The organism is Lentzea kentuckyensis, from assembly GCF_002150765.1.
Lineage (GTDB): Bacteria > Actinomycetota > Actinomycetes > Mycobacteriales > Pseudonocardiaceae > Lentzea > Lentzea kentuckyensis.
On sequence record NZ_MUYM01000087.1, the window covers coordinates 1 to 57,671 of the forward strand.

Consider the following 57,671-nt stretch of genomic DNA (forward strand, 5'->3'; position numbering starts at 1 on the left):
GCGGCCGTCGGCAGTGCGGAGGCAGGCAGTTCGGTGGTCGACAACGCGGCGGTCGACTGTGCGGAGACCGACCGTGAGACGGTCGGCAATGCGGCCGTCGGCAGTGCGGAGGCAGACAGTTCGGTAGTCGACAACGCGGCGGGCGGCTCTGCCGAGATCGACCGTGAGACGGTCGGCAGCGCGGAGGCAGACAGTGCGGCGGTCGACAACCCGGTGGCCGGCTGTGGCGAGACCGACCGTGAGACGGTCGGCAATGCGGCCGTCGGCAGCGCGGAGACGGACAGTTCCGTAGTCGACAACGCGGCGGGCGGCTCTGCCGAGATCGACCGTGAGACGGTCGGCAATGTGGCGGCCGGCAGTGCCGAAGTCGGCAGGGCGGCGCCAGGCAGTGTCGAGGTCGACACTGCGGCGGCCGGCAGAGCCGAGGTCGGCTGTGCGGACGCCACCCCTGCGGTGGTCGACCGTGAGACGGTTGGCATGTCGACTGCCTGCAGTGCAGAGGTCGGCTGTGCGGATGTCGACCCCGTGGTGGCCGATCCCGTCGTGGTCGACCCCGTCGTGGTCGACCCCGTCGTGGTCGACCCCGTCGTGGTCGACCCCGTCGTGATCGACCGTGAGACGGTCGGCAGTGTGGCGGCCGGCAGCGCCGAAGTCGGCAATGCGGAGGTCGGCAATGCGGAGGTCGCCCCCGCCGAGGTCACCCCTGCGGTGGTCGACCGTGAGACGGTCGGCAGTGTGGTGGCCGATGGGGTTTCCGTTGGCAATGCGGCGTCCGGCAGTGCCGAGGAAGCACCGGCCTCCTGAGCGCGGGCCAGGACCGGCAGATCAGGCGCGGTACCGACAAGGCGCTGGGCGACCGGACCGCCGGAGTCGGCGGGCGCGGGCGTGCTCAGTTCGGCCGGCGGCAGCGCGGGTGGAGCGTCTGTGCCGATGTCGGCACCGGACCGTACGGGGGCGGGTCGGTCGAAAGCGGTCAGCTCTGGCAAGGCCGCACTGCCGGCGCCCTCTGGCCGAGCCACCACCGGCCGACTGGGCTCGGCGCCGACAAGCCGTTGCACCACTGGTGAACTGGCCTCTCGGGCGTTCGAGGAGCCGCCCTGGTGGACGCCGTCGACCGCAGAGGGGCCCGGCTCGGTCCGCTGCACCTCGGCATTCCGTGTGGCCGAGGAACTGTCTTGGTGCGAGCCCAGTCCGGTCCGCTGCAACGTCGGCGAGGACCTGCCCACCTCGTCCACGACGGACGAGCCCGACTCCGTCCGCTGCACCAACGGCGGCAGGGCAGGGTGTGCGGATTCGGCGGTAGTGCTGCTCTGGCGCACATCGACCGCGTGTTCCGCTGTCCGCTGCACCGAAGGCGGGACGGCGCCATCGACGGGTCCTGGGATGGTGCCGCTCTGTCCTGCATCAGTCGCGTGATCCGCGGCCCGTTGCAGGGTCGGCACATCCACAACCCGCGCAACCGACGAACTCCCCACTGCCGAGTCCAGCTCGGTCCGCTGCACCGAAGGCCCTACCGGCTCAGAGACATCCAGTACCTGCTCGGCGAGGCCCGCGATCGGAGCCGATTCACCAGCCTTGGCCGCATGCGCGGTCTCCGGCTCGACCGGTCGGGACGGCGCGGCGGATCGCTGCAGCACAGGCGAGATCGGCTCACCGAGCCCCAGCCGCCGAGGCCGGGCCGCGCGAGGTGCGTCCTCCGCCACCGAGCGCTGCACGGCCGGCGATGCCACAGCCCCCGGCGAAACAGCCCCCGGCGAAACAGGCTCCGGGGCGGGCGCGGGAACCAGCTCCGGTTCGGCCGCGACACCGCGCGACACCGCGGGCGCGTCGTCCACCGAAATCCGCGACACCACTGGCACGGCAGCAGGTTCGGACTTCCACACCCTGGTCGACCCGGACGGCTCGGCAGCGGCCGGCGAAGCCACGTCCGCGATCGACCCGGACGGCTCGGCCGGGCCCACCGCGTGTGCCAAGGGTGCCAGGAACGACGGGTTCTGCCACGACGTCAGCCGCGACGAGAACGACGACACCGGGTTGATCAGCGGATGCGGCGAGACGACCCGCTGCAAGGGCGGCAACGTCCGCCAGTCGGCCCGGACCACGGGCAAAGGAGCAGAACGCCGTCGAAAGGGCCACATCACAAGTCACCTCCCCGAACCGAACCCGGAGCCAGAACCAGAACCAGCCGAAATCCGCGTGTTGATGCGGCCGATCTCCTCCACGTACCGCCGCCGCTCGGCGTGCTCCAGGTCCAGAATGGAGTCGAGCGACCAGTGGAAGTGGTAGGCGACGTACGCGACCTCCGAGTACAGCCGGTCCGGCGCGTACGTCACGATTCCCCCAGGCGCCCGCCCGAGATGTCGACCTCGAAGCCGTGCCCGCAGGAGGGACACAGCACAGCGGACCGCGTGTGCCCCTCGCTGTTGATGCGGCGGTACATGTCCTGCAGGAAAGCCAGATCCGAGGCGAACAGGTTCTCGATGATCCCGGCGTGCACGTCGGTGATCGAGCCGATCCGCACCACCACGCGCCCGAGCAGAACGACCGTCAGGAACGCCGCGTTCTCGCGGACGCGGTCGTCCCGCAACGGGATCAGCTCGTCGCGAGCCGTGGCCAGGCGCATCACCCCGGACTTGTGCACCACGCCGGAGTCGTCCACGTAGCCGCGCGGAAGTTCGAACGCGAACTCCGTCTGCATCGAAACAACAGCACCGGCCCGCTTCACTCGACTTCCATCTCCTCGTAGGTGACCGTGAGCTTCTCGGTCAGCACGGAGGTGTCGCCGGCCTTCAGGCTGCCGATCTCCAACGCCTTCGGCCAGCAGCGCATGATCTTGTAGCGCTTGATGGCGGATCCCTCGTAGTCGTAGACGACGACCACGCCGTTCTTGCGGGCGGCGCCCATCTTGCCGAAGCGGGAGTCCTTCACCCACTTCTCGAACGAGTTGTCACCCGTCAGACCCCGGGTGAACACGACCTCGCCCGCCTTCTGGCGGCCGGGCAGCTTCTTGATGACGTACTTGCCGTCGGCCATGTTCTGCTTGAGCTCGATGACGTCCTGCTCCATCTTCAGGCCGGTCACCTCGGAGATCTGTTTGATCGTGATGCCGTCGACCTCCAGGCCGAACGAGTGGCCTACCGACGTGTCGAGATCGGGGAGTGCCATGTCGATGAACCGCCTTTACTCGTTGACCAGAGAGGTGCCGCCCTGCAGCTGGGCGAGCCGGAAGATGACGAACTCCGCGGGCTTCACCGGCGCGATGCCGACTTCGCACACGACCTGGCCGAGGTCGATGCCTTCGGCCGGGTTGGTCTCGCGGTCGCACTTGACGTAGAACGCCTCGTCCGGCGTCAGACCGAACAGCGCTCCCTTTCGCCACTCCATCACCAGGAACGCGGCGATCGTGCGGCGGATCCGGGCCCACAGGGCGTCGTCGTTCGGCTCGAAGACGACCCACTGCGTTCCGTCCAGAATGGACTCTTCCAGGTAGTTGAAGAGGCGCCGGACGTTCAGGTAACGCCAGGCCGGGTCGGAGGACAACGTCCGCGCGCCCCAGACGCGGATGCCGCGCCCGGTGAAGGACCGGATGCAGTTCACGCCGATCGGGTTCAGCAGTTCCTGCTCGGCCTTGGTGAGCTGCGTCTGCAACGCCACCGCGCCGCGCACGGTCTCGTTCGCGGGAGCCTTGTGCACGCCGCGGGTCGCGTCGGTGCGCGCCCACACGCCGGCCATGTGACCGGACGGCGGCACGAAGATGTTGTCCGAAGTGGACGGATCGTAGACCTTGATCCACGGGTAGTACAGGGTGGCGTACTTCGAGTCGTAGCCCGCCTCGACCTGCTTCCAGTTCTTCACCTGGTCCGGCGAGAGGTCCGGCGGCGGGTCCAGGATCGCCATGCGGTCGCCCATGAGCTCGCAGTGCGCGATCACGGCGGTCTGCACGGTCTTCACGGCCTCCAGCGTGATCAGCCCGCGCTGGTAGGAGCTCATCAGGTCGGGCACCGAGACCATCGTGATCTCGTCGATCGCCTCCAGGCCACCGAAACCGGTGCGGTCGGCGACGTCGCCCACGTAGTCGTCCGCGACGACCTTGCGCGGCACCGGAGAAGGCGCGGGAGCCTCCCGCAGCGCCACGGAGGCCTTGTCCGGCCGCGCGACCGAAGCCCCGGCGACCTCCTCGATCGTGATCAGCTTCGAGGCCGTGTTCACGACGGTGACCACGTTCTCCTTGCCGCGCTTGGCGGAGACCTGGTGCGTCTCGACGACCTTGCCGTTGTCCTTGACCAGCAACGCGAAGCGGTCGTCCGGCGCGTTCTCCCCCGCCGCGTCGCCGACCTCGACGGACAGCGAGCCGGCGCCGAGCTCGCGCGCCGACACCCGGTAGCTGCCCAGCTGGGCCTGCGGCCCCGCGGGCAGAGCGGTGGCGGACCGCGACCCGCCGACGCGGACGACGTAGCAGTTGGTGCCACCGTTGAGGAAGTAGCCGTAGACGGCCAGCGGCAGGTAGCAGCCCTCGGCGAAGTCGCCGAACTTCTCGGTGTACTGCGCCCAGTTCGACACCAGCGTCGCGGTGTTGTATTCACCCTTGGCCGCGAAACCGACGAACGCGGCGACGGCGGTGCCCACGCCCTCGATCGGGCGAGCACCTGCCTCCACCTCCTCGACGTACACGCCCGGCGAGAGATAGGTGGGCATCGACGGCCTCCCATGTCGTACGGAACCCTGTCCGACCATGCTCCGGCGACCTGGGAAAACCCGACACGACCGCGCGGCGGTGCCGGAGGGAGCCGGTGGCTGCCCGAAAGGGCAGTCACCCCGTGGCGGGGTTTTCCCGCCGTTCACCGAACTGCCTACGAACGACCGTTGGAGAGCGGTGCTCCACACCCCTACTCTTCGCGACGGCCCATGTCCGCCCACCACTGCAAGGACTGGCATGTCACGTCGCAGAGCGCCCCTGGCCGTGCTCTCCACGATCATCGTCACGGCGGCGACCCTCACCGCCTCCACCACGGCACAGGCGGCAACCACCACCTTCACCCCCACCGCCGACACCTACGTCGACAACGCCGCCACCGGCACCAACTACGGCACGTCCGGGCAGCTCGGCATCGACAGCTCGTCGATCAAGCGGTCGTTCCTGAGGTTCTCCGTCTCCGGGATCAGCGGCGCGGTCAGCAACGCCAAGCTGCGCATTCACACCGACGACGTCGCCGACGCGCAGAGCCCGAACGGCGGCACGTTCCGGGCCATGAGCAACGTCAGCTGGACCGAAACCGCGGTCACCTGGAACAACCAGCCCGCTGTCGACGGCGCCACGCTCGGCTCGCTCGGCGCGGTCGTGCGCAACGCCTGGTACGAGGTCGACGTGACCAGCTACGTCACCGGCAACGGCACGTTCAGCATCGGTGTCACGTCGAGCAGTTCGGACGGTGCCGACTACGACTCGCGGGAGTCCGGCGCCTCCACCGCGCCGCAGCTCGTGATCACCAGCGGTACCACCGAACCGCCCGGCGACCCGGTCTGGGTCGGCGCCGGCGACATCGCGGACTCCGGTTCCGGGGACACCGCCACCGCCGCGCTGCTGGACAACATCCAGGGCACGGTGTGGACCACGGGCGACAACGCCTATTCGGACGGCACGCTGTCCCAGTTCAACACCTACTACGAGCCCACGTGGGGCCGGCACAAGGCACGCACGCGTCCGACGCCCGGCAACCACGACTACCACACCAGTGGCGCCTCGGGGTACTACAGCTACTTCGGGTCGCTGGCCGGACCGTCGGGGCAGGGCTACTACTCCTACGACATCGGCAACTGGCACATCGTGGCGTTGAACTCCAACATCGGCATGTCCGCGGGCAGCGCGCAGGAGCAGTGGCTGCGGCAGGACCTGGCGGCGAGCACGAAGCCGTGCACCGCGGCGTACTGGCACCACCCGCTGTTCACCAGCGGTGCCAACCACGCCCCGGAAACGGCCACCAAGCCGTTGTTCCAGGCGCTGTACGACGCCAACGCGGACCTGGTGCTCTTCGGGCACAACCACCAGTACGAGCGGTTCGCCCCGCAGAACCCCAACGGCGGACTGGACAACGCACGCGGCATCCGCACGTTCGTCGCGGGCATGGGCGGCGCGGGCGCTTACGGCTTCGGCACGATCAAGCCGAACAGCGAGGCGCGCAACACCGGCACCCGCGGCGTCCTGAAGCTGACGTTGCACAGCAACAGCTTCGACTGGCAGTTCGTGCCAGAGGCGGGCAAGACCTACACCGACAGCGGCACCACGAACTGCCACTGACGGACCGCTGGAGGCCGATGTGTACCTGTCCACGATCGACAAGCCCAAGACGGCGAACTGGAAAGGGCTGAGCGGCAACGTCTTCGCGCTCGGCACGGTCAGCCTCATCACCGACGTCTCGTCGGAGATGGTGGCCGCGATCCTGCCGCTGTACCTGGTCATCGGCCTCCAGCTCAGCCCGGCCGCGTACGGGCTGATCGACGGCGTCTACACCGGCGCCACCACGTTGCTCAGACTCGCCGGCGGCTACCTCGCCGACCGGACCAACCGGCGCAAGACGGTCGCGGGCTTCGGTTACGGTCTCTCGGCCGTGGCCAAGCTCGGCCTGCTCGCCGCCGGCAACTCCCTGACCGCGCTCGGCTTCGTGATCACGGCGGACCGCGCGGGCAAGGGACTGCGCACCGCGCCACGGGACGCGCTGATCACGCTGTCGACCCCGAGCGATGACCTGGGCCGTGCGTTCGGCGTGCACCGGGCGATGGACGGCATCGGCGCGTTCGCCGGACCGCTCGTCGCGATGGCCGTGCTCGCCGCGTCAGCCCAGTCGTTCGACGCGGTGTTCGTCACCAGCTTCTGCATCGCCACGTTCGGCGTTCTGGTCCTCGTGCTCCACGTGCGCGACCGGCCAGAACCGGTGGAGCGCAAGGAACCCCTGAAGCTCAGCCTGCTCAAGGACCCCGCCGTGCGCAGGATCGTGGCGGCCGCGTCCCTGCTCGGCCTGGTCACCATCGGCGACGGGTTCGTGTACCTGTTGCTGCAGAAGCGGGAAGGGCTGGCGTTCGGCTGGTTCCCGCTGCTCGCCGTCGGCACGAGCCTGGTCTACCTGCTGCTCGCCGCACCACTGGGCGCGCTCGCCGACCGCGTCGGCCGACTGAAGGTCATGCTGTGCGGCTACGGCGCGCTGACGCTGGTCTACCTGCTGCTCTTCGGACCGCTGGGCGGCTTGCCGCTGCTGGTCCTGGTCGTGCTGCTCTACGGCGTCTTCTACGCGGCCACGGACGGCGTGCTGATGGCGCTCGCCGGCCCGGCCCTGCCGGAACGCCTGCGCACCACCGGCATCGCGCTGATCCAAAGTGGACAGGCGCTCGCCTACCTCGGTTCGTCCGTGCTGTTCGGTCTCGCCTGGCAGTTCTGGAGCCCCGAAGCCGCTACCAGGATCGCCGCGGTCGCGGTCGTCCTGGCCCTGCTCACCACCGCCGCACTGCTGGGACGTCACCGCTCATGAAGAACCGCCTGCTGATCACCCTGATCGCCGCCGTCCTGCTCGGCGGCGTCGCGGTCGGCTACACCGTGCTGTCCGGCGCCTCGGCCGAGGAGGCCGCGCACTCCGTCCCGACCGGCGGTGGCCCGCGGCTGATGATGCTCAGCAACGGCAAGCTCTCCACGGTGTCCCGCAACGACCCGGCCGGGTCGCGGGAAGTCACCGAACAACGCTGCGACCGCGTGTACGCCGCCGCGGGCACGATCTCGTGCCTGCGGCCGGTCGGTGCGTTGAAGGCAGGCGAACTGGCCGTGCTCGACAGCCAGTTGAAGGAGCTGAAGACCGTCCCGCTGACCGGTTTCCCGAACCGCACGCGGGTGTCCGCCAGCGGCCGTATGGTGGCCTGGACGCTGTTCGTCGAGGGGCATTCCTACGCCGCCAACGGGTTCTCCACCAGCACGGGCATCCTCGACACGAAGACCGGAACGCTCGTGCACTCGCTGGAGGAGTTCGCCGTCGAGGGCATGCCCCAACGGCCCGTGGACGCGAACTTCTGGGGCGTCACGTTCACCTCCGACGACAACCGCTTCTACGCCACCATGTCCACCGGCGGCCACCGCTACCTGCTCGAAGGCGACTTCGCGGCCCGCAGGATCCGCCTGACCGACCACGACAACGTCGAGTGCCCGTCGCTCTCCCCCGACGGCACCCGGATCGCCTACAAGGCCGCGGTCAACGGCGATCCGCAGCAGGGCTGGCGAGTGTCCGTGCTCGACCTGGCGACGAAGAAGATCACGCCGCTCGCCGAGACCCGCAGCGTCGACGACCAGCCGGCGTGGCTGGACGACAGGACCGTCGCGTACGGGATCCAGCGCGACGACGGCCTGAACGACGTGTGGGCCGTGCCCGCCGACGGCTCCGGCACCCCCGCGGTGCTGGTCCCCGAGGCCAACTCACCGGCACCGATCAGCTAGCCCCAGGCCGTTGCTCGCTGACAGCTGATGGCGTCTGCAAGTACCACCAGCTCTTGATCGAACCACCGCTAAGTACACCCAACTCGCTTGCCGCTCGGGGGCGTACAGCCACGCTGTGCTGTTGGTAGTAGAAAAGTGCCTGTTGATGTTGAGCTGGTAGTACTTGCAGACGCCAGAAGCAGCAGCTGGTCACTCGGGAGCGGCTTCTTCCTCTTCCTCCGCCCGCTGCACGAACGTCTGCGCGGTCTCCTCTTCCTCCGCAGGAGCTTCCTCCCGCTGAACCGCAGCCTCACCATCGTGCGAACCGTGGTCCGCACACCGCTGCACCGGAGCAGCCGGCGCAGACATGATCCGATCGGCGTTGGCGACCGCATCCCGCTCGAACCGGTCAGAAGGATCGCTCACCTTCACCCCACCCCCGGCATCGGTCCCGTCCACCGGCCCGGACCGCTGCTGCACCACGTGCGTCAGCTCGTGCGCCAGCATGTGCTTGCCGGCGTCCGAAGAGGGGTCGTACTTGTCGCGCTGGAACACGATGTTCGAGCCGACGGTGTAAGCCTGCGCGTTCACCGACTTCGCCGAGTCGTGCGCAGCGCCTCCGGTGTGCACGCGGACGTCGGAGAAGTCCTGACCGAAGCGGCCTTCCATGTCCTCGCGCACGTCCGCCGACAGAGGCGAGCCGCCGGACGAGACGACGTCGTGCACGGGTGAGCGTTCCTCCTCCACCACGGCGCCGACGCCCGCGTTGCCCACGGCCCGTTGCAGGCCGAGCATGCCCGCGGGGCCCAGGACGTCGGGGCGTCCGGCCACGGCGGCGCGGCCCAGCAGATCGGTTTCCTCGTGCGGCATCCGATCGCCCTTGGGGCGGAAGGAAGTCTCCTGCTCGTGTTCGTGTCCCCGCATCTCCGCTCCCTGTGAATGACCTAACCCACCAGACGTTCGGTGGCCAGTTCGAAGTAGCGGCCGAACTCTCGTTCGCCCACCAGCCTGCCCAACTTGCGGTACTCGCGCGCCACGGCGCCGATCAGCTCGACCATGCCGACCACGTGTCCGGCCGCGGCGGCCAGGTAGGCCGCGGTCACCGCCGCCGAGCGGATGTGGCCGCCGGCCAGTTCGAACGACTCCGCCAGGAACTCCAGGTCCACATCGGACGATCGGGGCACCGCGCCGCCGAGGCAGCGGTCCCACAGGCCGCGGCGCAGGTCCGCGTCGGGCAGCGGGAAGTCCACGATCACGTCGATGCGGCGGGTGAAGGCGTCGTCGAGGTTCGCCCGCAGGTTCGTCGCCAGCACCGCGATGCCGTCGAAGGATTCCATGCGCTGCAACAGGTACGCGCTCTCGATGTTCGCGTAGCGGTCGTGTGCGTCGCGGACCTCGGAGCGTTTGCCGAAGATCGCGTCGGCCTCGTCGAACAGCAGCACGCCGTTCACGCCGGCCGCCTCCACGAAGATCCGTTCCAGGTTCTTCTCGGTCTCGCCGACGTACTTGTCCACCACCGTCGCGAGGTTGACCGTGTAGAGGTCGAGGCCGAGCGAGGCCGCGATCACCTCGGCCGACATCGTCTTGCCGGTCCCGGAGTCGCCCGCGAACAACGCCGTCACGCCACGGCCTCTGCCGCCGCCGGGCCGCATGCGCCACTCGTCGATCACGCGGTCGCGATGTTTCGCCCTGGCCGCCAGTTCGCGCAGCAGTGCGGTGACGGGTACGGGCAGCACCAGGTCTGGCCACGACACCGCCGGTTCGATGCGGCGGGCCAGGCGTTGCAACCCGCCCGCGTTCTGGCTGCGCGCGCCCGCCCGCAGGTGCGTCACGTCGACCAGGCCGTCGTCCGCGAGCGCCGAGACCGAGGCCGCGCTCGCCGCCCTGCTGATCTGGGTCGGGCCCAGCACGAAGTGCGCGGTCACCTCGGCCGGGTCGATGCCGGCTGACAGCTTGCCGTCGAGTTCGGTGCGCCACAACGCCACCCGCACGTCGAACGGCACCTGCACCGCGTCCTGCTGCAGCGGCGGCATCCGCGTCCAGCGTGGCTCCCACGCCCCGGAACCGTACGCGACCACCGGAATCTCGTCGTGCAGCAACGGATCCAGCGTGAACTGGGCGTCGACCGGGCCGATGATGATCCCCGCACCGCGCAGCAACGCCTCGCGCGTCACTGCGAGCGGATCGGTCATGCGGGCCGCGTCCACCAGCAACGCCGGGAAACCTGCCTGTGCCAGTGCCGCCGCGGCCAGTTCCGCGGCGCCACCACCGGGATGTTCGCGCAGGTAGACCAGTCGCACACCGCGCTCGACACCGCGGGCCAGCCGGTCCGCTCCCGGCATTCGCACCGGATCTCCCGGCAGCGTCACGAAATCGGTGAGCGACGGGTCCGGACGATCGTCCCCGAGCAGGTGCGCCCCGACCCGGTCCGGCACCCGCAGCGACCGGCTGAGCAACGGCCTTTCCTGGTCCTCCACGGTGACGAGCCCGCAGCGGACGAGCGGGCTGCCGTGGTCGAGGCGAGCACGGCCCGCAGACGAGGCCTCCGCGAGCCCGCACAGCCTCAACGCCAGCCCGATCGTGGCCCGACGACGGGTCACGTCGTCGTTCAGATACCCGTAGAACTGCTCGAACCTGCTGTCGACGTCCGGCGCCAACGCCACCAGGAGCAGCTCGACGTCCACTTCGGACAGTTGGGCGACCCGGGCCAGCCGGCCGAGCCGGCCGTCGGCGGCAGTCTCGGCGAACGGCGCGAACGGTTCCCTTCCGCTGTCCAGCAACGCCTCGATGACCTCGTCCGACAGGTACAGCCCGCGGAACGGGTCGTCCGGGTTCGGGTCCGTCGACCGGCGCGCCGCCACCGCCATCCGGATCCGCCGCTCCAGCCCCGCCATGCGCTCGAAGATCATTGCGTCACCTTGCGCATCGACACACCGTCGCCGGAAACGTTGTGTCGCACGCGATCGCCGCCGCTCTGCAGCTGCACGCCCTCCCGCGCGGGCGGTCCGGCGGCGAACTTGCGCCCGGACGACACCGGCGCCGAGACCACGACGTCCAGCGACGGCTTCAGCTCACCGCCCAGCGCACTCCACACGTCGGCGAACGCGCGATCTTCCGGCGGCGGCAACGCGATGGTCATCGGCACGGGCAGCGCCAGCTCCGCGAGCGACCCGCTCAGCAGGCCGGGCGGCACGGCGTCGTAGCGCAGGAACCCCAGGAGCAGGTCCGAGAGCAGCCGGTGCTCGTCCTCCGGCCGTTGTGTCCACGCCGTCACCAGGTACGACAGCTTCATGTGCCGCGGCGGCAGATGCCGCGCCGAGACCTGTCCCTGCGCGTCGTACTCGTTGAGCAGCCCGCGCTGGCGGCGTCTGATGTCCTCGCGGATGTCGTAGAGGTAGATGTTGACCGTGGGCGCGTTGCGCCGCGCGGCCCAGTCCTTGGTCGGCGCATCGAACGCGACGTCCAGGTCGGAACCGCGCAACGCCTCGTCGCGGACCAGGCGGCGCAGAGCCTCGTCAACCTCGTGGATCACACCGTCCACGATCGCGCGCCACGGCACCGGGAACCATCAGCGCAGCGACGTCCCCGCGGACACGGTTGGCTGCCCCTATGGGCAGCGGATCGCCGTGATCGCGCCCAGCCGCCGATGCGGGGGCTCATCGCGCGCGTGGCGTCCCGTGACGGTGAAACCGGCCTCCTCGACCACGCGGCTGAGCTCGTCGACCGGCCAGTAGTACGCGGTGATGATCTTGTGGTCGAACGGCACGAGCTCCGGCCCCTCGAAGAACCCGAGCATCAGGCCGCCGCCGGGTTCGATGCAACCGGCGAACTGCGCCAGGATCGCCGGCACCTCCCGCGGGGGCGTGTGGATCAGCGAGAACCAGGCCAGAATGCCGGAGAGACCCGCGAAGTCGAGTGCTTCGGCACGGCCGGCCACGAACCGGGCGTCCGGGTAGTCGCGCCGCGCCCGGTCGAGGAACTCGGGCGTCGGATCGACGCCGATCACGTCGATTCCCTGCTGGTGCAACCAGTTCGTCCACTGTCCAGGCCCGCAGCCCACGTCGAGGATCTGCCCGGCGGAGTGCTCGCGCGCCCACGCACCGATCCGGTCGCGGTCGATCTGCGCGGTGCCCTCGATGGTGCCGACGACGTCGATGTACTCGTCGGCTCGCTTCCCGTACGCCTGGCTCGTCTGTTCGGTCGTCACCCGGCACATCCTGCCGAACGCGCACCGAGCGACTACACGGGCAGGGGCCGCATCCGGTCCGGCATGTGTGCGCGCAGCGCGTCGTGCAACGCGGACACCTCGTCGGCGTCCAGCACGATGGACCCGGTGTCGCACGCTAAGAGGGCTTCTCCGGTGCGCTGGTCGGGCACGTACCGCAGTGCCACGTCCGGCACCGTGCACGACTCCACCTGACGAATCGCGGTCAACAACTCCGACACCCGTTCGTACCCCAGCCGCGCGTTCCAGCGCAGCGCGGCCGGGGGACGGACGAACAACCGGAGGCCTCCCGCGGATCGGCGAACTTCAACGCACGTCAACACCGCTGCAACCTCCTAGCAACATCTCACCAGCGAGACTAGCCAGAAACGCGAGTCATCAGAGGTAGGTGTCACCCGTTCGGTTCATTGGTAGCAGGGCTTCTCGAACTTGAAATCTTTTGCGGTCTTGCCGGTGAAGAAGTCCTCTACCAGCGTCACTCCGGTCGGAGCAGCGTCGTCCGGGCGGTAGATGAGCGTCTGACGGAACAGTGCATCCTGCGCAGAAGCGGAGAAATTGCCTGCACCCGAAGGAAGCATGCCCTCGTAGTCCACCGAGGTGAGCTGGCGCACGGCGGCGAGCAGACCGGCACGCGTCAGGTCCTTGTTGGCAGCCGCCTTCTCCAGCGCGGCCTTCAGCGGGTACGCCCACACCCACCCGGCCGTGTAACCGTCGTTCGGCGTCACGCCGGGTAGCGCGGCACGCATCGCGGTGTGGCCGACGGACTCGGTGCCCCACGCCTTCCACGGCGCCGACTGCAGGTACAGCGCCTTGATCGCGGGCGCGGCCGGCGACTTCAGCAGACCGGGGTTCCACGTCGGCGAGGTGCCGATGAACTTGCCCTTGAACCCACGAGCCGCGGCCTGCCCGATGATCACGGCCGCGTCCGTCGGGCCGGTCGTCAGCACCACCAGGTCGGGCTTCTTCGACACGACGGCGTCGATGGCGCCACCCTGGTTGTCCTGGCCGCTCTGCGTGGTCACGTTCTCGAACGTCAGCCCGCGCTTCTCGGCGGCGTACTTCGCACCGGCCGCCGCGTCGTCGCCGTAGTCACCGGCGAGGTGCACGGCCATCACGGACTTCACGCTCAACTTGTCGACGGCGTAGTCGACGGTGTTCATCGACTCGACGCAGTAGTTCGCGCCGGACTCCAGCATGACCTCCTCGAAGCCCCACAACGACGTCCAGGACGCCGGCACCGAGACCATCTGGGTGTTCTCCAGGTCCGGCAGGATCGCCACGGTCGTGGGAGAGCCCAACGTCTGGGTGATGGCCAGGATGTTGTTCTTGATCTCCTGGTAGACCTGGTTGTGGATCTGCGGGTTGTACTTGTTGTCCTTGACGTACTTGGTGACGTCGATCTCGTAGCCACCGATGCCGCCCTTGTCGTTGACGCGCTTCCAGAACGCCTTCTGCGAGTCGGTGATCGGCACGGCCAGCGTCTTGAACGGGCCCTCGGTGAGGTCCGAGATGGTGCCGAGGTAGATGCAGCCCTTGGACTTGTCGACGGCGTTGGGGCACGCCTCCTTGGTCACGCCGGCGTCGATCTTGATGCCGCCCGTGCCCTCCTGCGGCGCGGCGCCGTCCCCGCCCCGGCACGAGGCGAGAGCCAAAGCCCCGACGAATATCACTGCCAATCTCTTACCAGACATGGGGATTCTCTCCTCAGTACGAGAACGGCCAGGTGCGCCAGTAGTTGCGGACGCGGACCCAGATGCCGAACAACCCGCGGGGCTCGACGATGAGGAACACGATGATGAGCACGCCGTAGAGCACGGCCTCCACCTGGAAGACCGTGATCCCTCCGGTCGCGTCACCACTGATGAACGGCAGCACCGCGGGCAGTTCCCTGGTGATGCGTGGCAGCAGCGTGATGAAGAGCGCACCCATGATCGCCCCTGAGATGGTGCCCGCGCCGCCGATGAGCACCATCGCGATGTACTGCACTGACAACAGAAGACTGAACGAACCGGGATCGAAGAACCCGTTCGTCACGAACAGCAACGCGCCCGCGACACCCGCGTAGAACGAGGACACCGCGAACGCCAGGACCTTGTACTTCGTCAGGTCGACACCGATCACCGACGCGGCCAGGTCCCGGTCCCGCACCGCCGCGAACGCCCGCCCCACCCGCGAACGCACCAGGTTCCGCGCCAGCACACCGAAAATCACCAGCAGCACGAACATCAGCAGGTACAGCTGTTGTGCCGCCGTGAACATCGCGTTGTCCCGGTCCAGCCGCACCCCGAAGAGTTCCGGGATCGCCGCGGGCCGCCCGACACCGGGCCCGCCGGTCAGCGACGTCCACTCCCGGAACACGTGCTCTCCCAGGAAGACCAGCCCCAGCGTCACGATCGCGAGGTACAGCCCGCGCAACCGCACCGCCACCGGCGCCACCAGGACGCCGAAGAACGCGGCCACCAAACCCGAGGCCAGCAGCCAGATCGGCAACGACGTGATGCCGAACCCGATCACCCGCCCGGTCTCTGGCCCGGACAGCGCCGCACCCGTGTACGCACCGATCGCGAGGAAGAACGCGTGCCCCAACGACACCTGGCCCGCGTAGCCCGTGACGATGTTCAGCCCGATCGCGCCGATCGCCGCCACGAACCCGGTCGCGAGCAGCTGCAACAGGTCGTCCGTGATGAGGAACGGGACCAGCAAGGCCAGAACGACCAGCCCACCAGTCCACGCGCGCTTCGGGCGCGTGTTCAGGAACGCCATGTCCTGCGCATACGAGGTGTACAGCTCAGGTCGACCCTTCACAGCCGTTCCACCTCCCGTTTGCCGAACAACCCGTACGGTCTGACCAGCAACACGAGCAGCATCAACGCGTAGGGCGCGACCAGCCCGAAGTTCGGGCCGAGCCAGGGCGCGAAATCACCCTGGTAGGTGCCGAAAAGCGACTCGACCACCCCGACCGCGAGCCCGCCGACCACCGCGCCGCCCAACGACTCGAGGCCGCCCAGGATGATCGCGGGCAACGCCTTCAACGCCACGATCCACAGCTGCTGGTCGACGCCCGCGCCCGTCGCCACGAACACACCGGCCAACGCGGCCAGTCCACCCGCCAGAGCCCACGACAGCGCGAACACCGACCCGACCGAGATCCCTTGGGCCAGCGCGACTTCCTGGTCGTACGCGACGGCCCGCATCGCGAGCCCGATCCGCGAGTACCGGAAGAAGGCGAACAGCGCGACCGTCACGACAGCCGTGGTCCCGATCATCACCAGGTACCGCTGCTGCACCTCGGCGCCCAGGAAGTTCATCGTCGTCAGGCCCCACGGATCGCCGACCTGCCGCACGTCCAGGCCGATGAACGCGTTCGTCACGACCCTGACCACGACGTCCACGCCGATCGTGATGATCGCGACCACGAACACCGGTTTGCCGACCATGGGCCGGAGAACGGTCCGCTCGACACCCAAAGCCAGCACCGCGATCACCACGGCCGCGACCAGCACCGCGCCGACGAACGACACCGCGGGCGAGAGGTACGAGACCAGCACCGCGCCCGCCAGCATGAACGCCGGCTGCGCGAAGCTGATCACCTGCGTCGACTTGTAGATGATCACGAAGCCGAGCGCGAGCAGCGAGTAGATGGACCCGGTGCCGAGGCCTCGGATCAACGATTGGAGAAACTCATCCATACATGCTCTCCACAAGATCGTCGAACATCTTGCCCAGCGCGGATCTCTTCACCTTCTGCGTCGCGGTCAGCTCGCCGTCCTCGTGGTCGAGCTCCTTGGGGAACATCCGGAACTTCTTGATCTGCTCGACCGTGGCGAACTTCCCGTTCACCTCGGTCACGATCTGCTGCACCAGTTCCAGGACCTCCGGTTTCTCCGACAGGTCCCGGTAGGTGGTGTAAGGGAGTTTGCGCTGCTGCGCCCAGTGCCCGACGGTCTCGTACTCGATGCCGATCAACGCCACCAGGTACGCCCGTTGGTCGCCGATCACCACGGCTTCCTTGATGTACGGGGAGGTCTTCAGCGCGTTCTCGAGCTCGGACGGCGCGATGTTCTTGCCGCCCGCGGTGATGATGATGTCCTTCATCCGGTCGGTGATCTTCACGTGCGTGTCGTCGACCCATTCGCCGACGTCGCCGGTGTGCAGCCAGCCGTCCTCGACCACCCGCGAAGTCGACTCGGGATCACGCCAGTAACCGGCGAACGTCCCGCCGTGCCGAGTGAGGATCTCGCCGGTCTCCTCGTCTATCCGCAACTCGATGCCGGGCTGCGGCTCGCCGACCGTGCCGACCTTGACCCGTCCCGGCCGGTTTCCCGTTGCCACAGCGGTGTTCTCGGTCATGCCGTAGACCTCGTGCATCGGCACCCCGATGCCCATGAAGAACTTCAGCACGTCCGGGGCGATCGGCGCGGCACCGGACGCCGCGTACCGGACGTGCCGCATGCCGATCCGGGCCTTCAGCGCGCGGAAGCAGAACAGCCAGCCCAGCGCGTAGATCATCCGGCTTTGCGTGGTGTGCCTGCCACCGGTTCGCACCAGGGTCGAGCCGATGCTTTCCGCACGCCTGAGCCAGAACCGGGTGACCGAGCGCTTGAGCCACGAGGCCGACGACACCCCGATCGTGACGCCCGCCAGCACCTTCTCCCAGATGCGCGGCACGCCGAACAGAATCGTCGGCTGCACCTCGCGCAGGTTCGCCTGCACCGTCTCGATCGACTCGGCGAAGTGCACCTGCACCCCGCTCGCCGAGCTGAACCACGTGGTGAAGATGCGTTCGGCCACGTGGCACAACGGCAGGTACGACAGCGTGACATCGGTGGAGGACGGCGGTGGCGAAGTGAAACCGCCGCCCTCCACCAGGACCTGGACGGCGAACTCCACGTTCGCCACGGTGAGCATCGCGCCCTTGGGCGGCCCGGTGGTGCCCGACGTGTAGATCAACGTCATCACGTCGTCCGGCTCGGTCTGCGCCATCCGTTCGGCGAGATCGGCCCCGAACTCGTCGCGATGCGCCGCGCCGAGCGCCAGGAAGTCGTCCCACCACATCAGCTTCGGGTTGTCGTAACGCCCTTTGACGCCACGTGGTTCGAGGTAGACGATCCACTCCAGGTCGGGCGTGTCCTCCAGCACCAGCAACGCCTTGTCGACCTGTTCCTGGTCCTCGGCGATGAGGATCCGCGCGCCGGAGTGCGACAGGAGGTAGGCGACCTCGGACGGCGGGTTCGTCGGGTACAGGCCGACCGTGACGCCGCGCGCCGCGACGATGCCGAGGTCGGCGTAGAGCCACTCGCGCCGGTTCTCCGAGTGGATCGCCACGCGGTCGCCCGGTTGCACGCCGAGCGCGAGCAACGCGTGGCCCACCAGTTCGACGTTCGCCCAGTAGCAGGCCCAGTCGACCTCCTGCCAGATGCCGAAGTCCTTGGCCCGCAACGCGATCTGGTGCGGCGTGCTGGCCGCCCGGTGCTTCACCCTGGTGACCACGGTCGTTGTCATGGCGTCACGCTCCGGTGCTGCTCGCCGAGATAAGCGCGGATGACGTCGGGGTCCTGCTGCACTTCGGCGGGGGTGCCGGTGCGGATCGGGCGGCCGAAGTCCATGACCATCACGCGGTCGGCCAGGTCCATCACGAGGCCCATGTCGTGCTCCACCATGATCATGGGGATGTTCAGCTCCTCGCGGACGTCGAGGATGTACCGGGCCATGTCCTCGGTCTCCTCGACGTTCATGCCAGCGACCGGCTCGTCGAGCAGCAGCAGCTTCGGCTCCATCGCGAGCGCCCTGCCCAGTTCGACGCGCTTCTGCACGCCGTAGGGCAGCAGGCCGACCGGGAACCGGCGCCACTGCTCCAGTTCCAGGAAGTCGATCACGTCCTCGACCGCGGCCCGGTTCTTCAGCTCCTCGTTTCGTGCTTTGCCGAGCCAGAAGAACGCCGAGAGAGCGCCGTACCTCATGTGGTTGTGGCGGCCGAGCATCAGGTTGTCGACGACGGTGAGGTGAGAGAACAGCTCGATGTTCTGGAACGTGCGGGCCATGCCGCCGGCCGCGATCCGGTGCGGGCGCCTGCCGACGAGGTCCTGGTCGAGGAACCGCACGGCGCCCTGCTGCGGCCGGTAGACGCCGCTCAGGACGTTGAAGATGGAGGTCTTGCCGGCGCCGTTCGGTCCGATGATCGCGAAGAGCTCGCCCTCCTCGACGGTGAACGACACCCCGTCGACGGCCACGACCCCGTCGAACGCGAGCCTGATGCCGGCGACTTCGAGGACGCTCACGACAGCCACCGCTTCCTGCGCTTGTAGTGCTTGACCGCACGGAACGAGGAGGTGCCGAGGCCGAGGTAGAACTCGCGGATGTCGTCGTCGGCGAGCAGCGCCTCCGCCGGCTTGTCCATGACGACCTTGCCGGTCTCCAGCACGTAGCCGTGGTCGGCGATGGAGAGCGCCATGCTGGCGTTCTGCTCGACCAGCAGGACCGTGGTGCCCTGTTCGTTGATCTTCACGACGAGGTCGCGGATCTGCTGCACGAGCAACGGCGCGAGGCCGAGGCTGGGCTCGTCGAGCAGCAGGTAGGAGGGTTCGGACATGAGGGCCCGGCCGATCGAGAGCATCTGCTGCTCGCCACCGGACAGGTAACCGGCGCTCTGTCTTCGCCGTTCTTCGAGTCGCGGGAAGAGCTCGTAGCAACGCTCCAGGTTGCTCCTGAGGCCCTTGGGACGGGCGTGCCCGCCGACCTTGAGGTTCTCCTCGACGGTGAGCTCGGCGAGGATCCTGCGGCCCTCCAGCGCCTGCTTGATGCCCCGGTCGGCGATCTTCGCCGGTGAGAGGCGGTGAATCGGTTCACCGTCGAGCGTGATCGAGCCCTTGGTGACCTTGCCGTCGTGCACGTCGAGGAGCCCGCTGAAGGCCCTCATCAGGGTTGTTTTCCCAGCTCCGTTGGCTCCGAGCAGGGCGACGACCTTGCCCTGGGGCACCTTGAGGCTCACGCCCCGGAGCACCAGCATCACGTCGTCGTAGACAACCTCAAGGTTGTTCGCCTCGAGCACCAGCGCCTCCTAGGGGGCCCCTGACATACCGAGCAGTATGCAGGTGGTATGACGTGGATCACAGCCGATTTGACCACTGTGGGTGATTTCGTGATGTGCAGGTGGCGATTGGTCCAGCACTTTGCGTGACCATCCAGAGTGGACCTGTGGCCGATGTGTAACGGCGCGTGACGCGGGTACTCACCTCCCGACACCAATTGAAGGAGGAGGTTTCGTGACCACCATTGAGAAGTCGGTGGACGTCCACGTGCCCGTGAGCACCGCTTACAACCAGTGGACCCAGTTCGAATCCTTCCCGGCGTTCATGGACGGCGTCGAGAAGATCGACCAGGTCACGCCGACCAGGACTCACTGGACCACGAAGATCGGCGGTGTCGTCCGCGAGTTCGACGCGGAGATCACCGAGCAGCACCCCGACGAGCGCGTCGCGTGGACCACGGTCGACGGACCGCCGCAGGGTGGCGTGGTGACGTTCCACCGGCTCGACAACGACACGACTCGGGTGCACCTCCAGATGGAGTACGACCCCGAGACCATCACGGAGAAGGCCGGCGCGGCGCTCGGCGTCGTGGGCCATCGGGTCGAAGGTGACCTGAAGCGGTTCAAGGAGTTCATCGAGAACCGCGGCATCGAGACCGGCGCGTGGCGAGGCGACGTCACGCCGCCGCCGCAGGTCTGATCGCGGTGCACGTTGACGCCCGACCAACACACGGCGTTCGAGGAACTCGCGCGCACGTCACGTGACTCGTCGCGCTACTACGCGTTGCGTGACCGGCTGGTGCGCGAGTACCTCCCGCTCGCCCGGCACATCGCTCGCCGCTTCAGCGAACGCGGCGAGCCGATGGAGGACCTCGCGCAGGTCGCCGCGGTCGGGCTGATCAACGCCATCGACCGGTTCGACGTGGGCCGGCAGACGGACTTCCTGTCCTATGCCGTGCCCACGATCACCGGCGAGGTGCGGCGCCACTTCCGCGACCAGTGCTGGGCGGTGCGAGTGCCGCGGAGGTTGAAAGAGCTGTGCGACTCCATCGACGGTGCCACCGCCGAACTGTCGCACAAGACCGGGCGATCTCCCACTCCCTCCGAGATCGCCCGGCACCTGGGGATCTCGCTGTCGGACGTCTACGAGGGCCTGCGCGTCGAGAAGAACGTGGCGTTCGCGTCCCTCGACTCGTTGGAAGGCTCGACAGCGGACGACCCAGCTCTGGAAGGCGTCGAGATCCACGAGGCCCTGCAGCCGATGCTGCGGGGCCTCCCTCGACGCGAGAGGACCATCGTGGTGCTGCGGTTCTTCGGCCGCCTCACCCAGACGGAGATCGCGCGCCGCGTCGGGATCTCCCAGATGCACGTGTCGCGGTTGTTGACCAAGTCGCTGGAGCAGTTGCGGCACGACCTGCTGGCGGAGGACTGAAATGGGCGAGCGGGAATGTCCGGTTTTCGCGATACTGACCGCATGAACCGGTTGCGGTGGCCCCAGAAGCTGGCGATCAGCACTGGTGCCCTGCTCACGCTCTGGGGGATCGCCGGCTTCTTCGTCACCGGTTTCTCGCCGTTCGCCAGCGAGTCCGACACCTGGGTCGTCGGGCTGCGCGTCAACCCGCTGCAGAACACGCTGCACCTCGCGTTCGGCGCGGCCTTGCTGCTGGCGGCGCCGCGCCTGAAGGCGTTGAGCGGCGTCGGGCTGCTGACCGCCGTGCTGTTCCTGGTGACGTTCGGCCTGGGGCTGGCCCGCTACGACGACCAGGTGGTCAACTTCCTGAACGTCAACCCCGGGAGCAACGCGCTGCACCTGTTCGCCGGGTTCGCCTCGCTGGCCGCGGCGCAGGGTGCCGCCTGGTGCCGGCAGTGCGACCGAGTGGCGGCGCTCAAGACCGTTTGAGCAGTTTCCGCACCGCTCGCTCCGGGTCGCCGTTGCCGATGACCTCACCGCGTTCGAACGCTTCCGTCAGGCGTGGGTCCACGTAGGACTTCCGTGCGACGGCCGGCGTGTTGCCCAGGTCCTGCGCCACTTCCTTCATCACCGTGCTGATCGCTCGTTTCGAAGGCTTGCCGCGCTCTTCGAGGGCATGGGCGAACGCCTGGGCGGCCCGGACGGTGGCATGCCAGGTGCGGAGATCCTTGGCGCTGAACTGCTCGCCGACCAGTTCGCGGAAGCGTTCGTTGATGTCGTCGGCGGTGAGCTCGAAGACGCGGCAGTCCGGGGTCTGGTCCTTGAGCAGCGTCCGGACGGCTCGGGCGAGTCGCGGGTCGGTGATCTCCTCGTCGACCTCCACGCCGTGCTTGGCGGGAAAGCGGAACCTGACGCTGTCGCCGCGCACGCTGAGGTGTTCGCAGAGCAGGGTGGCGACGCCGTGCGTACCGTTGTCCTCGGCGTACTCCTCGTGGCCTACCCGGAACACACCCAGGTCGAGCATGCGCAGGGCGATGGCGAGCAAACGCTTGCGGCCGCGCGACTTCATGTCCTGCTCGATCTGCTCGCGGAACTTCTTCAGGCGCGGGGCCAGTTCGAGGACCCGGTCGAACTTCTCGGCGTCCCGGTCGGTGCGCCACTGCTCGTGGTAGAGGTACTGGCGGCGGCCGGCGTCGTCGTAACCGACGGCCTGGATGTGCCCGTTGGGGTGCGGGGAGATCCACACCTCGCGCCACGCAGGTGGGATGACCAGGGCTTTCACCCGTGCGACGGCATCGGGCGGGAGGGGTCGGCCGTGGGCGTCCAGGTACCGGAAGCCCTTGCCGTGCTTCACCCGCGTCCAGCCGGGACCGGACGTGGCGCTGCGGCGGAGTCTCATTCGGCCACCTCGTGGTTGATCAGCACGAGATGCGGGTACCCGCTCGCCGATGAATCACTACACGGTCGGAGTGGAGCAGGAGTTCCTGCTCGTCGATCCCGAGTCGCGACGGCCGGTAGCCCTGGCGCCCCGAGTCCGGGAGCTCTCCCGCGCGCCCGGCGACCTCGACGTGCAGGGCGAGCTGACACCGTTCCAGATCGAGATCGCCACCGGCGTCACGCACTCCTTCGAGGAACTGTCCGAGCAGGTCAGGCAGGGTCGGCGAGTGCTGGTGGAGGCTGCCGACAAAGCCGGGTGCCGACTGGTGGCGACCGGCATGCCGCCGATCGGCGAGGCAGGTCCGCCGCCCGGATCCGATGACCCCCGGTATCACCAGATCGAGTACTCCCACCGGCGACTCGTCATCGGGCAGGGTGCGTGCGGGCTGCACGTGCACGTGGGTGTCGAGTCGACGGCCGAAGCACTGGCGGCGTCGAACAAACTGCGGGCGTGGCTGCCGACGTTGCTGGCGTTGAGCGCGAACTCCCCGATCTACGAGGGCGAGGACACCGGGTACGCGAGCTGGCGGTCGATGGTGTGGTCGCGCTGGCCGGTCAGCGGTCCGCCGCCGGAGTGGAACGGCCCCGAGCACTACGACCGGACCGTCGACGCGATCATCTCGACGCAGGCGTTGCTGGACCGGGCGATGGTCTACTGGGACGTGCGACCGTCGGCCGATCATCCGACGGTTGAAGTGCGCGTCGCGGACATTCCGCAACTGGCAACGGAAGTCGCGGTGCTCGCGGAGCTGATCCGAGCCCTCGTCGTATCGGAACCCTCCGAACAGCGGGTGGACGATTCCGTGCTGCGAGCGGCATATTGGCGGGCGTCGCGCGACGGGGTCGACGGACTGGCCGCCGATCCACAAACCGGAAAACTCTCCCCCGCGTTCGACCGGGCACTGGAGCTCGTCGAGCACGTCGCGGTCGCGCTGCGCGATCGTGGCACTCTGTCTACTGTGGAGCAGCAGATGGACTGGTTGCGCCACAACGGCTGTGGTGCCGCTCGGCAACGACGCTGCCCGGACCCCGAGTCCCTTGTGGACATGCTGATCGCCCGAACGCGTGAGGAAACCTGACTGATGCGCCTCCCTGCTCCCCGCGGCCACATGAGCGCCGCACTGGTCGCCGCTCTGCGCGCCACACCGCTGCCGCGGCCGGCATTGCTCGTCAGCGGAGGTACCAGGGACGCGTGGCTGGACGACGACCTGCAGCTGTCGTTGTGGATCTGCTACGAACTCCGGACACGCGGCTTCGACGACGTCGACCCGGCCTGGGAGGACAACACCTTCCTGACCCAGTTCCACCTGGCGCTGGAAGCACGCTGGGAAGCCGCACTGCGCACGCTGACCGAGTCGACCCAGCCCGCCGTGCTGTCGGACGAGGGCCTTTCGGAACTCCGCAAGCACCACGCGTTCTGGCAACCGCGCCGCGAAATGCGCTCAGTGCTGCGCGACATCCAAGGCGACGCATACGGCGCACGCTCCGAACGCACACACTCGGTGCTGTTCACCATGACGTTGCGCGACCTGGATTGTTTTGTCGGGGTGGACGAGATGCCCGCGCCCACGCTCGCTCTGGTGAACGCGATGTCGTTGTTCGGCCTGCACCAACGCCTGGTGGGAGCCCTGGTCGGCTTCCTGACCGCCGTGGACACCATCGGCGGCGACCCGTTCGCCCAACTCCTGCCCGTCCAATGCCCGCCGGACGACATCCGCCTCGGCTTCACCGTGTGCCACGAACTGCACGCACGCCTGACCCAGCACGTCCACTCGTCCCTGCAGGCAGGCCGCACCTCGCTGAGGGGTCGCTGGCTGGTGCCGCAGAGCCGGGTTAACGTGGGGTGCTGAAGCTTTTCCTCGAAGGGAGACAGCGTGCCCGACCCCACCGCTCTGGCCTCCGTCGTCGTCGACCGGATCGCACCCGACGTCGTCGTGCTGCATGTGTCCGGCGAACTCGACACGACCTCCAGCAGCGAGCTGACCTCGCCCCTGGACAACCACGTGGTGCCTGATCAACGGGCTGTCGTCGTCGATCTGGCCGGGGTGAAGTTCCTGGGCTCGGCCGGCCTGGAAGCCCTCGTGCTCGGGCAGCAACGCGCTTCCCGTGCCTCGGTGGAGTTCGTCGTGGTGGCTTCGACGCGGGCGGCTTTGCGGCCGATCGAGGCGACGGGGCTGGACTCGGTGTTCACGATCCTGGGGTCGGTTGACGAGGCGGTGGAGCGCTACACCTAGCTCTACCAGGGCAGAGGGCCCTCGGCGTCGAAGTAACCACCCGTCGGCCCGTCCGGTCCGATCTGCGCCATCCGCACGATGATCTCGGCGCCCTGCTCCACGGTCTGGCGTCCGGTCCCCCGATTCAGATCGGTGGCGGTGAACCCGGGCTCGACAGCGTTGATCCGCATCTGGGGGAACGCCTTCGCGTACTGCAAGGTGACCATGTTCACCGCGGCCTTCGAGACCGGATAGGCCACCCCGGGATACCCGCCACCAGCGGCGGCCGTGGCCAAAGACGCCAGCCGGCTGCTCACGTTCACCACGACAGGCGCCGCGGACCGCTCCAGCAACGGCAGAAAAGCGTGCAGCACCCGGACCATCCCGAACAGGTTGACCTCGAACGTCTCCCGCATCAGATCCGCCGTGACGTCCGCCGCGCCGACCACGCCCGACTCGGTCCACTCGGGAGCGATGCCGGCGTTGTTGATCAGCACGTCCAAGGACTCGACAACGGAAGCCGCGGCGGCCACCGACGCGTCCGAGGTGACGTCGAGCTGGACGGGGCGTGCGCCTACTTCTTCGGCGGCGGCCTGTCCGAGCGACGGGTCACGGCTGCCCAACCACACGGTGTGACCGGCGCGAACGAGCTGGCGGGCGGACTCGAGGCCCAGGCCCTTGTTCGCGCCGGTGATCAGCACAGAAGCCATACATCCACGCTACGACCTGGAGCGCGCTCCAGCGCAAAGCATCAATCCTGGCCGATGTCCTCGTACCAGAGCTCGGGCCGCTCGGCGATGAACGACGTCATCAGCGAGATCAGCTCGGGGTCCTCGACGACCGTGATGCCCACTCCGTGCTCAGCCAGCCAGTCGTGGCCGCCGTAGAACGTCGTGGCCTCGCCGATCAGCACGTGGGAGATGCCGAACTGGCGGACCAGGCCGCTGCAGTACCAGCACGGCGACAGGGTCGTGACCATCGTGGTGCCGCGGTAGCCGCGCTGGCGGCCGGCGTTGCGGAAGGCCGAGGTCTCCGCGTGCATGGAGGCGTCGCCGTCCTGCACGCGGCGGTTGTGGCCCCGGCCCAGCAGACGGCCGTCGCCGTCGAAGAGCGCCGCGCCGATGGGGATTCCGCCCTCGGCGAGTCCCATCCGCGCCTCTTCGACGGCGACGGCCAGCATGTCTGAAGCAGCGGTCATCGGACCAAGCTACTTCGTCTTGAACAACTTCACCGTCATCGACGTGCCGGACTGACGGAGAACACGAAGTCCGACGCCGACGGCGGGCAGCTTCACGCCCGCGTTGGGCTGTTCGGCGAACCAGAACTGCTTGGTGTCGTCGAACGTCGGCTGGGCCGCGGCGCCGCGGATGTAGGACGCCTTGCCGTTGACGTGCAACGTGAAGGAGTCCGACTTCTGCAGCCCGAACGGCGCGTCGTAGCCGCCGACGGCCGTCGACCAGCGCTGACCCTCCAGGTTGTAGAGCGGCGCCGGGTTGGCGTCGATCGGCAGGATCAGGCCCTCACCAGGGTGTTCGCTGACGTTGTTGTCGAGGAACGAGGTGTTCCACAGCGACACGAGCAGGCCGTCCTGGTACGGGAAGTGCTCCACGTAGTCGGGCTTGTCCGGGAAGCTGTAGCGGTACGGACCGGTCTTGTTGTACTTGCCGTACGACTCGTAGGTTCGGTTCGACGCGATGTAGAACTGGTCGAACGCCTTGGTTTCCTTGCCCTCGGTCGTACGGAATCCACGCGTGGTCCACACGCCGGCGGTCTCACCACCGTCCGTGAGCACCGGGGTGCCGTCGGCGACGACCGAAATGGCGTCCGCGAAGAAACCTTGCAGCGCAAGGGCACCGTCAGTCCGGTAGGCCAGGCGCAGCTTGGTCTGCTTGCCCGCGTAGGCGTCCAGGGGGACGGTCAGGTCGACCCACTGGCCACCGGACGACGCGCTCAACGCGGGCGCGTCGGCCGAGTCGCGCTGGAAGGGCGCGCCGTTCGCCACGCCGTCGAGCTGGGTCCAGCTGCCGTCCTCATTGGACGCTTCGACGTAGAGGTAGTCGTAGTCCACCTCGATGTCGTAACGGGCCTTCAACGACAGCGACGCCGTCGACTTGCCGCGCAGGTCCAGCGGGACCGTCATGGAGTTGTCGAGGTCGTTGCCCTTCTCGCTCCACCACATCTTGCTGCCCGCGAAGGGTGCGCCGTAGTCGAACGACTTGGAGATGTCCGGCAGCACCACGACGAGCCCCTGGGCCTTCGCCGAGTTGTACTCGTGCGGGCCGAGTTCGAAGACGCGTTCCTGGCCCGCGACCGCGACTTCGTAGTCGAGCCAGCCGAGCTGCAGCTTGTCCCACGCGGAGAACTCGTTGGCGCGCTCGCCGGGCACCTCGCCGGGGCCGCTCACCCGGTTCTGGGCCATGATCGACCACCAGTTGACGCCGTTCGAGCCGCCGGCGGTGTCGTAGTGGTCCGGCAGGCCGAGGTCGTGGCCGAACTCGTGCGCGAAGACGCTCACGCCGCCGTTCTCGGGCTGCACGGTGTAGTCGCCGACCCAGATGCCGGTGTCGCCGATCTGCGCGCCACCGAGCTTGTTGGTGCCGGGACCGGTCGAGTAGTTCTTGAACGCGTACCCGCGGTGGCTCCAGAGCGCGTCCTCGCCCTGCCACGGGTCACCGTCGGCCTGGTCGCCACCGGCGTGCACGATCTGGAGGTGGTCTATGTAGCCGTCGGCCTCGTTGAAGTCACCGTCGGCGTCGTAGTCGTAGCGGTCCCACACGTCGTACTCGGCCAGCGCCGCCTTGATCTGCGCGGTCGTCCTGCCCGCCGCCTGCTGGTCGGCGACCCACTGCGTGACCGCGTCCTTGATCAGCTCACGCGAGTTGTTGCAGATGTTGTCGCCGCACGGGTAACCGTTGCTGCGGCCGTAGCGGGCCTCGTTGTACTTGACCTTGACCCAGTCGGTGACGGTGCCGGAGACCGTGTACCGGCCACTCGACTGCTTGTCGTAGAAGTTCGCGACGGAGTTGGCGTCCTTCTTGCGGGAGAAGTAGAGGTCCTGGAAGTACTGGCGGCTGAAGTCCGGGTGCCAGATCGTGGTGTTGTCGACGGCCCGGTCGGGCTCGGGGATCTGGTTGCGCACCGGCCCTTCGAACCGCTGCGGGCCCGGCGTGTTCGGGTTCGTGTCGCGGTCCGGGTAGTCCGGGTGCCGCTCGTTGCCGAACTCCGCGAGGATGACGAAGATCTTGTCGGTCTTCTCCCGCTTGAGCTCGACGTACTGGTCCTTGTTCTGCTTCTTGCCGACCTTCGCGACGGTGCTGGTGCCGCGCTTCTCGGTCGTCGCCTGACCGGTCAGCACGTCGGCCAGCGCCTGCTGCTTCAACGCGCGGCGCTTGATCTCCAGCTCGTGGGGCTGCTCGTCGGACTGCCGCGTCTCCTGCTTCTCGGGCTGCGCGGGCGGCGTCGCGGTGGCCGGGGTGACCAGGCCTGCCGTGACGAGCGTGAACACCGCTGCTCCCGCCAGAACTCTTCGCACTTCGTCCCCTCCTCGGATCCGGAGGGGCACGCTACGTAGCCGCACGATCGCTCGACACGTCCGAAAGTCGGTTGTCGGCACGACTCTCCGGCTGGACCTTTCGGCGGGCAGCCGTTCGGCGTATAACCGACTCCGGGTCGGGGCTGATCCAGGGAGTCCACATGAGACGTCTTCTCCCGGCTGCCGCCGCCCTGGTGCTGGTCACCTGGGGCGCTGCCGCGACAGCCGCTCCTGCCGCGCCGTCCGGATACCTCATCGGCAGCGCCACTCCGCTGACCACCGCCCAGGTCGACCAGTTGAAGGCCGCCGGTGCCCAGTTGCACACGACCTACCGCAACTTCGGTGGCGCGGCCGCCGCCATCCCGAGCTCCAAGATCGCGTCGGTGCGCGCGCTGCCGTTCGTGACGTCGGTGAGCCCGGACCCGATCCGCACACTCGCGGCCTTCTCCGACCCGGCGGCGGCCCCGTTGCCGAACGCCCCGTACTGGCACGACCAGATGGATCTGGAGAACGTGTCGCGGACCGGAACGGGCGTGTGGGTGGCGGTGCTCGACTCCGGCTTCTACCCGAACTGGCGCGACTACTTCGTCGAGAGCGACGTCCTGACCGACAAGGCGCGCGCGTTCCTGGGCGTCTTGGGCAACCCCAACGACAACCAGTGGGACTCGGGCAGCGACCCGCACGGCATGGCGACCGCCGCGACGATCACCGGTCATCGTTTCGCGGACGACACCAACGAGGGCGGCTGGGGCACCGGCTACGCGACGGGTTCTCCCGGCACTCGCTGGATCCCCGGCGTGGCGCCAGGAGCCAAGGTCATCCCGGTGAAGGTGTGCGAGCCGATCGGTTGCTTCGGCAGCGCCATCAACGCCGGCGTCGACTACGTGACGTCGTTGAAGAAGGCCAATCCGCGCCAGCCGGTCGTGATCAACGCGTCGCTGGGCGGCGCCGGCCTCGACGCCGTCGAGAAGGCGGCGCTGGACGCGGCGGTCAAGGCGGGCGTCGTGGTGGTCGCGTCCGCGGGCAACGAGGGCGACGCGGGCATGGGCTTCCCGGCCGCGTACGAGCCGGTCGTCTCGGTCGGCGCGGGCGGCTGGACACGGCAGTGGAACGACTACCCCGACAAGACGTGGTGGCTGGACGACGTGCCGGAGACAGGCGTGTCCGAGGTGTACGTGACGGGGTTCTCGTCGCGGCAGAAGGCAGGCCAGTACCTGGACGTCGTGTCGGAGGGCCGCTACCTGCTGCTGCCGTACCCGTGCGTGAACCTGTACAAGGACGGCCAGGTCACGCCGTCCACGAACAACCGCACCTGCGCTGCGAAGGCCACGCCGGACAACGCCTCCGCCGCACCGTTCCAGTACCTCTTCATGAGCGGCACCAGCTTCTCCAGCCCGGCCGTGGCCGGCGTGGTGGCGCTGATGCTGGAGCAGAACCCCGGACTGTCCAATGCGGACGCCGCGACGGGCACGCTCACCGATCCCGCGTCGTGGGGGCCCGGTGAGCTGGAACGCCGGCTGGAAGCGTCGGCGACGCCTCTCGCGCCGGGCTCGGTGACCGTCACGCACCGGACCGGTGCTCCACTGGTCGAGACGTGGGGCGCGGACGCCATCGGGCACGGCTGGGTGTTCGCGGACGACGCGGTGAACGCGGCTGGCTGAGCTGTTGACCGATCGCCTGGCACGTCGGGAGAGTGGGAGGTTCCGTTCCCCGACGTGTCGGGAGGTCGACAGTGCCGTCATCAGGGTCGTCGATGCAGATCGGAGTGAGCAGGCCGCCGCTGGACGTGGCTGACCTGCCGGCACCCGAGGAAGTCTTCAAGGTTGGGAAACTGGGGCCGCGGCAGGTGGTCCAGTTCGTGATCGGCCCGAGCCTGATCGCGCTCGGCATCTCGATCGGCAGCGGCGAGTGGTTGCTCGGCCCGCAGGCCGTCGGCAAGTTCGGCTTCGTCGGCATCGGCTGGGTGATCACCGTGTCGGCGCTGCTGCAGACGTTCTACAACGTGGAGATCGCGCGCTACGTCGTGGCGACCGGCGAGGTCCCGGTCGTGGGCTGGGGCAGGGTGCCGCCGGGCTGGAAGTTCTGGGTGCCGGTGTCGCTGCTGGTCTTCTACTTCGCGTTCATCTTCGGCGGCTGGGCGGCGGGCGCCGGACAGGGACTCTTCGCGCTGATCACCGGCCGCGGCTACCGGCCGGACGAGATCGAGTACGTGCGGCTGCTCGCCATCGGCCTGCTGGTCGTCGTCTTCCTGATCACCGCGGGCGCCCGCAAGGTGTCGCGGGCCCTGGAGCTCACGAACTGGGTGCTCGTCGGCACGTTGCTGCTGGTCCTGATCATCGTCACGGTCCTGATCGTGCCGTTCTCCACGTGGTCCGAGGGCCTGCGCGGCCTGGTGACCCCGGCCGCGCCTCCCGCCGGCATCACCGCGACACAGCTGGGCGGGCTCGCCGGGTTCACCGCGCTGGCGTCCGGACTGAACTGGTACGCGATGAACCACTACCGCGACAAGGGTTACGGGATGGGCCACCACGTGGGTTACCTCGCGGGCATGCGCGGTGGGAAGGTCGACGTGCGACCGGTCGGTGTGACCTTTGTGGACACTCCGGCGAACGCCTCGCTGTGGCGCCGCTGGTACCGGCTGCTGCTGATCGACCAGTGGGCGGTGTTCTTCGTCGGCGCGATGCTCGGCATGCTCCTGCCGACCGTGCTCATGGCGCACATCGTCGCCGTGTCCGGGAAGCAACCGACCGCGGCGAACGTGCCGACGTTCTCCGCGGAACAGCTGGGGATCCTGTACGGCCAGGGCATGTTCTACCTGATGCTGGTGGTGGGCGTGCTGGTGCTGTTCTCCACGCAGCTCGGCATCTTCGAGGCACTCGTGCGCAACTTCACCGACGCCGCGCACGCGGTCTCGCCCCGGCTGCGCCAGCGGATCGAGGACGACCCGCGCCGGTTCTACTACCCGTTCATGCTGCTCGTGCTGGTGATCATCGGCGTCGCGCTGCACCTGGCGTTGCCGGTGGAGCTCGTGCAGATCTCGGCGAACATGTCGAACCTGGGCGCGTTGATGTTCCCGTTCGCGTTGATGTACCTGAACTCCCGGCTGCCGCGCCCGGCCCGGCCGCGGTGGTGGCACCACGTGATCCTGGTGCTGAACGTGGTGTTCTTCGGGTTCTTCTTCGTGAACTTCGTCTACGAGTTCTTCACGGGAGGTCCTCTGGTGCGGTTCTGAACCCCGTCACTTCGGCGGTAGCTCTTCCACGAACTCGCGGCACCGCGCGATCCAGTCCTCCAGCGCCTCGTCCTCCGCGACCGCCTCTCCCGCCACGATCACCCACCCCTTCATCGGCCGGCCGGTGAAGTCGAAGACGCGCGCGCCCGGCTGGGCGAGCGCGTCTTCCTGCGCTTCGGGGCCCACGCGGGCGATCAGGTCGTCGCCCATCACTCCTACCAGCAAGTTTCCGTGCCAGAGGAACGCGATGCCACCGAACATCTTCTTCGCGTTGATGCCGGGCAGGCCGCCGAGCGACTCGCCGAGGCGGTGTGCCAGTCCTTCGTCGTACGCCACGCTCTGAATACTGTCTCAGCGAGTTGCCAGGCGCCTCTCAGATTCGTGTGGCTTCATGGACGTACAGGACATATAGGAGGCCATCTTGTTCGGCGTTGTCGGCTTCGTGCTCGGGTGGCTCTTGACGCTGTTCATCCTCGTGATGATCGGCCGGATGATCGTGGACTGGGCCGTCACCCTGCAGGCACGGGGTGACTGGGTGTGGAAGGTGCGCCGGGTGACGCACGGGATCACCGAACCGGTGCTCGCGCCAGTGCGGAAGGTGCTGCCGCCGCTGCGGTTCGGCGGGTTCGGGCTGGACCTGGCGTTCACCGTGGTGTTCATCGCGGCGCTCATCCTCAGGTCGATCGTGTGGTGAGGACACCTGGGTTGAGCAGGCCCTGAGGGTCGAGCGCGGCCTTGGCGCCGGACAACGCCGCGCCGAACACGTCCGGACGTTGCCGCAGGTACCAGGGCATGTGGTCGCGGCCGACGGCGTGGTGGTGGGTGATGGTGCCGCCGGCGCTGATCAGCGCCTCGGACACGGCGGCCTTGATCTCGTCCCACTGCGCGGTGAGGCTGCCCCACCGGCCCGGCGCGTAGATCCCGTAGTAGGGCGCGGGGCCGTCCGGGTAGACGTGGGTGAAGCGGCACGTGACGACACCGATGCCGCACACCTCCCGCAACGCCGCCGTCGCCGCCTCCACAACGGACGCGTGCAGCTCAGCGAACCGGTCCCAGGTGCACGCCGTCTCGAACGTCTCGGTGATCATCCCGTGCTGCGCCATCGCGTCCCGCTGGTAAGGCATGCGCAGGAACGACTTCCGCCACTGCTGCGCCGCGCCCTCCACGACCTCGCCGCCACCGCAGAGTTCCAGCGCACGGGCGAGCTTCCCGTCGACCGGATGATCAGCGGACTCGAACGCGAGCACCAGCACGGCCTGTGCCGACCCGGCGTTGAGGAACGCCTCCGCGGGGTCCAGCAGACGGCAGTTCGCCGGATACAACCCGGACTGCGCGATCAGCCGTGCCGCCTCGACGGCACGTTCCCACGACGCGAACCGCACCGAGGCCCCGGCGCGATGAACCGGGGGCGCCTGCAACCGCATCCACGCCTCGGTGATCACCCCCAAAGTGCCTTCGGAGCCCAGGAAAAGGCGATCGGGCGACGGCCCTGCCCCTGACCCCGGCAGCCGCCGCGACTCGGAGATCCCCTGCGGCGTGACGACCCGCAGCGACTCGGTCAGGTCGTCGATGTGCGTGTAGAGCGTGGCGTAGTGACCGCCGGCCCTGGTCGCGAGCCAGCCGCCGAGCGTCGAGAACTCGAACGACTGCGGGAAGTGCCGCAGCGTGAGGTCGTGTGGTTTCAACTGGGCTTCCAGCGCCGGTCCCAGCACTCCGGCCTGGATGCGCGCGGCCCGGCTGACGAGATCGACCTCCAGCACCTGGTCCAGCTTGGAGAGATCCAGCGTCACGACCCGATCGAGGTCACGTGGCTCGACCCCGCCCACGACGGAAGTGCCACCACCGAACGGAATCACCGCGACGTCGTTCTCACCGCACCAGTCCAGGACGTCCACGACGTCCTGCTCGGTGCGCGGACGGGCGACGGCGTCCGGCAACGGCCCGACGTCCCCGGCGAGGTTGCGCGTGACATCGCGGTACGCCTGCCCGCGTGCGTGGCCGAGCCGGTCGATCAGGTCAGTGGAGTAGAGGTCGCTCGGCGGCTGGATCCGCGACTTGGGTACGTCCAGCGACGACGGGTCCGGTGGCGAGTGGAACGTCAGGTCCGCGTCCGGCAGCACCGCCCGGACCCGGTCGACCAGCGCACGGCGTTCATCGGGGGTGACGGCGTCCTCGACGCTGCCCCAGCCCCACCACGACCTCGTTGTCATGGCGTGCCACCCTAAGCGAAACGGCTCAGTTCTGGAATGGCTCGAAGTGATCGAGCTTGGCCGAGGAGAGGAACGCGGCCCAGGCCGACGGCGACACCGGGATGTGGGTGGCGGGTGCCTTGCTGTCCCGGACACCAACCCCCGAACCGATCTCCACGCAGTTGTCGCCATCAGGGCTGTAGCTGCTCTTGCGCCACACAGTGGCCTCCTCAGGAGACGATGTCGGTGATCAACCTCCTCGATTGTTCCTCATCCAACGCCGCCGCATCGAGCGACTTGAGGATGCCGGTGTAGAGATCGAGGGTGGCTTTGTCCTCCAGGAAGATGCAGGAGTTGTTCGTCTCCAGGTAGACGACGGGTTCCAGCTTCTCGAACTTCATCAGCTTGAATTCGCCCATCGTGCCCGCGTGCGCTCCGATCGCGGTGGGCACCACCCTGAGAGATATGTACGGCCGTACCGACATCCGCAACAAATGGTGGAGTTGGTCCCGCCACACGACATCGCCGCCGACTGGCAGCCTCAGGGCCTGTTCGTGCACGTAGAAGATGAACGTCCGACGAGCGTCCAACACCCGCTGCCGTTCGACACGCACCTTCACCCGCTGCTCGACCTGTTCCGGTTTCTTGATCGTCGGCCACACCTTCATCAGCGCTCGCATGTAGTCCGGGGTCTGAAGCAGGCCCGGGACCAGCGCCAAGTGCCAGCTGATGATCTCCTTGGTCACGTCCTCGTGCTCGAACAGCGTGCGCAGCTGAACAGGCAGATCACGACCGTGGAACTGCCACCAGCCTTTCTCTCTCGTGACCTTCAACAGCGCCATGAGGTGGTCGTACTCCTCCTCCGGCACCTGGCACAGGCCCAGCAACCGGGCGAAGTCGGTCTCGTTGACCCCGCCCTTCCCCGTCAACAGGTCGGAGATCTTCTGCGGGTCCCACCCCAACAGTTCGGAAATGGCGCGGTGCGACAACCCGGTCGCGTCGACGACAGCGCGGACCGCCGCCCCGAACTCGCGGCCGCGCACCGTGGAAACTCTTGCTGGCATGCGCACGAACCTAGGCCGCCTCCCACTGCGACCAACACAGTTTTGGGCCAAGTACAACCGAAAAGGCGGTAGTTGGAGGGTCTCCATCACGCCCGTGTGTGCCGTGCACACAAAAGCACCGTTGATGAGAATCGCACCAACGACGCACACTCTTGCGATTCACCCTATCGTGAACGCACTTAGTCGTAATATGATCGTGATCTTGCGGTAGAGTAGAACACGTGATCGAAACCCGACTCCTTCCCACCGACGAGCTGCTGCGCAGCCTCGTTGCCGAGGTGACGGAGATTCGGATTCGCGAGAATGCTGTCTTGCAGATGATCGCCGAGTTGGATCGGCGTGGCGCTGCGGGCGAGCTCGGCTACAAGAATTTGCCGCAGGTGTTGCGGCACGCCGTCCGTTGGGAACTCGGCACGGCCAAGAAATGGGTCGCGAACGCCGGACTGCTGAATAGCGAGATCACCCCGACCGACAGTGAACTCGCCCCCGGACTTCCGGTGACCGCCGAGGCGGTGGCCGAGGGCGCGTTGTCGATCGAGCACGTCGCGGTGGTCGCCGAGGTCATGAAGGCACTGCCCGCCGACACCGAGGGCTCCGTGGTGGGCTTCGCCCGCGAGCACGAGCCCAGCGCGGTGCGGGCGTTCGGCAAGAAGCTCGCCTACCTGCTCTACCAGAACGACCCCGAACCGCGTGACCCCGAGCCCGCGCCGCAGGGCAACCAGCACGTGATGCGCTGGAAGAACGGCTTGCTGGAGATCCGGGCACTGCTGGACACGGTCACCGGCGCCAAGTACGAGGCGCTGCTGGACCCGCTGGCCAAGCCACGCCCCGAAACCGCCGAAGACGGCCCCGACCTGCGCTCCCGCGCCGAACGCGAAGGCGACGCCCTCGCCGAGCTGGTCGACCTGATGCTGCGTGCCGACCAGCTGCCCGAGCACGGCGGCGAGACGGTCACCCTCACGGTCACGATGAACTACGACGACCTCGCCAACCAGGTCGGCCAGGGCATGCTGGACAACCACGAGCGTGTCCCGGCCGAGCAGGTCCGTCAGCTCGCCTGCGACGCGGGCATCATCCCGGTCACCCTGGGCACGCAGTCGCAGCCGATGAACATCGGCCGCAAGACCCGCACCTTCACCGCCGGAATCCGCCGGATGCTGGTGATCCGTGATCGCGGCTGCGCGTTCCCCGGCTGCGGCAGACCACCCAAACAATGCGACGGCCACCACGTAAAACACTGGGCGGATGGTGGCGATACCTCGGTCGGCAACGGGGTCCTGCTCTGCCGCCATCACCACACGCTCATCCACCAAAGTGAATGGGCCGTGGCAATGAAGCACGGCATAACCACATTCTATCCGCCCCATTGGGCTGACCCGCAGCGCAAAGCCAGACGCAATCTCATCAATGCGACCTGCTGACCACCCGCGTGCCCGCGATCAAACGCGAAGGCGAGCCGTCCTCCTCATTCCCCGCCGGTCAAGCGGTCATAAGTCGACCACCGCACGATTGGGGCTTGACTTTGGGTGTGAGGTGCTACCGTGTTCGGATCGGCCGGGCGCTCTATCAGCCCGGCTTTTACAGGCTGATATGCGCCTCACAAGGGCCCCGAAGTCAAGCCCCAATCGCAAGCGTCGCGAAGCGGCGATGAATTGACCCGGCCGTCAGGCGGTAGTCTCAAGCAGTTCACGGATGGCATAAGTGCCCACGGCGAAGGGCGCGGCAATCCGCCCCTGAACGTCAAAATACCCTTCCGCCACCTCCGAGCCGTGCTGCACGAGGATCTCGCCGTCCAACGCCGCCAGACTCTCCGCAGTGCCCCGGCCGATGAGCAGAACGGAGGCCTTCCCGCTCAACCGCGTCCGCCACTGCGGCAACTCGGCGACGATCCGCGAGCACGGACCACACCCCGGATGCACGAACAACAACTGCCCCGCCCACCCCCAGCGCGCCGCAGATCGATCGACGGCGCGGGCACCCCGACCGGCAACCCGTCGCCCGAAGCAACCACCGGCCGCCGCAACCACCGCAACTCCAACCCTTGCCACACCTGCACAGTCCCAAGAGCCACCCAGCAACCCGTTGCGCGCCAACGTCCGTCCGCTGATCACGGCCGAACCAGCCCCGAAACAGGCACAGACCGGCCGCTTCCCCTTGCGCAGCAAGCGCGCCACCACCCCCGAAAACACCACCAGCAGCCCCAACGCCACCACTCCGGCCGCCACGACGGTCCACGGCAACAGCACCCCGAACTCGCCCACCGCCCGCCGCGTCCCCGCGAGGTCCAGCAGCTTCGCCACGCCCGCCCATCTGAACACGGCTGCCACCAGCAGGCGCGCCACCCACAGCAAACCGATCACGGGCACACGCCTTTCCGGTAGAACGTTCCTCATGCCCGACGAGGTCAGCCGGAACACGCTCAGCCGCAGCATCGTGCACGGCGACGTGTTCCAGGCGCACGAGCTGCACCTGCACGGCAACGAGGTGCCGCACCCGCCGCTGACCTCGTGGCAGGACCGCCCGAGCCTCACCGCGGAACTCGAAGACCTCCTGCACGTGCAACGCGACGCGGCCGAGGCGCTCCCCTACCGCCTGCTGGGCGTGAAACAACCGGAGCTCACCAAGGTCTACGTGCAGCAGAGCGTCCGCACGGACAAGCCGGAACCCGAACGCAAGCCCGGTGAACGCAAACCGGAACCGGCGAAACCGGAACCGGTGGAACGGGTCGTCCCGATCGAGGAAGCGCTCGCCACCGGCAAGCACCTGCTGATCACCGGCGAGCCGGGCGCCGGCAAGTCGACGCTCGGCCAGATGTACGTGCAGCGCCTCGCGAGCGAGTGGTTCGACCCGAGCACCGATCCACCGCTGCCGGAACCCGTGATGCCGCTGCGCATCCCGGCGAAGGCACTGGCGGAAGAGCTGTCGTGGAGCGAACTTCTCGCCGGCGCGGTGCGTGACCGCAGGTTGAACGCCCCGCTCAAGCCGGAGATGTTCGCGAAACGCGCGCTCGGCGCCAGGTGGCTGGTGTTCGTCGACGGCCTCGACGAGATCGCCGAACCCGAGCGCCGCGAACGCGTCATCGACGCGATCGCCTCCCGCATCCGGCGTGGCAGCGACCACCGGCTGGTGATCACCACCCGGCCGCTGCCCCCGGACGAGCTGCGCAAGATCCACGGGCCGCAGGTCGAGCTCTACACGATCCAGCCGTTCGGACCGGTCGAACTGCAGGCGTTCGCCGCGGGCTGGTTCCGCGCCCAGGACCCGACCCGCGCCATCGCGCGCACCGAGGAGTTCGTGCGGCAGGTCCACGACGGACGGCTGCGGGAGCTGGTCAGCAACCCGTTGCTGGCCACCATCGCGGCCATCGCGAACACCCTGGAGCCCCGGCGCAAGCTGCCGCACAACCGGGTCGACCTGTACGAGCGGTTCATGAACTACCTGCTGGAGGACACGGCGAGCGGCCGCGACACCCTCGCGGACCTCCGCCAGTCGCTGCAACACAACCCGACACGCCTTCAACAGGTCGAGGACCTGCACGCCAACCGACGCTCGCTCATCGAACACATGGCGCACCAACGCCTGGAGTCCGAACGCCCGCTGCTGGACATCGCGGTGGAGTGGTCGGAGTGTCAGCGCGGCGACGTGCTGACCGTCCTGGCGGGCACCGGTTTGTTCGTGCAGATCGATGAAGGACTGCGGTTTCTGCACCACTCGTTCGCCGAGTTCCTGGCGGCACGGCATCGGGCGGCGAAGATCCCCGCGGACTTCCCCGACCTCGACGACTGGGTGAATCAGGGGATGCAGCCCGCCCGCGAGACCTCGGTTCTGTTCACGTTCGCGTTGTGGGGGAGGGAACCCGGAAACGACCTCGACCTGGTCTTCCACCGGCTGACCAGCGGTGGTCTCGACCACGCGCTGCTGGCGGGCAAGCTGCTCGCCGAAGAAGTCGCGCTGGACGAGGATCTGGCCGAACACGTGGTGAACCGGTTGGTGTCACTCGTGCTGAGCATCGGCGCCTACGACGAGCCGTGGGAACCGGCGCTCAAGATCGGCCGGGTGCTGGCAGGGCTGGCGGGCGAGCCCACCGGTCGGCTGACCGAGTCGCTGCACACGTTGCGGGACAAGCCACAGCTGCCGCCGGCGACGCGGATCTGTTGTGCGGTCGCACTCGGGCACCTCGGATTCCAGCACGAGTCCGCTCAGTGGCTGCAGGACTTCGCCGACCTCCACGACCCGCTGGCGCTGCGGGCCATCGCCAACGGGCTCGCGGAGATCCTGCCGAACGGCGCGGAACTCGCGGAGAACATCCTGCTCCGGGCAGAGCACGAGAGCTACGTGGTCGTCATGGCGGCGGTGCAGATCCTGTTGAAGGAACTGGAACGCCGGGAGCCCGCCGCACGCCTGCTGCGCGGACTCGTCGCGCGGATGCGGGCGGACACCTCGATCTCACCGAACAGCCCGCACGTGCCTCAGCTGCACGGCAGCCCCGACGAGGAACCACCCGGCTGGGGCATGATCGCCGAGCAGGCCGCCCGCGCAGGGTGCGTGGAGGAAGCCCTGTGGGCCGCCGAACGGGTCCTGGCCCTGCCCCACACGGAAGTCGACGACTTCACGAGAGCCGTCGAGGCGATGGTCGCCTGCGGTGGGGACACGGCCGTGGTGACGGTGGTGGAACGGGCGAAATCCGGCTCGCTGGAACAGGTGCTGGTGGTCGGCAAGGCGCTGAAGGTCGTCAACGGCGAGCTCGCCACCGACCTCATCAGGCTCGTCGCGACGAACCCCGCGGTCGACGACGCCGACTTCTTCGAAGCGTGCCAGGCACTCGCGGGAGCGGAGCCGCTGCTGGTGACCGAGCTCGTGGCGAAGCGCGCCACGCTGGAACCCAGGAAGATCGTCGCGATCGCCGGCGAACTGGCGGAGGCAGGTGTCGATGTCGATCACCTCGTCCGGCTCGCGCTGGCGCGAATGCCGGTCGGCAGGTGGGAGTTCGGCCGGACGGCTCGCCTCGTGCTCACCCTCGGTGAGTTCAGCGAGGAGGTGTACGCCTGGGCCGGGGCCGGGCCGCCCGCGCACTGGGCCGAGGCGTTGCCGCTGATGCACCGGGACCGAGCCGCCGAGCTGTTCGAACGCCTGGTCAGCACTCCCGTGGACGGCGAGGTGCTGGCGAGATGCCTCGGCGACGTGGTCTTCAAGAACGTGCCGGACGAGGCGGAACGCTTGCTGGAGGTCACGCTCGAAATCGTGGACCAGAGCGACACCGCGGCCGCGCGGGAACTCGTGCCGGTCCTGCACCGCACCGGGCGGGCCGAGGAAGCGATCGACCTCGCGAAACGGACGTTCCTCCGGTCGTTCGGCGACCTCTACGTCGAGGAATGCGCCGAGACCCTGCTCAAGGTGGGCGGTGTCGCGGTCGCGACGTTCATCGCGGAACAGGTGCTGGCCGCGAACGTCAGCGTCGCGCGCAAATTGGCGGTCGCGAACCACCTGGCCGAACAGGGACTGCTCCAGCAGGCGGCGACGCTGTGGTGCGACGTCGTGCGCCGGCACGGAGACATGGCGGGGAAGGGCTTTACAGCCGCGACCAAGCTGGTGAGGTGCCTGTACGGCCCGCAAGCGATCGACACCGTGCGCAAGGCGCTCGCCGAGGACCGCCTCACCGCGACCGCCAGGGCCAACCTCAAGGCGCTGGAAGCCTGGCTCGTCGCGATCGAGGCGAGCTGATCACCCCGCGCCGAAGCAGACGAACCCCACGGCCGCAGCATAAGCAGCGTCGTCGACCGCGGCCCGTTGCACCGCGGCAAGAGCCTCGGCCGGCGCCATCCCAGCGGCCAGCTTCTGGTGCAGCTCGACCATCACCGGCGCCGTGCCGTCCGTCGGCACCGGCACCACGGGCGCGATCAACGTACGAGTCCCCAGCCCCAGCAAGGCAGCCGTGAACCCCATCAGCTCATCACCGGGCCGGACGGCGGACTGCCCGGTGTCACAAGCCGACAGCACCACCACCGTGGGCGGCTGCCGCAACCGCTCGATGTCGTAGACGGTCAGCGGCCCGTCAGCCAGCTCCAAGGCCGAGAACAACGGGTTGTCGACCCGGAACGAGCCATGCGCGGCGATGTGGGCCAAGGCGGCACCGTCCATTGCGGACGCAACAGCGCTCACAGTCGCTTCCGAGTCAACGAGAACCCGCCCCGGCACGTGCGCGCTGATCGCCTTGATCTCGGCAGGAGCAGCAGCCATCCGCGGACCGGCCGCCAGCACGGCCTCGCCGGAAGCGTCCGGCACGGAACAGGCGCGCAGCCACACCGAGGCGGACGGCGCGACGGTCACCTGGCGGTTCAGCACCGCCCACGGCAGGCCGTTCAGAGCGCCCGTCGGCACCACCACCAACGGCCGGCCGTCGATGCGTGCGACCAGCGGCGCCAGCAACCGTTGGGCGAGAAGCGAAGCGGCGTGTGAAGCGGAAGACCGGGCCACGGCCAGGTTCGGCAGCTGTGGCGGCAGGGTCACCAGGCGGTGCAGGGCGAAGCGGAGCAGCCGGATCTCGCGGACCACGCCCTCCACAGCGCCCAGAGAATGCAAGGAAGCCCGTCCATCGGCGAGCACGACCGCCATCAGCGCGCCGTCGTACTCGACGAACTCGATCAATGCCGACGACCCCAAAGCGGAACCCAGAGAGGCGACCGACGGCGGCTTGAACACCGACACCTCGCCGGACATCTGCCGGGTCAGGTCACGGACACGCTGCTCGGCCCGCACCAGCTTCACCCGCAACGCACCGGCCGGCTTCCCGGCCAGCAGCGCCGACTCCACGTCCGCCGCCACCGCTCGCAGCGACGCCAGTGCATCCTCGAGCCGGGGATCGTCCGGCGGCGACACGGACTTCATCCGCAAAGCTCCAGCGCGCCAGCTCTCGGTCCACGACAGCACGCGCGCCGCGTTCCCCGAGGCGACCGCCAGCCGCAAACCCTCCAGCGCCAAAGCCTGCCCCTGCACGCCCGTCGACGCCCGCAGCTCGGCCGCGCCCAGCGACACCCGGTACTCGTCCAGCAACGAGATCCCGCGACGCAGTGCCGACGACGTGCCCCGGATGTCACCGGAAAGCTTGCGCCGCAACGCCTCCGCGTACCAGCCGCGCACCCGCAGCCCGGCCGGTCCGCGCGACCGCGCGGCCGCCGCGACGGACAGCTCCGCGATGGCACGCGCGCGGTGGCCGAGGTCCGCGGCGACCTTACCGGCGTCGATGCGCGCCTCCAGGGCTGGCAGCCGCCAGTCCATCGCGTCGAGTTCGGCCGCGACGCGGGACAGCGCCAGCCGCAGCGGCCGGGACCGGTCGCCGCGCAACACCGCCGCGTGCAGTTCCAGATAGCGCGCACCGGCGGCCCACAACAGCCTCTGCTCGCGGCGGAAGCGGCGGCGCGCCTCGGCGGCGAACGAGTTGGCCGCGTCGGGATCGTCGTCCAGCAGGGCGATCCGGGCGCGGAAGTACAGCGCCTCCGAGACGCCCAGGGGGTTCTTCAACGCCTTCAGCTCGATGATCGCCCGGTCGGCGGCCGCGCGCGCCTCGTCCAGCAGCGGCACCGAGACGAGCAGCTCCAGGCGGTTCACCAGCAGGACCGGGCGCATCACGTCGAGCCGCCGGTGCACTTCCTCGGCCTTGTCGAACAGGGTCAGCGCGGCAGGCACGTCACCCGAGCGGGTCGCCATGATGCCCGCGTTCCAGTGCACGTCCGCGACCCCGAGCTCCTGCCCCAGCTCCCCCAGCAACGTGGCGGCGAGCGCGAAGTCCGCCGACGCCTCACGCATGTTGCCCACGTACGCGCGCGCGAGGCCCCGGTTGTTCAACGCCCGTGCCTCCACGAGCCTGTCACCGACGCGGCGGGCACCGGCGATGGCGGCGGTGTAGTCGCGCTGGGCGTCGTCATGACGCGTCAGGTAGTGGAAGACAACGCCGCGCTGCATCAACGCGGCCACCGCGTCGGCGCCGGCGAGTTCCGGCATCGCGTCGTCGAGCGCCTTCAACGCCTGCTTGTGCTTACCGGTGTAGACGAGCACCCACGCCAGGCTCATTTGCGCCAATGCGGACAGCCGGGGCAGCGAAGCGTCGCTCGCGATCTTGATCGAGCGACGCAGATGCCGAGCCGCGCCGGGGAAGTCGTGCATCTCGCGCAGCGCGAGACCGATCGCGCGCTCGGCGATCGACCATTCCGCGCGATCTTCCGTGGTGCGGAGGACCGCGCGGGCCATCTCGACGGCCGCACGCGGGTTGCGCTGTCTGGCCTCCAGCGCGTCCGCCGCAGAAAAGTCGGTCACGGCGTCACTTTATCCGCTGTGGTAGCTTGATCAAGCTCGGTCGGGGTGCCCGTCAACGCTGCTTTAGTGAGGCCGTGGTGTCGAAAACGCCAGAAAGCGCGGAGCTTTACCAAAGAGCTTTTCTGCAGCTCATCGCCGAGGACAAGAACATCAGCTTCCACGCCGAACGCGGGCGTGAATTCCTTTATCGGCCTGGCCAGCTGCTCGTCAGCGCCGAGGATCAGCAACGCGTGATCGAGAAGCTGCGCGAAAACAACATCGTCGCGCGACCCGGCGAAGGATTCGCCGGAATGGCCCGGTTGACGCTGCCGAACAACGCCGAGGACATTCCGCGTATCGTTCGTTTGTTGAGGGATCAACGAAACTGGCCTAATCAGCGGGTGCCGCTCGTGCAGCCGCACCACGTGATTGTCGGCCACGGCGGCCTCATCATGGGCAACCCGGGCGACCGGCCCTACCCCGCCGAGCCGATCTCGGCGCCCAAGTCCGACGACCGGCTGCGGGACGTCCGGGTCGGCATCATCGACACCGGCATCTCCTCCGGCGCCGACAGCGACCACTCCGACTGGTTCGCCGAGCGCTACGCCAAGGAGGAGGACGACGTCGATCCCGCCTACAGCAGCGGCGACGTCTTCGCATTGCAGGGCGGGCACGGCACGTTCGTCGCGGGCGTGATCCAGAACGCCGCGCCCGGCGTCACGTTCGACCCGGAGGTCGCGCTCGACTCGAACGGCTTCGGTGACGAGGAACGGCTCTGCCGCAAGATCTCCGAGCTGAGCAAGAAGAAGATCAACTTGCTGAACCTGTCGCTGGGCTGCTTCACCGAGGACGACGTGGCGTCCGAACCGCTGCGGCGCACGATCGAGGCGCTGCCCGACGACATCGTCGTGGTCGCCTCGGCCGGCAACCAGGGCACCCAGCGGCCGAGCTGGCCCGCCGCGCTGTGCGGGGTCACCGCCGTCGCCGCCGCCGAGCAGAAGCGGGACGGTTCCCTCGCACCCGCGTTCTACTCGAACTGGGGCCACTGGGTCGACGCGTGCGCGATCGGCAACCGGGCCTCGACCTACCTCAAGGGCGCGTGGCAGCTGCCGGGCGAGGGCACCGCGACGCCGTTCGCGCTGTGGGCCTACTGGTACGGCACCTCCTTCGCCGCTCCCCTGGTCACCGGCCGGATCGCCGCGACGATGGTCTCCGACGGCATCACCGCAGCTCAGGCCCGTGACAAACTGTTGAGCGGCGCGGAGTTCGCACCCGGCTACGGAGTTTTCGTCAAATAGTTGTATCTGGGAGGCAACCTCCGCCTCCGCCAGTTGTGACCGCAAGGAGTCGACGTGACCGCAGGATCCCCGATCGCCGCGCTCGTGAGCGCGGCGGCCGAGGGCGACCAGTCGGCGTGGAACGAGATCGTGGACCGTTACACGCCACTGGTGGTGTCGGTGATCTACAAGCACCGGCTGCGCCCCGCGGACGCTGCCGACGTGAACCAGACGCTGTGGCTGCGGCTCGTGGAGCAGATCGGCAGGCTGCGCGAGCCGGAGGCACTGCCCGGCTGGATCATGACGACCACCCGCAACGAGTGTCTGCGCGTGTTGCGCGTGCAGCAGCGGACGCACCTCTACGACCCGTTGTCCGAGTCCGACGCGCTGGAGTCGGAACAGGTGGACGCGGACGTGGAGTCGGAGCTGCTGGCCGTGGAACGGCGGCAGGCGTTGCGGGACGGGTTCGCCGAGCTCACGGACCAGTGCAAGCGGTTGCTGACGAAGCTCATGACCGATCCGCCGCCGAGCTACCAGGTCGTGAGCGAAGAGCTCGCGATGCCGGTCGGCAGCATCGGCCCGACGCGGATCCGTTGTCTGGAGAAGTTGCGCAAGACTCCTGCGGTCTCGACCTTCCTGGGGTCTGCCAAAAAGGGACTTGCACAGCAGACGAGAGGAGGTGTGCTGGGTGCGGCACGACTGGGACAGTGACGAAGTACTGCTCGACGCCTTGCGCGACGCGTTGAGCACACCTTCGGAGGAGGTACCGCCGGAGTTCGTGGAGGCCGCGAAGGCCGCCTTCACCTGGCGGAACATCGACGAGGAACTGCTGCTGATCACGTCGTACGACTCCGTGCTGGACGACACGTTGTTCGCCAGGGCGAGGTCGACCTCGACGACGCGGCAGCTGGTGTTCGACGCGGACGGCGTGTCGTTGCAGGTGGAGGTGTCGGCGGCCGGGCTCACCGGGCAGCTGATGCCGGCGTCCGGATCGGTCACGCTGGTGACGCCGTCGGGTGACCACGAAACAGTGGACGTCGACGAACTGGGGATGTTCGTGATGGGGGCAGCACCGCGTGGACCAGTGAAGTTCCGGTTCGCAAACGGTTGCACCGATTGGTTTATCCTCTGACTCACCATTCGGGTGATGGTGGAATTCATTCGTTCGGCCTACACCTGCGGCCAGTAGGGTTGTCGACGCTCAGAATTCGCATCTCGAGAGGTGTGCCGCTGTGGTCGATCGAGTCAGCTGGGTGCCGGAAGGTGTCAACGTCGACGTTCCGAGTTCCGCCCGGATCTACGACTACCTGCTCGGCGGCGGACACAACTTCGAAGCGGACCGCGAGACGGCCGAAGCATTGATCAAAGTGCTGCCGGTGCGGGGCATGGCGCGGCTCAACCGCGCCTACCTGCGCCGCGCCGTGCTGGAGCTCGCCGGTCTCGGCATCCGGCAGTTCCTGGACCTCGGTTCTGGCATTCCGACGGTCGGCAACGTGCACGAGGTGGCGCACGAGGTCGCTCCCGACTCGAAGGTCGTGTACGTCGACTTCGAGCCCGTCGCGATCACGCACGCCGAACTGATGCTGGCCGACGAGCCGAACGTGACGGCGTTGCTGGGCGATCTGCGCGAACCGGAGAAGGTCGTCGCCCAGGCCAGGGAACTGCTGGACTTCTCGCAGCCGATCGGGCTGCTGGTCGTCGGCGTGCTGCAGTTCATCCCGGACTCCGACGACCCGTGGGGCGTGCTGGCCCGATACGTCGAAGCGCTCCCGTCCGGTTCGTACCTGGCCCTGTCGCACTTCACCGCGGACAGCATGCCGGCGGCGATGGCGGCGGGTAAGGAGATCTTCGCCAAGACCGCGGAGCCGATCACGCCGCGCACCAGGGCCAGGGTCGCGGACATGCTGGCGGGACTGGAGATCGTGGAGCCCGGCATCGTGTTCACGCCCGAGTGGCGGCCGGAGTCGCCGGAGGACGTCGGCGAGGACCCGACGAAGGCCAACCTCTACGCCGCGGTGGGTCGTAAGCCCTGATGCCCACCTCGCCCCTGGCACAGCGCTGGGCGGCTGTTCTGATCGAGAGCGCGTACTCGCCGATGTCCCGGCGCAGGCTGACGCAGCATCTCGAGGAACACACCGCCCGGCTGCGTGCTGGGCAGGGGGCGGCCGTCGGCGAGTGGTTGGTGCGCAAGCGTTTCACCGGCCCGGACTCGTTGCGGTGCACGCTGGAGGTGCTGGCGCCGGAGTTCTCTCCCGAGGTGCTCGGCGCGCTGGCGTCCGGGTACGTGCGGGCGACGCGCGACCAGTTGTTCGCCGAGCAGGAGAAGGTCAAGAACTCGTTGCTGAAGGCCGTCGAGGACGCGCAACGCGACCTGCACGACAGCGAGGCCCGGTTCGCCCAGGTCTTCGCGTCGACGGCGGTGGGCATCGCGATCTTCGACCTGCAGGGCGCGGTGGTGGAGGCGAACGACGCGCTGGCGGCGATCCTCGGTCACGAGGAGATGCCCAAGGAACTGTTCGCCGAGGTGGACGCGGTGGCGCTGGCGTCGGCCTGCGCGCGAATGCTCGCGTCCTCTGTGGACACCGACCGGCGCGAGCGGGAACTCACCCGCAACAACGGCGACACGGTGTGGGCGAACGTGGTGCTGTCGGTGCTGCGGGGGTCGGACGGGCTGCCGAAGTTCCACGTCGCACTGATCGAGGACGTGACCGAGCAGCGGATGTTGCAGGAGTGGTTGCGGCACCAGTCGTTGACGGACCTGCTGACCGGGCTGCCGAACCGCGCCTCGTTCGCCGACAAGCTGGAGTCCGCGCTCGCGACCGGCCAGCCGCACACGCTGGGATACCTGGACGTCGACAGCCTGACGATCGTCAACGACGGTCTCGGTTACGCGGCGGGTGACGCGGTGCTGGTCGAGGTGGCCCGGCGGTTGCGGGTCGTGCTGCCGGACGCCGTGGTGGCGCGGGTCGGCGGTGACGAGTTCGTCGTGCTGATCAAGGGATCGCCGGACGTCGCCGCGCTGGCCCAGATGATCGACGACGAGCTGTCCGAACCCGTGTACCTGGAGGGTGCGGGCGTCGCGGTGTCGACGTCGATCGGTTTCGTGCACGCCGCGGGCCCTGGCACGGATCCGACGGCACTGCTGCGGCGGGCGCATTCGACGTTGCGGAAGGCCGAGATCGGCGGCAAGAGACAGTGGGGCATCTACGACCACGAGGCCGACGTCGCCGATCGTGCTCGTTTCGCCCGGATCGCGGCGATGCCCGGTGCCTTCGAGAACGGCGAGATCTCCGTGGAGTACGCGCCGGTGTCGTGGATTTCGGGATCCCTGGCCTTCGTCGAGGCCTCGCTGCGGTGGGGAACGACCGGGCACGACGAGGTCGCCACCTACGCGGACGCTCTCGGCCTGGCCGCGCGGGCCGGCCAGCTGGTGTTGCACGACGCGTGTTCGCGCGGGGAGCCGGTGCTGATCCGGTTGTCCCGCGACCAGTCCAGGGATCCGGACCTGGCGGCGCACGTGCGGTCGAACCTGCGGGCCTGCGCGTTCCCGGCTTCCTCGCTGTTCCTGGCGCTCGACGTACGGGCGATGCCGGAGGGCGAGGAGAACCTCGAGGTGTTGCACGACATGGGCGTGCACGTCCTGCTGCACGAGTTCGGCGGCGGGTTCGGCGGTCTGTCCACTGTGGACCGCAGTCCGGTGTGGGGTGTGCGGCTGGCGCGGCCACCGTCGGAAAGGCTTGCGCGGCAAGGGTTGGCGTTGATGGTGCCGCTGGTGCGCTCGGCGGGCGTGCACGTGATCGGCGGACCCGGCGATCCGGACGAGCTGAAGGCGCTCGGCGTGGACCTGGTGGTGTCGTGAGTGGTTGTGGCCGTCAGGGAGACCACAACCACTCACGGATCAACTAAGCGGCGTCTTCGAACGTCGTGGCCTGAACCGTGACGCTGCCGCCGAAGTTCCTCACGACCTCGGCCTTCTCCTTGGCGTTCGGCTGGGCGTTCTCGCACGATGTGCCGGCGCTGGCACCGGACATCAGGTCGGTGCACAGCCCCGTCCTGCGGTCGGGCAGGCCGAGGATGTGACCGAGCTCGTGCGCCGCGATCCGGATCTCGTGGTGGCCCTCGGTGACGGCCTGCCGGCCCATCCAGACCCGGCCGTTGCCGAGGCTCGTCGTCTGGGCGCGCGGCCAGCCGTTGTCCGCGACGATGGTGATGTTGACGGACCCGCTCGTCCGCTTCACGAGCTTCACGGTGTTCGGGATGGCCTGGTTCCACACGTTCGCACCCGCGTCGACGGCCGCCTTGAACTCAGCGGCGCCGTTCGAGTTGTAGTACAGCGTGCGAGGCGCGGCTTCCGCGGTGCCGATGAGGCCGACCGACATGGCGGCGGCACTGGCGACCACGGCAATTGTTTTGCGCAGGGACACAGGAATCTCCTTGCAATGCAGGGTAATTGCTCCCCGACTGTATCGCTGCGGCGTTGGGGCACAAGAAGAGTCAAGTGTGAAGCGCCGCTGACACGGTCCAGAGACCTCGCCGGGAAACCCGTCCGTGCTGCGGTTTCGTGCCCTGCGACCACGAACAGGCCGCCACCGGAAGAGGGGCATAACTGTTGACGCCTTCTGGATCTGATGGTCCAGAAGGCGTCAACAGGCGAGGGCGGTTCAGGCGAACGAGGGCTGGCGCAGCGCGTGCTCGACCAACGCGATCAGGATCTGCTTCGTCGACTGCCGGTTCCGCGCGTCGCACGGAATGATCGGCACCGAGGACGGGATCGTCAGCGCGTCCCGCACCTCCTCGGCCCGGTGGTGCATCAGGCCGTCGAAGCAGTTCACCGCGATCACGTAAGGCAGATCGCGGTCCTCGAAGAAGTCGATGGGCGCGAACGCCTCGTCGATGCGGCGGGTGTCGACCATGACGACGGCGCCGATCGCGCCGCGCACCAGGTCGTCCCACATGAACCAGAACCGGTGCTGTCCGGGCGTGCCGAACAGGTACAGGATCAGGTCCTTGTCCAACGACACGCGCCCGAAGTCCATGGCCACCGTGGTGGTGACCTTGTCAGGGACCACGGACAGGTCGTCGACACCGACCGATGCCTGGGTCATCACGGCCTCGGTGGTCAGCGGGGTGATCTCGGAGACCGACCCGACGAAGGTCGTCTTGCCGACGCCGAACCCACCCGCGACGACGATCTTCGCCGACATCGCGTTCAGGTCAACCCCAGGTGACCCCGGACGACCCGGAGCACCGTTGCTCATGGGAACTTCTCTCTACTCAGGCTCTCATGGAAACGTGCAGCTGAGCACGGATCTCCGGCGTGAGCTGGAGACCGACCCGCTCCACCAGCCGGGTCATCGCGTAACCGATGAGCCCGATGTCGCAGTTGGGTGCGGCGAGCACGGCCAAACACGACCCGTCGCTGATGGACATCAGGAAAAGGTAGCCCCGTTCCATCTCGACGACAGTCTGCTTCACCTCACCCGCTTCGAAACAGCGCGCCGCGCCGAGGTTCAGCGAAACCAGGCCGGAAGACACGGCGGCGAGCTGCTCCGCGCGGTCGTGCGGCAGGCGGTCCGACGATGCGAGCAGCAGTCCGTCGGCCGAGACGACGATCGCGTGCGCGACACCGGCGACCCTGCTGACGAAGTCCTCGACCAGCCAGCTGAAGTTGTCCAGTTCCTCAGTCGCGGTGGTCACTGGTGTTCCCTTTCTGCGATCACGGGGATGCCTCCGACCGCCGAGTCGAAGAGCGACTCACGGCCCATCTGGACACCCTTCTGGTACGTGGCGAACCGCTGGCGCAACCGGTCGGCTGACCGGCCGGGGATGGCAGCGGCGGTCGCCAGCTGGGGTGCCGGTGACGACGGCTTCGGCAGCGAGCCGGGCACCAGGCGCGCCTTCGGGACGCGCTTGGGCAGGCCGTTCTCCGTCGTCTGCGCGGGTGCGCCCTTGTCCAGCGCGCCTGCTGCGCGCCAGCCCTCGTCCGCCGTCCCCCAGTCGGACTCGGCGAAGTCGGCGACCGCGCGGGGCACCGCCGTTGGTGCCTCGATCTTCACGGTGTCCGCGGAACGCTGACGCTTCGGCAGGCCGTTCACCGTCGCGGGTTCCGCGTCTTCTTCCTCGGTGCGGTCCGGCTGCGGTGCCGGAGTGTCCGTTGTGGAGCGTGCGGCTGGTACATCGGCCGCGGGGGTCTGGAACCACCGCGACAGCGCGTCGTGGGAGATCTCCAGCTCGTCGTCGGAGATCGCGGGGAAGATCTCGGTGGCCGGTTCGGCCGGGCGCTCGATCGGCGGCTCGTAGGAGTAACCGTCCTCTCCGGACTCCTCGCTCGCCTCGATCCGAGCGGTGAACAGTCCGTCCGCGGACGTCTGCTCGATCCGGTGCCGGCCGGAGTTCTCCTCGGCGTTGGCCTGGGACGGCACGACGACCGGGTGCTCCGGCGTCCACTTCGGCACACCGGCGAGGCCTTCGACCCCGGTCGACTCGGCCGCGGAGGGAACCGGGGCGGCCGGCAGGGGCAGCGCGGGCGCCGCTCCCTTGTGCAGCAACGTGATCGGCAGGATCACCTGCGCGGTGACACCGCCCTCGATGTCGTCGTTGTTCGCCAGCGTCACCCGGATCTCGTGGCGCTTCGCGAGCTGGCCGACCACGTACAGGCCCATCTCGCGGGCGACGGAGACGTCGACCTCCGGCGGTTCGGCGAGCTTCGCGTTGGACTCGACGATGTCGTCCTCCTGCATGCCGACACCGCGGTCGTGGATGCGGATCGCGACCTCGCCCTTGCGGGTTTCGATCGTGCGCACGGTGACCTTGGTGGTCGGCTTGGAGAACGCCGTCGCGTTGTCGAGCAGCTCGGCGATGAGGTGCGCGAGGTCGTTGACCACGCGGCCCTGCACCATCAGGTCCGGCGTCGGCGCGATCTGGACGCGTGCGTACTTCTCCACCTCGGACACCGCGGCGCCGAGCACCTCGGCGATCGCGACCGGGCGGGTGACGCGGCGGTTGACCGTCGTGCCGGAGAGCACCAGCAGGTTCTCGCTGTTGCGGCGCATCTGCGTGGCGAGGTGGTCGAGCTCGAACAGCGACGCGAGGTGGTCGGGGTCCTGCTCGTCCTGCTCCAGCCGGTCGATCACGCTGATCTGGCGTTCCACCAACGCCTGCGAGCGCCGCGACAGGTTGATGAACATGTCGTTGACGTTCGCGCGCAGGGCCACCTGCTCGACGGCGAGGCGGACGGCTTCGCGTTGCACGAGGTCGAACGCCCGCGCGACCTGGCCGACCTCTTCGGTGGTGTTGAGCGGCACCGGAACGATCGCCTCTTCCGCGGCGCGTTCCGGGTCGCGGTGCGAACGGATCCGGCGAATGGCGTCGGGCAGCTGGTTGCGGGCCACGTCGAGGGCGCTGCGGCGCAGGATGCGCAGCGGCCGCAGCATCGACTGCGCGACCATCGCCATGAGACCGAACGCGATCAGCAGCGAGATGGCGACCAGCGCGGCGTCGCGCCAGGCGTCCGAGCGGGCCTGCCCGGCGAGCCGGGTGGTCGTCGCGTTGGCCTGGTTCTCCAGTTCGATCGCGACCTCGCGAACCAGGTTCGCGGTGTCCTCACCGATCTTGAGGACCTCGGCGTCCGTGATGGACACCGGCTTGCGCTCACCGTCCTGCGCGAGCGCGAGCTTCACCAGCCGGTTGCGGCCGTCCACGGACGCACCGGACACGACGTCCTGGAACTTCTGCCGGTTCGCCGGCGAGGCCACGTCGTTGAACTCGGTGAACGCGGCGTCCAGCCGGGACTGCGCGGCCCGCAGCTCGTCCGCGGCACCGGGCGCGAAGCTCTTGCGCAGCGCGGTGGACGTGAGGATCGAGTTCTGCTGGCCGAGCTGTTCCTGCGCGAGGTAGAGCGCCTGCGCGGCGGTGGCCAGCGGCACGATCGCGGGCTCGCTCAGGCTGGAGATCGCGGCGCGGTGCACCTGGCTCAGCGAAGCGATGATCTGGTTGTACGCACCGACGACGGCGATGTCGGGGTACTTGGTGCTCAGCAGGGTGACGCGCAGGGCCGCGAGTCCGTCGAGCGACTGCAGCGACTTGGTGAACGCCTCGTTGAGGGGCGCGCTCAAGGCCGTGGTCGTCGAGCCCGCTTCCCGGTACCTGACGAGTTCGTTGTCCGTGAGGCCGGTGCGGGCGGCGTGCTCGGGGCACGCGTTCTGCCTGCCGGCGGCCACACACTGCACTGCCCAGTCGCGCTCGACCTGGAGCGCGCTCTCCACCTTCGCGGCCTGATGGCTCACCGCAAGCTCGCGCTGGACGGTGCCGAAGAGCTCGACGTCGTCGAGCTGGGTGTTCAGACGCAGGCCCGCGAGAGTCGCGGTACTCAACGCCGGAACCAACAACACCACCGCGAGCTTGCTCCGCAGCCGCCAGTTGCGTAGGCGGAACCGGTCGATGCCTCGCTGGTCCTCACGACCGCGCACCGTCAACACTCCCCGCCCCGTTTAATAGCTGCAAACCTGGTGGATCTTGGAGTAAAACACGCTGTTCTCATACCGCCGTTCGGACGACAAAACAGCTGGTTTTGGAATCAACGACTTTGACCGGGGCGGCTAAACGGCCCCCAAGCGATAATTCATACGGACGAAACGATGTGCGCGGGCGACCGCGATCACGGCGTGATCACAGCCACCCGCGCTGTTCGTCAACTGCCGGAAGGCTGGATGAGCATCGGCTTGACGTCGAGCTCCTTGTCCAGCAGCCCGTATCGCTGCATCAGCTGCACGACCCGCTGCAGCCGCGTCTGGTCGAGCGTGGTCGGGAAGGCGCCGAAGTGGACAAGACCTGCGGTTTCCTTGTCGACCTTGGCGTACTCGACGAGCAGCGGCTCGACCGTGGGGCGGTCGGCGGCGTCGGCCTGACCCTTGGCGATCGCGCGCTGGAAGGCAGCCACCGTCTTGGGGTTGTTCTTGGCGAAGTCGCCGCTGGTCGCGTAGCCCGCGATCGGGATGTTGTCGGTCGGGCCGGAGGCCGCGTCCAGCACCTTGATCTGCCCGGCGACGCGCTGTGCGCGGGTGATGAACGGCTCGACCATGAAGGCCGCGTCAACGGTCTTGTTCGCGACCGCCGCCTGCATGTCCGGGAACGGCATCTCCTTGAACTTGACCGAGCCGACGTCCACGTTCGCGGCTTCGAGCGTCGCCTTCGCGGTCAGCTCCGCGATGTTCTTGAACGTGTTGATCGCGATGGTCTTGCCCGCGAGGTCAGCCGGCCCCTTGATGGCCGAGTCACCGGCCGCCAAGATCAGGAACATGTCGGGTTTTGCCTGGTAGCCGTCGGCGATGAGCTTGATGCCGTCGACCGCCTTGGCCGCGTCCTTCGACTGGGCGGCGAAGAACGAGACCCAGTTGCCGAACGTGAAGTCCAGCTCCTTGTTGATCAGGCCGGGGATCGCCTGAGCACCACCCTGGATGGTCTTGAGCTCGACCTCGAGACCCTCCTTCTCGAAGTACTTCTTCTTGATCGCCACGTGGACGGACGCCACGTCGAGGATCGGCAGGACCCCCAGGGTGATCTTGGCCTTCTCGACCTGGCCGTTGCCGTTGGCGTCGGCGGGGGCCGGGGTCTCTTTGCCGCCGAGCAGGCCACAACTCGCCACGGTGGCGAGCAGCGTGGCAAGGGCGATGCCACGGACGGCGATGCGGCGGACTCTTCGAGTCATCGGGAGCACTCTCCTGTCGGAGCGGTGTCGTCGTTGCGGGGAGATCGCGACGGTCAACCACTCAGAGTAATGATGCTGCTCCAAAAGACCCCAGTTGACCGACACGAGCAGGTTCCAGTCCACTACCTGCGGTGAGCATCTAAGCACAGCAGGTCTAGGGCTAGGAGAACCCAGTTGAAGAGCGCTGTAGCCATTGTCGGCGCCGGGCCCGCCGGTCTGACCTTGGCAAACCTGATCCAGCAGTCAGGTATCGACTGCGTCGTCCTGGAAAAAGCTAGTCGCACCCAGGTGGAAACCCGGCCACGCGCGGGAGTCCTGGAACATCGCTCTGTAACCATGCTGGAGTCACTCGGACTGGCAGATCGTTTGCTGATGGAAGCAGACCGTCACGGAACGTGTGAATTCCGCGTGAACGGCCAGGCGTTCCAGGTGGCGTACAGCGACCTGTATGGCGACCGCCAGCACTACGTCTACCCCCAGCAGGAAGTCGTCAAGGACCTCATCGGGTCATTCCTGGACGCCGGAGGTGACATCCGATTCTCGGTCAGCGACGTGGAGTTGCGGGATCTGACGTCTTCTACGCCGTCCGTGGCCTTCACCAGCGCAGACGGGGTACGCGAGACCGTCAGGCCCGACTTCGTCGCGGGATGTGACGGGTTTCACGGAGTATGCCGTCCGAGCATTCCTGAAGGAGTGCTCACGGAATTCACACATCACCACGGAATCGAGTGGCTCGCCATTCTTGCGGAGGCCCCTCCGTCGACTAAAGCCATCATTTACGCGCTGCACGAGGACGGTTTCGCGGGACACATGCTGCGGTCCCCGACCATTTCTCGCTTCTATCTCCAGGTACCGGTCGGAACCAAAGCGTCAGATTGGTCGGACGAACAGGTCTGGGAAGCACTCCACAAGCGGTTCGCACTGCAGGGCTCCCCGTGGTCGCTGACCGAGGGGAAGATCATCGAAAAGCGCGTCCTGGACATGCGCAGCCACGTGGTGGAGCCCATGTCGCACGGCCGGCTGTATCTGCTGGGTGACGCAGCCCACATCATCACTCCGGTCGGCGCCAAGGGCATGAACCTCGCGATGAACGACGCCGCAACGTTCGGACGTGCGCTGACGGAGTTCTACGCGACCGGATCCGAGACCGGTCTCAAGACCTACTCGGAGGACTGCCTGCGTCGTGTGTGGCGCGCCCAGGAGTTCTCCCAGTGGATGGTGAACATGATCCACACCGATGTGAGCTCGCCGTTCTTCGGACGGTTGGCCCAGGCGAGGCTGGAGCACCTGGCCGAGTCGCCGGCCTACCGGGCAACGTTCGCGGAGAACTACGTCGGCCCATGAGGGCTCACATCTCCCCCTGTGGGGTGAGTCCCCCGTCTCCCCTAACGAGTGAACCGAACCCCCTAGGGATCTCATTTCGTCACAATCTGGGGCCAACTCCCGATGCTGGGGGATGTCGTTCATCCATACGGTTCAACACGACATCCCCCGATCCACTCTCAGGAGCTTGAGTTCCATGCAGCAGCAGCAGACCGAGACCCCCACCGTGCAGACCAGCCCCACCACGGCGCAGGCGGGCCCCGCCACCGTCGAGACCGGCGGCACCACGGTGCAGGCCGCTGAGCCGGCCACCCTGCACGACTTCACCCTCGGCCTGCTGACCGACCTGGACGCCCGTGAGGCGTTCCAGCAGGACCCGCTGGGCTGCCTCGAAGCCGCGGGTCTCAGCGACATCACCGCCGCCGACGTGCAGGACATCCTGCCGCTGGTCCTCGACGCCGCCTCCGTCCCGAACGTCGACGTGCTCGACAGCGTCCTCGGCGGCAACGAGCTGCCCGCCGTCGACAGCCTCCTGCAGATCGCGGGCAACGCCGAGGGTGTCACCGGCCTGGCCGGCGTGGGCGACGTGGCCGGCATCGCCGCCCCCTCCGCGCTCACCGCCCTGGTCTCCGACTTCTCCGGCCTCGGCGACGTGTCGGGCACCCTCGACGCCACGGTCTCGCAGGCCACCGGCCTCGTCCCGAACGTCGCGAACGTCGCGGACCTCTCGAACGTCTCGGACCTGTCGAACGTCACGGACCTCGCCTCCGACAACGCGCTCGTCGGCAAGGTCACCGACATCGCGGGCGTCGACGGTCTGCACGGTCTCGGCAGCGTGCACGACGTCTCCGACGTGCTCGTCAAGGACATCAACACCGACGTGCTGGTCAAGGACGTCGCCGACGTGGCCGGCGTCGCGCACCTGGACGTCTCGGACGTCGCGGACGTGTCCCACGTGGGCGACGTGACCCACAACGTCGTGCAGAACGTCGCGCAGGTCGGCGACGTGCACCACGACCTCGGTCAGGTCATCGGTGACGTCAAGGTCGCCGACATCGACCTGCTCGACGGTGGCATCGGCAACCACAACAACTTCGACATCCACCTCTGAGTCGTCACCGAGTAGTACAGCGTCGCGGCTTGGTTCTGGCGCTTGCCCCGTGGATGAAGGGTCCCTTCATCGACCTGAGGTGGATGAAGGGACCCTTCATCCACAACCGGGAGCACAACTAAGCCGCGACAACCAACTAGTCACCCGAATACGAAGCCCCGGCCCGCATCCAGCGGTCCGGGGCTTCGCCGGCAACGGGCCTCGCCTCTCTAGGCCCGCATGACTGTGGCGATCGGGATCCGCGCCGCGCGGATGGCCGGGATGAGCCCGCCCAGCACACCGGCGACCAGACCCGCGATCACACCGGCGACCCCCGCCTCCCACGGGAAGGCGGTGCCCTGCAACGACGGGAAGCGGTGGCCGAACATCATCAGCGCGACCTGCAGGCCCGCCGCGCCCGCGCCGATCGCCAGCGCGGCGGTCAGCAGGCCGGTCAGCAGCGTCTCGGCGAGCACGATGCCGGCCAGCAGCAGGCGGGACATTCCCACCGCGCGGCGCAGGGCGAACTCCTCCACGCGCTCGCCGACCGTGGCGAGACCGACGTTCAGGATGCCCGCGACGCCGATCAGCAGCACCAGGAACGCCATGCCGAGGAAGATCAGCCGCAGGATCTTCAGCTCGGACTCCATGCGCTCCTTGGAGTTCACCGCCTGAAAGTGCAGATTCTGCTGGTCGATCCCGGCACCGATGAGCTTGGCCCTGAGCAGCTGCTGCAGGTCGTCGGATCCCGGCTGGAGGTAGATCTCCAGACCGGTACCGCCGCCGTTGAACCTGTTGGCCTCGCTGGTCTCGGCGGCGGCCGGCATCCACGTGCGCAGCTCGTCGAGGCGCAGGTAGATCCGCGGCTGCATGTAGCCGTCCTGCACGACGCCGGCGATCTGCGGCGTCACGTGGTGGGTGGCGCCGTCGATCATCATCTCGCCCGGGATGCGGTACTGCTTGAGCCCCTTGGCGGCTTCCTCGTTCAGCACGATCCGCGGCGCGAGCGACGGGGCCGAGGTGAAGTCGAGCCAGCTGCCGGAGACCGGGCGGAACGGCTTGAACGGCCGGATGTCGCCGGTCAGTGCGACCATGCTGACCTCGATCGCCTGGCCGTCCGGCTTCTTCTCCGGCTGCTTCTGCTCGTGGCACACGCCGGTGGAGTCGCAGATCATCGAGGGGCCGCCGTAGCTGCCGCCCTGGTTCG

The 57,671-nt window shown here is 68.1% G+C and carries 54 protein-coding genes (1 of these 54 running past the window's edge); 22 read left to right on the forward strand and 32 right to left on the reverse strand.

Annotation, left to right across the window (positions count from 1 at the left end; translation table 11 throughout):
- A partial coding sequence (locus B0F77_RS34715; protein ID WP_211294198.1) for a hypothetical protein occupies nt 1-804 on the forward strand: 804 nt, incomplete at its 5' end.
- Between the two features lie 1,340 nt (nt 805-2,144).
- On the opposite strand, the gene B0F77_RS34720 is transcribed toward B0F77_RS34715, so the two are convergent.
- From B0F77_RS34720 to B0F77_RS34735, 4 genes are read right to left on the reverse strand one after another with little or no spacing between them, the layout of a single operon-like run.
- Nucleotides 2,145-2,333 carry a DUF6760 family protein gene (locus tag B0F77_RS34720; protein ID WP_086667267.1) on the reverse strand — a complete coding sequence of 63 codons (189 nt, stop codon included), beginning with the start codon at nt 2,331-2,333 and terminating at the stop codon, nt 2,145-2,147.
- Complete coding sequence (locus tag B0F77_RS34725) at nt 2,330-2,698, reverse strand: hypothetical protein (protein WP_143467047.1); 369 nt, start codon at nt 2,696-2,698, stop codon at nt 2,330-2,332. Before B0F77_RS34725 ends, B0F77_RS34720 begins: the two co-directional genes overlap by 4 nt.
- A gap of 23 nt (nt 2,699-2,721) precedes the next feature.
- Nucleotides 2,722-3,165, reverse strand: a complete 444-nt coding sequence (locus B0F77_RS34730; protein ID WP_086667269.1) for a phage tail protein — start codon at nt 3,163-3,165, stop codon at nt 2,722-2,724.
- A gap of 15 nt (nt 3,166-3,180) precedes the next feature.
- Complete coding sequence (locus tag B0F77_RS34735) at nt 3,181-4,695, reverse strand: phage tail sheath family protein (RefSeq protein WP_086667270.1); 1,515 nt, start codon at nt 4,693-4,695, stop codon at nt 3,181-3,183.
- Between the two features lie 238 nt (nt 4,696-4,933).
- Here B0F77_RS34735 and B0F77_RS34740 point away from each other — a divergent pair, with 238 nt between their 5' ends.
- From B0F77_RS34740 to B0F77_RS34750, 3 genes are read left to right on the forward strand one after another with little or no spacing between them, the layout of a single operon-like run.
- Entirely contained in the window at nt 4,934-6,295 is a 1,362-nt protein-coding gene (locus B0F77_RS34740; RefSeq protein ID WP_086667271.1) for a CBM96 family carbohydrate-binding protein, read from the forward strand.
- A gap of 19 nt (nt 6,296-6,314) precedes the next feature.
- A complete protein-coding gene (locus B0F77_RS34745; RefSeq protein WP_086667272.1) occupies nt 6,315-7,520 on the forward strand; it encodes an MFS transporter in 1,206 nt (401 codons plus the stop codon).
- Complete coding sequence (locus tag B0F77_RS34750) at nt 7,517-8,470, forward strand: TolB-like translocation protein (protein ID WP_086667273.1); 954 nt, start codon at nt 7,517-7,519, stop codon at nt 8,468-8,470. The genes B0F77_RS34745 and B0F77_RS34750 overlap by 4 nt, the downstream gene beginning before the upstream one ends.
- A 189-nt stretch (nt 8,471-8,659) precedes the next feature.
- Here B0F77_RS34750 and B0F77_RS34755 read toward each other — a convergent pair whose 3' ends face one another.
- The 11 genes from B0F77_RS34755 to B0F77_RS34805 all read right to left on the reverse strand — a co-directional run bounded on the left by B0F77_RS34755 (nt 8,660) and on the right by B0F77_RS34805 (nt 19,725).
- Nucleotides 8,660-9,373 carry an eCIS core domain-containing protein gene (locus B0F77_RS34755; protein WP_086667274.1) on the reverse strand — a complete coding sequence of 238 codons (714 nt, stop codon included), beginning with the start codon at nt 9,371-9,373 and terminating at the stop codon, nt 8,660-8,662.
- Nucleotides 9,374-9,393: 20 nt separating this feature from the next.
- On the reverse strand, nt 9,394-11,358 hold the full coding sequence (locus tag B0F77_RS34760; RefSeq protein WP_086667275.1) for an ATP-binding protein: 1,965 nt from the start codon (nt 11,356-11,358) through the stop codon (nt 9,394-9,396).
- Nucleotides 11,355-11,981: a Pvc16 family protein gene (locus B0F77_RS34765; RefSeq protein WP_086667325.1), complete on the reverse strand. Its 627-nt coding sequence runs from the start codon at nt 11,979-11,981 to the stop codon at nt 11,355-11,357. Before B0F77_RS34765 ends, B0F77_RS34760 begins: the two co-directional genes overlap by 4 nt.
- A 75-nt stretch (nt 11,982-12,056) precedes the next feature.
- Entirely contained in the window at nt 12,057-12,656 is a 600-nt protein-coding gene (locus tag B0F77_RS34770; protein WP_158102901.1) for a class I SAM-dependent methyltransferase, read from the reverse strand.
- A 32-nt stretch (nt 12,657-12,688) separates the two neighbouring features.
- Nucleotides 12,689-12,952 (reverse strand): hypothetical protein, encoded by a 264-nt coding sequence (locus B0F77_RS34775; RefSeq protein WP_086667277.1) that lies wholly within the window; start codon nt 12,950-12,952, stop codon nt 12,689-12,691.
- A 126-nt stretch (nt 12,953-13,078) separates the two neighbouring features.
- On the reverse strand, nt 13,079-14,365 hold the full coding sequence (locus tag B0F77_RS34780) for an ABC transporter substrate-binding protein (protein WP_086667278.1): 1,287 nt from the start codon (nt 14,363-14,365) through the stop codon (nt 13,079-13,081).
- A 13-nt stretch (nt 14,366-14,378) separates the two neighbouring features.
- The gene (locus B0F77_RS34785) at nt 14,379-15,479 is read right to left on the reverse strand and encodes a branched-chain amino acid ABC transporter permease (RefSeq protein WP_086667279.1); all 1,101 of its coding nucleotides are present in this window, start codon (nt 15,477-15,479) and stop codon (nt 14,379-14,381) included.
- Nucleotides 15,476-16,363 carry a branched-chain amino acid ABC transporter permease gene (locus B0F77_RS34790; protein ID WP_086667280.1) on the reverse strand — a complete coding sequence of 296 codons (888 nt, stop codon included), beginning with the start codon at nt 16,361-16,363 and terminating at the stop codon, nt 15,476-15,478. Before B0F77_RS34790 ends, B0F77_RS34785 begins: the two co-directional genes overlap by 4 nt.
- A complete protein-coding gene (locus tag B0F77_RS34795; protein WP_086667281.1) occupies nt 16,356-18,176 on the reverse strand; it encodes an AMP-dependent synthetase/ligase in 1,821 nt (606 codons plus the stop codon). The genes B0F77_RS34790 and B0F77_RS34795 overlap by 8 nt, the downstream gene beginning before the upstream one ends.
- Nucleotides 18,173-18,952 (reverse strand): ABC transporter ATP-binding protein, encoded by a 780-nt coding sequence (locus tag B0F77_RS34800; protein WP_086667326.1) that lies wholly within the window; start codon nt 18,950-18,952, stop codon nt 18,173-18,175. Before B0F77_RS34800 ends, B0F77_RS34795 begins: the two co-directional genes overlap by 4 nt.
- Nucleotides 18,949-19,725: an ABC transporter ATP-binding protein gene (locus B0F77_RS34805; RefSeq protein WP_425435765.1), complete on the reverse strand. Its 777-nt coding sequence runs from the start codon at nt 19,723-19,725 to the stop codon at nt 18,949-18,951. Before B0F77_RS34805 ends, B0F77_RS34800 begins: the two co-directional genes overlap by 4 nt.
- Nucleotides 19,726-19,936: 211 nt before the next feature.
- Between B0F77_RS34805 and B0F77_RS34810 the strand changes: the two genes are divergently transcribed.
- The 3 genes from B0F77_RS34810 to B0F77_RS34820 are packed head-to-tail and all read left to right on the forward strand — an operon-like array spanning nt 19,937 to nt 21,601.
- Nucleotides 19,937-20,401 carry an SRPBCC family protein gene (locus B0F77_RS34810; RefSeq protein ID WP_086667283.1) on the forward strand — a complete coding sequence of 155 codons (465 nt, stop codon included), beginning with the start codon at nt 19,937-19,939 and terminating at the stop codon, nt 20,399-20,401.
- 12 nt (nt 20,402-20,413) lie between these two features.
- Entirely contained in the window at nt 20,414-21,133 is a 720-nt protein-coding gene (locus B0F77_RS34815; protein ID WP_086667284.1) for a SigB/SigF/SigG family RNA polymerase sigma factor, read from the forward strand.
- A gap of 42 nt (nt 21,134-21,175) precedes the next feature.
- A complete protein-coding gene (locus B0F77_RS34820) occupies nt 21,176-21,601 on the forward strand; it encodes a DUF4383 domain-containing protein (RefSeq protein WP_158102902.1) in 426 nt (141 codons plus the stop codon).
- Here the strand turns inward: B0F77_RS34820 and B0F77_RS34825 are convergent.
- Nucleotides 21,588-22,511, reverse strand: coding sequence for a DNA topoisomerase IB (locus tag B0F77_RS34825; protein ID WP_086667286.1), 924 nt, complete (start codon nt 22,509-22,511; stop codon nt 21,588-21,590). The two genes, B0F77_RS34820 and B0F77_RS34825, sit on opposite strands and share 14 nt — an antisense overlap.
- A 49-nt stretch (nt 22,512-22,560) precedes the next feature.
- Here B0F77_RS34825 and B0F77_RS34830 point away from each other — a divergent pair, with 49 nt between their 5' ends.
- The 3 genes from B0F77_RS34830 to B0F77_RS34840 are packed head-to-tail and all read left to right on the forward strand — an operon-like array spanning nt 22,561 to nt 24,783.
- A complete protein-coding gene (locus tag B0F77_RS34830; RefSeq protein ID WP_086667287.1) occupies nt 22,561-23,628 on the forward strand; it encodes a carboxylate-amine ligase in 1,068 nt (355 codons plus the stop codon).
- 3 nt (nt 23,629-23,631) lie between these two features.
- Nucleotides 23,632-24,399, forward strand: coding sequence for an iron-containing redox enzyme family protein (locus B0F77_RS34835; protein WP_143467048.1), 768 nt, complete (start codon nt 23,632-23,634; stop codon nt 24,397-24,399).
- A 24-nt stretch (nt 24,400-24,423) separates the two neighbouring features.
- Nucleotides 24,424-24,783: an STAS domain-containing protein gene (locus B0F77_RS34840; protein WP_086667289.1), complete on the forward strand. Its 360-nt coding sequence runs from the start codon at nt 24,424-24,426 to the stop codon at nt 24,781-24,783.
- 2 nt (nt 24,784-24,785) lie between these two features.
- Here the strand turns inward: B0F77_RS34840 and B0F77_RS34845 are convergent, their stop codons facing one another.
- Genes B0F77_RS34845 through B0F77_RS34855 form a run of 3 tightly spaced genes read right to left on the reverse strand, consistent with a single transcriptional unit; the run spans nt 24,786 to nt 28,294 of the window.
- Nucleotides 24,786-25,472 (reverse strand): SDR family NAD(P)-dependent oxidoreductase, encoded by a 687-nt coding sequence (locus tag B0F77_RS34845; RefSeq protein ID WP_086667290.1) that lies wholly within the window; start codon nt 25,470-25,472, stop codon nt 24,786-24,788.
- Between the two features lie 41 nt (nt 25,473-25,513).
- Nucleotides 25,514-25,960 carry a nucleoside deaminase gene (locus B0F77_RS34850; protein WP_245849032.1) on the reverse strand — a complete coding sequence of 149 codons (447 nt, stop codon included), beginning with the start codon at nt 25,958-25,960 and terminating at the stop codon, nt 25,514-25,516.
- A gap of 9 nt (nt 25,961-25,969) precedes the next feature.
- Nucleotides 25,970-28,294 (reverse strand): immune inhibitor A domain-containing protein, encoded by a 2,325-nt coding sequence (locus tag B0F77_RS34855; protein WP_086667292.1) that lies wholly within the window; start codon nt 28,292-28,294, stop codon nt 25,970-25,972.
- A 161-nt stretch (nt 28,295-28,455) separates the two neighbouring features.
- On the opposite strand from B0F77_RS34855, the gene B0F77_RS34860 reads away from it, so the two are divergent.
- Both B0F77_RS34860 and B0F77_RS34865 read left to right on the forward strand, forming a co-directional pair.
- Nucleotides 28,456-29,955: a S8 family peptidase gene (locus B0F77_RS34860; RefSeq protein ID WP_086667293.1), complete on the forward strand. Its 1,500-nt coding sequence runs from the start codon at nt 28,456-28,458 to the stop codon at nt 29,953-29,955.
- Between the two features lie 92 nt (nt 29,956-30,047).
- Complete coding sequence (locus tag B0F77_RS34865; RefSeq protein WP_086667294.1) at nt 30,048-31,526, forward strand: Nramp family divalent metal transporter; 1,479 nt, start codon at nt 30,048-30,050, stop codon at nt 31,524-31,526.
- Nucleotides 31,527-31,532: 6 nt separating this feature from the next.
- On the opposite strand, the gene B0F77_RS34870 is transcribed toward B0F77_RS34865, so the two are convergent.
- A complete protein-coding gene (locus B0F77_RS34870) occupies nt 31,533-31,862 on the reverse strand; it encodes a TfoX/Sxy family protein (RefSeq protein ID WP_086667295.1) in 330 nt (109 codons plus the stop codon).
- 85 nt (nt 31,863-31,947) lie between these two features.
- On the opposite strand from B0F77_RS34870, the gene B0F77_RS34875 reads away from it, so the two are divergent.
- Entirely contained in the window at nt 31,948-32,220 is a 273-nt protein-coding gene (locus B0F77_RS34875) for a YggT family protein (protein ID WP_245849033.1), read from the forward strand.
- Here the strand turns inward: B0F77_RS34875 and B0F77_RS34880 are convergent.
- From B0F77_RS34880 to B0F77_RS34890, 3 genes are read right to left on the reverse strand one after another with little or no spacing between them, the layout of a single operon-like run.
- Nucleotides 32,201-33,736: an FAD-binding oxidoreductase gene (locus B0F77_RS34880; RefSeq protein ID WP_086667296.1), complete on the reverse strand. Its 1,536-nt coding sequence runs from the start codon at nt 33,734-33,736 to the stop codon at nt 32,201-32,203. The two genes, B0F77_RS34875 and B0F77_RS34880, sit on opposite strands and share 20 nt — an antisense overlap.
- Nucleotides 33,737-33,761: 25 nt before the next feature.
- The gene (locus tag B0F77_RS34885; protein ID WP_086667297.1) at nt 33,762-33,935 is read right to left on the reverse strand and encodes a DUF397 domain-containing protein; all 174 of its coding nucleotides are present in this window, start codon (nt 33,933-33,935) and stop codon (nt 33,762-33,764) included.
- Between the two features lie 10 nt (nt 33,936-33,945).
- Nucleotides 33,946-34,779, reverse strand: a complete 834-nt coding sequence (locus B0F77_RS34890) for a helix-turn-helix domain-containing protein (RefSeq protein WP_158102903.1) — start codon at nt 34,777-34,779, stop codon at nt 33,946-33,948.
- Between the two features lie 221 nt (nt 34,780-35,000).
- Between B0F77_RS34890 and B0F77_RS34895 the strand changes: the two genes are divergently transcribed.
- On the forward strand, nt 35,001-36,200 hold the full coding sequence (locus B0F77_RS34895) for an HNH endonuclease signature motif containing protein (protein ID WP_086667299.1): 1,200 nt from the start codon (nt 35,001-35,003) through the stop codon (nt 36,198-36,200).
- A 243-nt stretch (nt 36,201-36,443) separates the two neighbouring features.
- Here B0F77_RS34895 and B0F77_RS34900 read toward each other — a convergent pair whose 3' ends face one another.
- The gene (locus B0F77_RS34900; protein ID WP_143467050.1) at nt 36,444-37,139 is read right to left on the reverse strand and encodes a MauE/DoxX family redox-associated membrane protein; all 696 of its coding nucleotides are present in this window, start codon (nt 37,137-37,139) and stop codon (nt 36,444-36,446) included.
- Between the two features lie 31 nt (nt 37,140-37,170).
- Here B0F77_RS34900 and B0F77_RS34905 point away from each other — a divergent pair, with 31 nt between their 5' ends.
- Nucleotides 37,171-40,500 carry an NACHT domain-containing protein gene (locus B0F77_RS34905; RefSeq protein ID WP_086667301.1) on the forward strand — a complete coding sequence of 1,110 codons (3,330 nt, stop codon included), beginning with the start codon at nt 37,171-37,173 and terminating at the stop codon, nt 40,498-40,500.
- On the opposite strand, the gene B0F77_RS34910 is transcribed toward B0F77_RS34905, so the two are convergent.
- Together B0F77_RS34910 and B0F77_RS50100 are read right to left on the reverse strand one after the other, a co-directional pair.
- Complete coding sequence (locus B0F77_RS34910) at nt 40,501-43,089, reverse strand: CHAT domain-containing protein (protein ID WP_245849035.1); 2,589 nt, start codon at nt 43,087-43,089, stop codon at nt 40,501-40,503.
- Complete coding sequence (locus tag B0F77_RS50100; protein ID WP_245849036.1) at nt 43,086-43,508, reverse strand: hypothetical protein; 423 nt, start codon at nt 43,506-43,508, stop codon at nt 43,086-43,088. Before B0F77_RS50100 ends, B0F77_RS34910 begins: the two co-directional genes overlap by 4 nt.
- Before the next feature lie 12 nt (nt 43,509-43,520).
- Here B0F77_RS50100 and B0F77_RS34915 point away from each other — a divergent pair, with 12 nt between their 5' ends.
- The 5 genes from B0F77_RS34915 (at nt 43,521) to B0F77_RS34935 (ending at nt 48,204) form a co-directional block, all read left to right on the forward strand.
- Nucleotides 43,521-44,366 (forward strand): S8 family peptidase, encoded by an 846-nt coding sequence (locus B0F77_RS34915; RefSeq protein ID WP_245849037.1) that lies wholly within the window; start codon nt 43,521-43,523, stop codon nt 44,364-44,366.
- A gap of 54 nt (nt 44,367-44,420) precedes the next feature.
- Nucleotides 44,421-45,056, forward strand: a complete 636-nt coding sequence (locus B0F77_RS34920; RefSeq protein ID WP_086667302.1) for an RNA polymerase sigma factor — start codon at nt 44,421-44,423, stop codon at nt 45,054-45,056.
- Complete coding sequence (locus B0F77_RS34925) at nt 45,034-45,477, forward strand: hypothetical protein (protein ID WP_086667303.1); 444 nt, start codon at nt 45,034-45,036, stop codon at nt 45,475-45,477. Before B0F77_RS34920 ends, B0F77_RS34925 begins: the two co-directional genes overlap by 23 nt.
- Before the next feature lie 100 nt (nt 45,478-45,577).
- Entirely contained in the window at nt 45,578-46,378 is an 801-nt protein-coding gene (locus B0F77_RS34930) for an SAM-dependent methyltransferase (RefSeq protein WP_086667304.1), read from the forward strand.
- Nucleotides 46,378-48,204, forward strand: coding sequence for a diguanylate cyclase domain-containing protein (locus tag B0F77_RS34935; protein ID WP_086667305.1), 1,827 nt, complete (start codon nt 46,378-46,380; stop codon nt 48,202-48,204). The genes B0F77_RS34930 and B0F77_RS34935 overlap by 1 nt, the downstream gene beginning before the upstream one ends.
- Before the next feature lie 43 nt (nt 48,205-48,247).
- On the opposite strand, the gene B0F77_RS34940 is transcribed toward B0F77_RS34935, so the two are convergent.
- The 5 genes from B0F77_RS34940 to B0F77_RS34960 form a co-directional block, all read right to left on the reverse strand.
- Nucleotides 48,248-48,769 (reverse strand): snapalysin family zinc-dependent metalloprotease, encoded by a 522-nt coding sequence (locus tag B0F77_RS34940; protein WP_245849039.1) that lies wholly within the window; start codon nt 48,767-48,769, stop codon nt 48,248-48,250.
- Between the two features lie 237 nt (nt 48,770-49,006).
- Complete coding sequence (locus B0F77_RS34945) at nt 49,007-49,603, reverse strand: GTP-binding protein (RefSeq protein WP_086667306.1); 597 nt, start codon at nt 49,601-49,603, stop codon at nt 49,007-49,009.
- 16 nt (nt 49,604-49,619) lie between these two features.
- Nucleotides 49,620-50,042 (reverse strand): roadblock/LC7 domain-containing protein, encoded by a 423-nt coding sequence (locus tag B0F77_RS34950; protein WP_030468876.1) that lies wholly within the window; start codon nt 50,040-50,042, stop codon nt 49,620-49,622.
- Complete coding sequence (locus tag B0F77_RS34955; RefSeq protein ID WP_245849042.1) at nt 50,039-52,813, reverse strand: nitrate- and nitrite sensing domain-containing protein; 2,775 nt, start codon at nt 52,811-52,813, stop codon at nt 50,039-50,041. The genes B0F77_RS34950 and B0F77_RS34955 overlap by 4 nt, the downstream gene beginning before the upstream one ends.
- 221 nt (nt 52,814-53,034) lie before the next feature.
- On the reverse strand, nt 53,035-54,051 hold the full coding sequence (locus tag B0F77_RS34960; protein ID WP_086667308.1) for an ABC transporter substrate-binding protein: 1,017 nt from the start codon (nt 54,049-54,051) through the stop codon (nt 53,035-53,037).
- Between the two features lie 174 nt (nt 54,052-54,225).
- Between B0F77_RS34960 and B0F77_RS34965 the strand changes: the two genes are divergently transcribed.
- On the forward strand, nt 54,226-55,395 hold the full coding sequence (locus B0F77_RS34965) for a 4-hydroxybenzoate 3-monooxygenase (protein WP_086667309.1): 1,170 nt from the start codon (nt 54,226-54,228) through the stop codon (nt 55,393-55,395).
- A 175-nt stretch (nt 55,396-55,570) separates the two neighbouring features.
- Complete coding sequence (locus tag B0F77_RS34970) at nt 55,571-56,485, forward strand: IniB N-terminal domain-containing protein (RefSeq protein WP_086667310.1); 915 nt, start codon at nt 55,571-55,573, stop codon at nt 56,483-56,485.
- Between the two features lie 209 nt (nt 56,486-56,694).
- Here the strand turns inward: B0F77_RS34970 and B0F77_RS34975 are convergent, their stop codons facing one another.
- Nucleotides 56,695-57,671, reverse strand: partial view of an ABC transporter permease gene (locus B0F77_RS34975; protein ID WP_169731023.1) — the 3' portion only. The gene runs 352 nt beyond the window's last position; the window shows 977 of its 1,329 coding nt (coding positions 353-1,329); its start codon lies off the right edge, out of view; the stop codon is at nt 56,695-56,697.

Excerpts from the sequence above, each read along its gene's own strand:
- B0F77_RS34725 (WP_143467047.1), bottom strand. The coding sequence starts at position 2,698 with ATGCAGACGGAGTTCGCGTTCGAACTTCCGCGCGGCTACGTGGACGAC.
- B0F77_RS34730 (WP_086667269.1), bottom strand. The coding sequence starts at position 3,165 with ATGGCACTCCCCGATCTCGACACGTCGGTAGGCCACTCGTTCGGCCTG.
- B0F77_RS34735 (WP_086667270.1), bottom strand. The coding sequence starts at position 4,695 with ATGCCCACCTATCTCTCGCCGGGCGTGTACGTCGAGGAGGTGGAGGCA.
- B0F77_RS34740 (WP_086667271.1), top strand. The coding sequence starts at position 4,934 with ATGTCACGTCGCAGAGCGCCCCTGGCCGTGCTCTCCACGATCATCGTC.
- B0F77_RS34750 (WP_086667273.1), top strand. The coding sequence starts at position 7,517 with ATGAAGAACCGCCTGCTGATCACCCTGATCGCCGCCGTCCTGCTCGGC.
- B0F77_RS34755 (WP_086667274.1), bottom strand. The coding sequence starts at position 9,373 with ATGCGGGGACACGAACACGAGCAGGAGACTTCCTTCCGCCCCAAGGGC.
- B0F77_RS34760 (WP_086667275.1), bottom strand. The coding sequence starts at position 11,358 with ATGATCTTCGAGCGCATGGCGGGGCTGGAGCGGCGGATCCGGATGGCG.
- B0F77_RS34780 (WP_086667278.1), bottom strand. The coding sequence starts at position 14,365 with ATGTCTGGTAAGAGATTGGCAGTGATATTCGTCGGGGCTTTGGCTCTC.
- B0F77_RS34790 (WP_086667280.1), bottom strand. The coding sequence starts at position 16,363 with ATGGATGAGTTTCTCCAATCGTTGATCCGAGGCCTCGGCACCGGGTCC.
- B0F77_RS34795 (WP_086667281.1), bottom strand. The coding sequence starts at position 18,176 with ATGACAACGACCGTGGTCACCAGGGTGAAGCACCGGGCGGCCAGCACG.
- B0F77_RS34820 (WP_158102902.1), top strand. The coding sequence starts at position 21,176 with ATGAACCGGTTGCGGTGGCCCCAGAAGCTGGCGATCAGCACTGGTGCC.
- B0F77_RS34825 (WP_086667286.1), bottom strand. The coding sequence starts at position 22,511 with ATGAGACTCCGCCGCAGCGCCACGTCCGGTCCCGGCTGGACGCGGGTG.
- B0F77_RS34830 (WP_086667287.1), top strand. The coding sequence starts at position 22,561 with ATGAATCACTACACGGTCGGAGTGGAGCAGGAGTTCCTGCTCGTCGAT.
- B0F77_RS34835 (WP_143467048.1), top strand. The coding sequence starts at position 23,632 with ATGCGCCTCCCTGCTCCCCGCGGCCACATGAGCGCCGCACTGGTCGCC.
- B0F77_RS34845 (WP_086667290.1), bottom strand. The coding sequence starts at position 25,472 with ATGGCTTCTGTGCTGATCACCGGCGCGAACAAGGGCCTGGGCCTCGAG.
- B0F77_RS34850 (WP_245849032.1), bottom strand. The coding sequence starts at position 25,960 with ATGACCGCTGCTTCAGACATGCTGGCCGTCGCCGTCGAAGAGGCGCGG.
- B0F77_RS34860 (WP_086667293.1), top strand. The coding sequence starts at position 28,456 with ATGAGACGTCTTCTCCCGGCTGCCGCCGCCCTGGTGCTGGTCACCTGG.
- B0F77_RS34865 (WP_086667294.1), top strand. The coding sequence starts at position 30,048 with ATGCAGATCGGAGTGAGCAGGCCGCCGCTGGACGTGGCTGACCTGCCG.
- B0F77_RS34880 (WP_086667296.1), bottom strand. The coding sequence starts at position 33,736 with ATGACAACGAGGTCGTGGTGGGGCTGGGGCAGCGTCGAGGACGCCGTC.
- B0F77_RS34890 (WP_158102903.1), bottom strand. The coding sequence starts at position 34,779 with ATGCCAGCAAGAGTTTCCACGGTGCGCGGCCGCGAGTTCGGGGCGGCG.
- B0F77_RS34905 (WP_086667301.1), top strand. The coding sequence starts at position 37,171 with ATGCCCGACGAGGTCAGCCGGAACACGCTCAGCCGCAGCATCGTGCAC.
- B0F77_RS34915 (WP_245849037.1), top strand. The coding sequence starts at position 43,521 with ATGGGCAACCCGGGCGACCGGCCCTACCCCGCCGAGCCGATCTCGGCG.
- B0F77_RS34935 (WP_086667305.1), top strand. The coding sequence starts at position 46,378 with ATGCCCACCTCGCCCCTGGCACAGCGCTGGGCGGCTGTTCTGATCGAG.
- B0F77_RS34945 (WP_086667306.1), bottom strand. The coding sequence starts at position 49,603 with ATGAGCAACGGTGCTCCGGGTCGTCCGGGGTCACCTGGGGTTGACCTG.
- B0F77_RS34960 (WP_086667308.1), bottom strand. The coding sequence starts at position 54,051 with ATGACTCGAAGAGTCCGCCGCATCGCCGTCCGTGGCATCGCCCTTGCC.
- B0F77_RS34970 (WP_086667310.1), top strand. The coding sequence starts at position 55,571 with ATGCAGCAGCAGCAGACCGAGACCCCCACCGTGCAGACCAGCCCCACC.